The 44779-nt window shown below is 60.9% G+C and carries 38 protein-coding genes, 2 tRNA genes and 1 riboswitch; of the genes, 37 read left to right on the top strand and 3 right to left on the bottom strand.

Annotated elements, in window-relative coordinates; translation table 11 throughout:
• Window positions 1–268 precede the first annotated feature (268 nt).
• Entirely contained in the window at window positions 269–3418 is a 3150-nt protein-coding gene (locus tag PMX70_RS07925) for a CAP domain-containing protein (RefSeq protein ID WP_271743289.1), read from the top strand.
• Between the two features lie 200 nt (window positions 3419–3618).
• Here PMX70_RS07925 and PMX70_RS07920 read toward each other — a convergent pair whose 3' ends face one another.
• Window positions 3619–5322: an OPT/YSL family transporter gene (locus PMX70_RS07920; protein WP_271743287.1), complete on the bottom strand. Its 1704-nt coding sequence runs from the start codon at window positions 5320–5322 to the stop codon at window positions 3619–3621.
• A 192-nt stretch (window positions 5323–5514) separates the two neighbouring features.
• On the opposite strand from PMX70_RS07920, the gene PMX70_RS07915 reads away from it, so the two are divergent.
• The 11 genes from PMX70_RS07915 (at window position 5515) to PMX70_RS07865 (ending at window position 16052) form a co-directional block, all read left to right on the top strand.
• Entirely contained in the window at window positions 5515–6366 is an 852-nt protein-coding gene (locus PMX70_RS07915) for a type III pantothenate kinase (protein ID WP_271743286.1), read from the top strand.
• Between the two features lie 189 nt (window positions 6367–6555).
• Window positions 6556–7080, top strand: a complete 525-nt coding sequence (locus PMX70_RS07910; RefSeq protein WP_138339561.1) for a deoxycytidylate deaminase — start codon at window positions 6556–6558, stop codon at window positions 7078–7080.
• A gap of 171 nt (window positions 7081–7251) precedes the next feature.
• Complete coding sequence (locus PMX70_RS07905) at window positions 7252–7530, top strand: NifU family protein (RefSeq protein WP_138339562.1); 279 nt, start codon at window positions 7252–7254, stop codon at window positions 7528–7530.
• A 109-nt stretch (window positions 7531–7639) separates the two neighbouring features.
• The gene (gene lgt, locus PMX70_RS07900; RefSeq protein ID WP_271743285.1) at window positions 7640–8461 is read left to right on the top strand and encodes a prolipoprotein diacylglyceryl transferase; all 822 of its coding nucleotides are present in this window, start codon (window positions 7640–7642) and stop codon (window positions 8459–8461) included.
• A 135-nt stretch (window positions 8462–8596) separates the two neighbouring features.
• The gene (locus tag PMX70_RS07895) at window positions 8597–10780 is read left to right on the top strand and encodes a DUF6020 family protein (protein WP_271743284.1); all 2184 of its coding nucleotides are present in this window, start codon (window positions 8597–8599) and stop codon (window positions 10778–10780) included.
• 164 nt (window positions 10781–10944) lie between these two features.
• Window positions 10945–11751 (top strand): YebC/PmpR family DNA-binding transcriptional regulator, encoded by an 807-nt coding sequence (locus tag PMX70_RS07890; RefSeq protein ID WP_006234926.1) that lies wholly within the window; start codon window positions 10945–10947, stop codon window positions 11749–11751.
• A 166-nt stretch (window positions 11752–11917) separates the two neighbouring features.
• On the top strand, window positions 11918–12463 hold the full coding sequence (locus PMX70_RS07885) for an Asp23/Gls24 family envelope stress response protein (protein WP_271743283.1): 546 nt from the start codon (window positions 11918–11920) through the stop codon (window positions 12461–12463).
• Complete coding sequence (locus PMX70_RS07880; protein WP_040358983.1) at window positions 12456–12833, top strand: DUF2273 domain-containing protein; 378 nt, start codon at window positions 12456–12458, stop codon at window positions 12831–12833. The genes PMX70_RS07885 and PMX70_RS07880 overlap by 8 nt, the downstream gene beginning before the upstream one ends.
• 44 nt (window positions 12834–12877) lie before the next feature.
• Window positions 12878–13393, top strand: coding sequence for an Asp23/Gls24 family envelope stress response protein (locus PMX70_RS07875; RefSeq protein WP_055251999.1), 516 nt, complete (start codon window positions 12878–12880; stop codon window positions 13391–13393).
• 206 nt (window positions 13394–13599) lie between these two features.
• Window positions 13600–14622 carry a YitT family protein gene (locus PMX70_RS07870; protein ID WP_117584120.1) on the top strand — a complete coding sequence of 341 codons (1023 nt, stop codon included), beginning with the start codon at window positions 13600–13602 and terminating at the stop codon, window positions 14620–14622.
• 149 nt (window positions 14623–14771) lie between these two features.
• The gene (locus tag PMX70_RS07865; protein WP_271743282.1) at window positions 14772–16052 is read left to right on the top strand and encodes a DUF4013 domain-containing protein; all 1281 of its coding nucleotides are present in this window, start codon (window positions 14772–14774) and stop codon (window positions 16050–16052) included.
• A 140-nt stretch (window positions 16053–16192) separates the two neighbouring features.
• Here PMX70_RS07865 and PMX70_RS07860 read toward each other — a convergent pair whose 3' ends face one another.
• Window positions 16193–17656, bottom strand: a complete 1464-nt coding sequence (locus tag PMX70_RS07860; protein ID WP_271743281.1) for a M20 family metallopeptidase — start codon at window positions 17654–17656, stop codon at window positions 16193–16195.
• Window positions 17657–17818: 162 nt separating this feature from the next.
• Here PMX70_RS07860 and PMX70_RS07855 point away from each other — a divergent pair, with 162 nt between their 5' ends.
• The 12 genes from PMX70_RS07855 (at window position 17819) to PMX70_RS07800 (ending at window position 31803) form a co-directional block, all read left to right on the top strand.
• Entirely contained in the window at window positions 17819–19462 is a 1644-nt protein-coding gene (locus PMX70_RS07855) for an amidohydrolase (protein WP_271743280.1), read from the top strand.
• A 435-nt stretch (window positions 19463–19897) separates the two neighbouring features.
• Window positions 19898–20191: a co-chaperone GroES gene (gene groES, locus PMX70_RS07850; protein ID WP_022094351.1), complete on the top strand. Its 294-nt coding sequence runs from the start codon at window positions 19898–19900 to the stop codon at window positions 20189–20191.
• A 96-nt stretch (window positions 20192–20287) separates the two neighbouring features.
• The gene (gene groL, locus PMX70_RS07845; protein WP_006234938.1) at window positions 20288–21925 is read left to right on the top strand and encodes a chaperonin GroEL; all 1638 of its coding nucleotides are present in this window, start codon (window positions 20288–20290) and stop codon (window positions 21923–21925) included.
• Between the two features lie 303 nt (window positions 21926–22228).
• Window positions 22229–22421: riboswitch (FMN riboswitch) on the top strand.
• Between the two features lie 5 nt (window positions 22422–22426).
• Window positions 22427–23017 carry an ECF transporter S component gene (locus PMX70_RS07840; RefSeq protein ID WP_117563816.1) on the top strand — a complete coding sequence of 197 codons (591 nt, stop codon included), beginning with the start codon at window positions 22427–22429 and terminating at the stop codon, window positions 23015–23017.
• Entirely contained in the window at window positions 23014–24918 is a 1905-nt protein-coding gene (locus PMX70_RS07835; protein WP_271743279.1) for an energy-coupling factor transporter ATPase, read from the top strand. Before PMX70_RS07840 ends, PMX70_RS07835 begins: the two co-directional genes overlap by 4 nt.
• On the top strand, window positions 24918–25718 hold the full coding sequence (locus tag PMX70_RS07830) for an energy-coupling factor transporter transmembrane component T family protein (RefSeq protein ID WP_271743278.1): 801 nt from the start codon (window positions 24918–24920) through the stop codon (window positions 25716–25718). The genes PMX70_RS07835 and PMX70_RS07830 overlap by 1 nt, the downstream gene beginning before the upstream one ends.
• A 30-nt stretch (window positions 25719–25748) precedes the next feature.
• A complete protein-coding gene (locus PMX70_RS07825) occupies window positions 25749–26195 on the top strand; it encodes a pyridoxamine 5'-phosphate oxidase family protein (RefSeq protein WP_271743276.1) in 447 nt (148 codons plus the stop codon).
• Between the two features lie 51 nt (window positions 26196–26246).
• The gene (locus tag PMX70_RS07820) at window positions 26247–26657 is read left to right on the top strand and encodes a pyridoxamine 5'-phosphate oxidase family protein (RefSeq protein WP_271743275.1); all 411 of its coding nucleotides are present in this window, start codon (window positions 26247–26249) and stop codon (window positions 26655–26657) included.
• Window positions 26658–26914: 257 nt separating this feature from the next.
• Complete coding sequence (gene argC / locus PMX70_RS07815; protein WP_271743274.1) at window positions 26915–27985, top strand: N-acetyl-gamma-glutamyl-phosphate reductase; 1071 nt, start codon at window positions 26915–26917, stop codon at window positions 27983–27985.
• Between the two features lie 134 nt (window positions 27986–28119).
• Window positions 28120–29388 carry a bifunctional glutamate N-acetyltransferase/amino-acid acetyltransferase ArgJ gene (gene argJ, locus PMX70_RS07810; protein ID WP_271743273.1) on the top strand — a complete coding sequence of 423 codons (1269 nt, stop codon included), beginning with the start codon at window positions 28120–28122 and terminating at the stop codon, window positions 29386–29388.
• 81 nt (window positions 29389–29469) lie between these two features.
• A complete protein-coding gene (gene argB / locus PMX70_RS07805; protein ID WP_117806086.1) occupies window positions 29470–30450 on the top strand; it encodes an acetylglutamate kinase in 981 nt (326 codons plus the stop codon).
• A 69-nt stretch (window positions 30451–30519) separates the two neighbouring features.
• Complete coding sequence (locus tag PMX70_RS07800; protein ID WP_271743272.1) at window positions 30520–31803, top strand: aspartate aminotransferase family protein; 1284 nt, start codon at window positions 30520–30522, stop codon at window positions 31801–31803.
• Between the two features lie 614 nt (window positions 31804–32417).
• Here the strand turns inward: PMX70_RS07800 and PMX70_RS07795 are convergent.
• A tRNA-Val gene (locus PMX70_RS07795) sits at window positions 32418–32490 on the bottom strand.
• A gap of 187 nt (window positions 32491–32677) precedes the next feature.
• On the opposite strand from PMX70_RS07795, the gene asnB reads away from it, so the two are divergent.
• The 13 genes from asnB to lysS all read left to right on the top strand — a co-directional run bounded on the left by asnB (window position 32678) and on the right by lysS (window position 44646).
• The gene (gene asnB / locus PMX70_RS07790; RefSeq protein ID WP_099432112.1) at window positions 32678–34558 is read left to right on the top strand and encodes an asparagine synthase (glutamine-hydrolyzing); all 1881 of its coding nucleotides are present in this window, start codon (window positions 32678–32680) and stop codon (window positions 34556–34558) included.
• Between the two features lie 112 nt (window positions 34559–34670).
• Entirely contained in the window at window positions 34671–36233 is a 1563-nt protein-coding gene (locus PMX70_RS07785; RefSeq protein ID WP_271743270.1) for a Mur ligase family protein, read from the top strand.
• A gap of 107 nt (window positions 36234–36340) precedes the next feature.
• The gene (locus PMX70_RS07780; RefSeq protein ID WP_099432110.1) at window positions 36341–37252 is read left to right on the top strand and encodes an HAD family hydrolase; all 912 of its coding nucleotides are present in this window, start codon (window positions 36341–36343) and stop codon (window positions 37250–37252) included.
• Window positions 37253–37303: 51 nt separating this feature from the next.
• Window positions 37304–38188 (top strand): glutamate racemase, encoded by an 885-nt coding sequence (gene murI, locus PMX70_RS07775; protein ID WP_117641054.1) that lies wholly within the window; start codon window positions 37304–37306, stop codon window positions 38186–38188.
• Between the two features lie 55 nt (window positions 38189–38243).
• Window positions 38244–38969 carry a ribonuclease PH gene (gene rph / locus PMX70_RS07770; RefSeq protein ID WP_271743269.1) on the top strand — a complete coding sequence of 242 codons (726 nt, stop codon included), beginning with the start codon at window positions 38244–38246 and terminating at the stop codon, window positions 38967–38969.
• A gap of 140 nt (window positions 38970–39109) precedes the next feature.
• On the top strand, window positions 39110–39751 hold the full coding sequence (gene rdgB, locus PMX70_RS07765) for an RdgB/HAM1 family non-canonical purine NTP pyrophosphatase (RefSeq protein ID WP_271743268.1): 642 nt from the start codon (window positions 39110–39112) through the stop codon (window positions 39749–39751).
• Between the two features lie 3 nt (window positions 39752–39754).
• Entirely contained in the window at window positions 39755–40201 is a 447-nt protein-coding gene (gene dtd / locus PMX70_RS07760; RefSeq protein ID WP_138339581.1) for a D-aminoacyl-tRNA deacylase, read from the top strand.
• A 114-nt stretch (window positions 40202–40315) separates the two neighbouring features.
• The gene (locus PMX70_RS07755; protein WP_006234957.1) at window positions 40316–40612 is read left to right on the top strand and encodes a Veg family protein; all 297 of its coding nucleotides are present in this window, start codon (window positions 40316–40318) and stop codon (window positions 40610–40612) included.
• A gap of 2 nt (window positions 40613–40614) precedes the next feature.
• Window positions 40615–41511 (top strand): 4-(cytidine 5'-diphospho)-2-C-methyl-D-erythritol kinase, encoded by an 897-nt coding sequence (gene ispE / locus PMX70_RS07750; protein ID WP_271743267.1) that lies wholly within the window; start codon window positions 40615–40617, stop codon window positions 41509–41511.
• A 49-nt stretch (window positions 41512–41560) separates the two neighbouring features.
• Window positions 41561–41637 (top strand) — tRNA-Pro (locus tag PMX70_RS07745).
• A gap of 112 nt (window positions 41638–41749) precedes the next feature.
• Window positions 41750–42025 carry a twin-arginine translocase TatA/TatE family subunit gene (gene tatA / locus PMX70_RS07740; protein WP_022094895.1) on the top strand — a complete coding sequence of 92 codons (276 nt, stop codon included), beginning with the start codon at window positions 41750–41752 and terminating at the stop codon, window positions 42023–42025.
• 106 nt (window positions 42026–42131) lie between these two features.
• A complete protein-coding gene (gene greA / locus PMX70_RS07735) occupies window positions 42132–42602 on the top strand; it encodes a transcription elongation factor GreA (protein WP_006234960.1) in 471 nt (156 codons plus the stop codon).
• 79 nt (window positions 42603–42681) lie between these two features.
• A complete protein-coding gene (gene lysS / locus PMX70_RS07730; protein ID WP_271743266.1) occupies window positions 42682–44646 on the top strand; it encodes a lysine--tRNA ligase in 1965 nt (654 codons plus the stop codon).
• Window positions 44647–44779 lie beyond the last annotated feature (133 nt).

Here is a 44779-nt window from a genome sequence, read left to right as displayed (position 1 = left end):
GGCTTGCTTGAATCGTATCCGACACCGGGGAAATACATCAACGGGGTATCGAATAGCTCATTTCTGACTGTAATGGGGTAGTTCTGTAGAGAACACCGTTGCCGCCGGTAACCAAGCGGTCGTAAAGACGGCTGCCCAGCTGGCCGAGGAGTCGGCAAAGCAGCTCAAGGACGCTCAGGCCGCCTACGATGCCGCCCAGAAGAAGGCCGACGCGGCGGGCCAGTCTCAAAAGCAGGCACAGCAGCAAAAGAATCAGGCCTCGCAGGCCGTGACCGATAACGCCGCCGAGCAGAACGAGGCCGAGGTAGCCGCGCTTCAGGAGAAGATCGACGAGCTTAAGGCAGCCGTCGAAAAGACCGAGCAGCAGCAGAAGAAGCTGGGCGACCTGAACGATCAGCTCGAACAGGCCAACAAGAGTGTCGAGGATAAGACCCAGGCGCTCAAGGACGCCAAGGCAAAGCAGGATGAGGCCAAGAAGGCCCTCGATGATGCCCAGGCCAAGCTCGAGGCCATGGGTATGGACGAGTACGAGGCCGCCAAGAAGGCCGTCGAGGACGCGCGGGCAAAGCTCGATGACGCCAATAAGGCCGTTACTACTGCACAGGACAATCTGGACCAGGCCAAGGCTGTCGAGGCCAGCGCCCAGCAGGAAAAGCAGAATACCGAGGCAGCTTTGACGACTGCCCAGGCCAAGAAGCAGGAGACTGCCGCTGCTCTCGCAGCCGCAACCACCGCGCGCGATAACGCCCAGCAGAAGTTCAACCAGGCGCAGGCCGCGCTCGATGCTGCCGTCTCGGGTACGGGTGTTGACCTGAGTGCGCTTGAGGCCGCCAAGAAAGCTGCTGCTGGTGAGCTCAAGACCGCGCAGGCGGAGCTCAATGCCGCGACGGATGCCGACGCCACCGCACAGACAAATCTGCAGGCCGCCCAGGCTGCCGTCGCTGCCGCGCAGGAGAAGGCCAACGCCGCCAACGCTGCTGTAGCATCTGCCCAGTCTGCATACGATGCGGCAAACAAGGAGTACAAGGACGCGGCCAGTAAGCGTGACGCCGCGAAGACGGCATACGAGCAGGCCCAGCAGACCGAGGCCGACAAGAAGACCGCGTGCGATAAGCTTGTCGAAGTTCGCAAGCAGAAGCGCAGTGAGTGGGAGGCAGCCTGCGCTGCTTCGAACGCCGCGGAAAAGGCTTATGACGCTGCTAATGTCCAGGTTGAGGCTCTTGAGCAGCAGATTGCTGACCTCAAGTCCAACATGACCGTTGACCAGGAAGTCATCAATAAGGGCATGCTCGGCTTTATGGCCTACATCAGCAACAGCAGCGATTTCACGGCTATGCAGAAATCGAACGCCAAGGACGCAATGGCTACACTCACCGGCGCTGACGACAAAGCCGAGTGGTATGACGATTACGTCGATCAGGACATGTCTCACGACACCAATCCGCTTTCCTTGGAACAGCTGCGCAACGCCCTGACATATCTCGACACCCAGAACAACCTCCGCAAGGCGAACGGTCAGTCGGCGCTCAGCGTCAGCCTCCGCATGACCGCAGCAGCTGCACTCAACGCCTCATATTCATCGAATATTTGGGATCACTCGAACTGTTACTTCGATAATGCTGAGAATCTCGCAGGTGGTGGCGGTGCATATACCGGTGGTGAGACCGAGGATACCTTGGGCTGGCCCTACACCGGTCTCTACACTCAGGAGAAGGTTAATTACGAGAATTGGATTAAAAAGTACGGTGTGGATAGCGAGGCCGGCAAAGATCTCATTGCTCATCGCTATGATTCGTACTATATCTACCAAAACTATTACGATGTGTACCACGGTACAAAAGATAAGAATGGCAATCAAAGAGGAGACGCCTGCGGGCACTATCTCAACATTATCGATTCCGCTACGGTGGCTATCGGCATCGCGACCGGTAGCGGTAAGAACACCGATTCCGAGGTAACCATATTCGATTACAGCGCTGATGACACTCAGGCTGATTTCACTGTTTCCGAGTTCAAGAAGCTCGTCAACGACTACATCGATTCTGCCTATAACGCTGGCGGCACGCAGGCGCAGAAGGCGCAACTCAAGGAGCTCCAGAGCAAGCTCGCCGAGGCGCAGAAGACGCTGGGCACGGCCGATACGGCATATCTCGCTGCTCTCAATAATCAGAAAGACGCACAAGACGCCTATACCGCGGCCGACACGAACGTGAACACCGCCAAGGGTGAGTACGAGAAGGCTAAGTCCGGCACCGCCGCCGCGAAGACGGCATACGACGCCGCGAAGGACGCACTCGGCGGAATTGACATCGAGTCCCTCAAACAGAACCTCGATGCCGCCAAGGGCGAGGCCGCTACTGCCCAGGCAGCTCTCGATAAGGCAAACGCCACGCTTGCTGACAGCAAGACGAAGGCAGTCGAGGCCGCTGCTCACAAGGCGAAGGCTCGCAGCGCCCGCGACGCCGCCAAGATAAAGTCCGATCAGGCCAACGAGGCGTATTACAACGCTACTGCTTCGGTCAAGGACCTTGCCGCCAAGTGCGATGCCGCCAAGACGGATCTTGCGAACAAGCAGGGCACGCTTAACGATGCCAAGAAGGCCGACGACACTGCCCAGGCTGGCGTTGACAAGGCTCAGGCCGCAGACGTGCACGCCGCGACCGCTCTTTCGGGCGCCAAGCAGGCAGTTGCCGCCAAGACGCAGACCCTGTCCGACGCACAGGCGAAGGCCAAGGCCGCCGAGGACGAGCTTGCCACCGCAAACAAGGCCTTCGAGCGCTTCGCCGGTGCCCAGAAGGCGGTCGACGACGCCAAGGCCGCCTATGACGCTGCCGTCGCCGGTGTCGCCGATGCCCAGAAGCAGCTCGAGGCCGCCAACGAAGCCGTCGTCGATGCGAACCTCGATATCGTCAAGGCCAAGGCCGAGCTTGCCAACGATGAGGCACTCAAGGCCGATCTTGAGGCTGTCGACCACAAGGCATCCCTTGCCGCGGGCACGACGGGCAACGAGAAGCTGGTCAAGCTGAACGCTGCCTACGCTCGCTACAAGGCTGCCGTCGATGCTGCCGCTGGTCTCAAGGCTGCTCTGAGCGATGCCGATGCCAAGCTGTCCGATGCCAACGACGCCTATGCCGCCGCGCTTGCCGAGCTTGGCGATGCCAAGGATGCCCTGGCTGCCGCTCAGGCCGAGTACGACAAGTATCATCCCAAGGCCGAGCCGCAGAGCAAGCCTCAGGCCAAGCCCCAGGTTGCGCAGGCTGCTGCAAAGGTCCCCGTTGCCAAGAAACAGGCCGCGCCTGCCGCGCTCGCCCAGACCGGTGATGACTCCGCTCTTGCGGGCGAGGTGTTCGTCATCGGCGGCATTACGCTCGTTGCCGCGGGCGTGACGCTGGGTGATCGTCGTCGCAAGCACATGTAGTGATTCGGACGTCGGCTCTGCAGCGAATTCCAATTCATAGCGGGACCGTCTCGATAGCCAAACGATAAGGCCGGCGCACTGTCATATGCAGCGCGCCGGCCTTTCTTTGTTTCGATATCAAAAAGCCCGGTCGGCAGCCGCAAAAGCTACCGACCGGGCAAGCCGTAGGCAATATGGCTGTGAGCGAACAGCCGCTCGACTTAGCCCAGTAGGCTCAAGCCAACAGAGACAAACGCCAGGATAACGCCGACGATGGACTCGCCGCCGAGCAGGCCGCTGGCAACGACCAAGCCCTGTTCCTGGAAGGCGGCGTCCTTGGCAGCCCTCTCCTCGTCAGAAAGACCAGCGGTGGCGTCGCGGTGGGCGGACCACTTGTCGTAGCCGAGCTTGACGCAGGAGCCCAGGAATGCCGTGAGTGACATGTAGAACGGCAGGTACACGCCCAGGCCGATCATCATGGCCGGAATGCCGAGCCAGTACATGACGATGCCGGCGATAAAGCCGCCTGCAAACCACGGCACGCTCGGGATGCCCGAGACCATGGTAGCGACGACGCTTGCCTGCGCGGCAACAAAGCTCTTGTCGGGGCCAAAGGCGTCCGGGCCATAGGCGGTGACGAGCGCGACCATGACGGCGGCGGCGACCAGGGCGCCCACGATGCCGCCGATGGCTTGGCCGATCCACTGCGCACGCGGGTTGGTGCCCAGCACGGCGCCGGCCTTAAAGTCGTTCATGACGTCGCCCGCAAGGCCGCACGCCACGGCAACGATGCCGGCGATAAAGAACAGCTTGACCTGAGCGATCTGAGCGCAAGCCGCCACGATGAGCATGACGATGAGGCCAAAGATCTCCATGGGGTCGATGCCCGTCTGGCCGCAGCTCTGTGCGCTCATGATGGTGGTGACAAAGGTGAATAGTGTGACGATGACAGCCGGAACGGGGCCAAGGTCGAGCGCGATGGCGACGACGACGGCGATGGCGGCGGCGCCCAGGCCGATGATGCCGGCGTCGAGCTTAAGGGAGCCCGAGATGAGTGACTGCTCGTCGGTGTCGGTGGAGCTGTCGGCGGCAAGACCGCGGACGATGCCGGCGACCTGCGGCAGGATGTCCTTGAGGACGACGGCGACGCCAAAGCCCATCATGAGGCCCATGCCCAGGGACTTGACGATGCCCTGCGCAGTTATAACGTCGAACAGACCGGCAGCGGTGCCGCCCACGATGATGCCAAAGTTGCCCAGCAGGGCGCCGGCAAACCAGAAGGCGACCGGGGCGAAGCCCACGAGGAAGCCGACGGAGAGCAGCATGGGCGAGTTGTAGATGCCAAAGGTCACGCCGGGGATGTTGAGCGTGCACAGCATGCTGGGCACCACGCCCAGGGCGTCGCGCAGCACGCTATAGATGCCGGCGATGGCCATGGAACCAAAGAGCTGCTTGCCGGTTTTGCCGCCAGCCTCGGTCGCGCGCAAGGTCTGAGCTGCGGCGTTGCCGGTGGGGAACTCAAGCGCGGCGTCTACGATAAAGTGACGGTGGATGAGCGCCGTGGCCAGCAGGCCCAGGATGGTGCCGGCGAGCGCCACGATAAACATGTCGAGCCAGCTGATCTGGTCGGCATAGCCCAGCATCCAGGCGCCCGGGATGGTAAACGCCAAGCCGCCGGCGACCATGGCGCCCGCGGACATGATGGTGTGGGTGACGTTTGCCTCGTTGAGACTGGCGTTGCCCATGAGTTTAAGGAAGAACAGCGAGATGACGGCAGCGAAGACGATCGGCCAGGGGAGTGCGCCCATCTTGAGGGCGGTGTAGGCCGAGCTTGCCGTGATGATCACGCAGCCAAGGACGCCGATGACGACGCCGCGCAGCGTGAGTTGCCCGCGCATCGAGGCGCGGTTCGAGGGATTGCTCATATAGAACTCCTTTGCGTATATCCGCTTCCCCCGGGAGCGCCGCTACGGATACGGCGCGGGAAGTCGGGTTACCAAGGGCCGCCGCGTGAGCTCGCGCGCGACCGCGCACCAGTATAGCCGCAAGCTAGTCATTTTGGGATGACTGGTTTAGGTAGGCGATATACTGCTGGGCAGACGAAAGGAGCGCCGACGATGCTTAATAGGTGCGCATATATATTGACGGCCGACGTGGGCAATACGTTCATTCGCTTTGGCCTGTTTGCCGAGGATTCGGCCGCGGCGCAGGAATGCCCGCTTGCGACGTGCGAGATCACCACGCCGTCGAGCATTACGGCCGACGAGGCACGCATGCGACTCGCGCAGGTCATGGGCGCGCTGGCGGCCGATGCGGGTATGCCGGGCGCGCTTGTGCCCGCGGCGGCCGTGCTGAGCTGTGTGGTGCCGGCGCTCGAACGTCCGTGGAAGGCGGCACTTTCCCGTACCTGTACGGGGCGCGTGCTCACCGTGGGACCGGGACTTAAGACCGGCATGCCCGTGCACTACGACGATCCGGCCGAGATCGGCCCCGACCGCATCGCCGATGCCGTGGCGGCCCGCGCCGTCTACGGCTCGCCGTGCATCGTGATCGATCTGGGCACCACGACCAATATCGAGGTTATCGACGCGCACGGTACCTTTGTCGGTGGCGTCATCGCGCCGGGTCTGGCGCTTGGTGCCCGCTCGCTCTCGGCCGCCGCGGCGCGCCTGCCGCAGGTCGAGCCCTCGGCACCCACGCATGTTATCGGTCGCAATACGCGCGAGGCCATGCGCTCGGGCGTGGTTTTGGGCGAGGTGGCACGCATCGACGGCATGCTCGACATGGTGCTTGCCGAGATGCGCGCGACCAAGGCAGCGGGGGAGGGCGATGTGCCCATCGTCATTGCCGGTGACGATGCCGAGGCGCTCGCGGCGTTGGTCGGCCACAGCCTGACGGTCGACGACGCGCTCACGCTGCGAGGTCTGGCCGAGCTCTACCGCATCAACCAAAAGCCCCGCCGCGCATAAAGCAAGGATGCCGGTGGGACAAAATTATCAGTAGTCCTTGTCCCAGGTTCGATAGTCGTATCGAGCTAGTTGCCGCAAGCAGCCCTGGGACAAAGACTACTGATAATTTTGTCCCACCTGGGGAAGAAACGGTCCCACCACCTACCTGCTACAATGGGTCAAACTATTGCGATTACGGAGGTGTCTGCCATGTCGGACGATCTTCATCAAACTGCGTCGGGCAAGCGCCGCGATGTCATTAGCTGGGACGAGTTCTTTATGAGCGTGGCCATTGCCGCGCAGCGCCGCAGCAAGGACCCCAACACGCAGGTGGGCGCGTGCATCGCCAACACCAACCACCGCATCCTTTCGGTGGGCTACAACGGTACGCCCTCGGCGCTCAACGACGACTTTTTCCCGTGGGGCACGAGCGACGACCCGTTGCAGGACAAGCACAACTACGTGGTGCATGCCGAGGCCAACGCCGTGCTCAACTACCGCGGCTCGCTCAAAGACCTTGAGGGTTCCACGGTCTACGTCACGCTGTTCCCGTGCCACGACTGCGCCAAGATCCTGGCGCAGGTGGGTGTGGGCGAGGTCGTCTACCTGGACAATAAGTATGCCGACACCGATGACGGCCGTATCAGCCGCCGCATTCTCGACTCCTGCGGCATCAGCTACCGCCAGGTCATCGTCGATGTCCAGATTGGTACCGGGGGACAGGCTCGACAGTAATATGCGTTGTCGCTATCTGACGACGAATGCAGTTCAAAGAGCCCCGTCCCAAATTGACTACTCGTGAAAGTCGCGTCTGCGCGCATGGACGGCTCGTGAGCGGGTACATGGCTGTAGTAACATAGCTTCTGTCCGCGGGCGTGCCCGCGTTATTGTGAGAAAGGAGCCCCTGTGGCTGTTAACGAAGAGCTGCTTAAGAAGGTTCTTGAAGAGATCCGCCCCAACCTGCAGGCCGATGGCGGCGATATGGAGTATGTGGGCGTCGACGACGAGGGTGTTGTCAAGCTTGAGCTTCAGGGCGCCTGCGCCGGCTGCCCTATGAGCGCACTGACCCTGTCCATGGGTATCGAGCGTATCCTCAAGGAGCATGTGCCCGGCGTTACCCGTGTTGAGCAGATCAATGCCTCCGGCGAGACCGACGACCTGTACGACGAGTACGCGCCGTTCTAAGATCCGAAAGCTGCGGACGGCATACTCCGCATAGACGTTACGCCCAAATATGCGGCTGCGAGCGCAAGGCCCGCGGCCGCATTTGTATGTAGGGAGCAGGGGGACCGATATGCTCAACGACCTCTACCATATGCTTGATCCCGTCGCCATTTCGGCGGGGCCCATCACCATCTACTGGTACGGCTTGGCCTATGTGGTCGGAGCTTTGCTCACGGCGGTCGTCATGTATCGCACGCAGCGCCGTTGGGGTTTTGACATCACGATTGATGACCTGACGAGTGTCGTGGTCGGCGTGGTCTTTGGCCTCATTATCGGTGCGCGCCTGTTCTACGTCGTCTTTTACGGTGATGGCTACTACTGGGCGCACCCTCTCGAGATCTTTGCCACCAACGAGGGCGGCATGAGCTTCCACGGCGGTTTGGTGGGCGGCATTATCGGCGGCATCATCGTATGCCGCATGTATAAGCTCGACGCATGGACTTTGGCAGACCTTGCCGTCATCGGCGCGCCGCTGGCCTTGTGCCTGGGCCGTTGTGCCAACTTTGTCAACGGAGAGCTGTGGGGCAAGCCGACCGATCTGCCATGGGGCGTGGTCTTTGGCGGGACTGCGGGCGATATGCCGCGTCACCCCTCCCAGCTCTACGAGGCATTTCTTGAGGGCATCGTGCTCTTTTGCATTCTGCAGGTGCTCAGCCGCAAAAAGCCGCTATTGCCCCAAGGCACGTTTATGGGCGTGTTTGTGATGGGTTACGGCATCGTCCGCTTCCTCATTGAGTTTGTGCGCGTGCCCGATGCCCAGCTGGGCTATCTGCTTGGCGGCGTCATCACCATGGGCCAGCTGCTGAGCCTGCCGCTCGTAATCGCGGGCCTGGTGCTCATCATCTTTGCTCGTCGCCGCAACCAGCCCCAGCGCATCTACCTCGACGCTTAACCACCACAAAGGGGACAGGGCACCTTTGTGGCGGTTTGCTGGGCAACGATGACAGAACCGTAACGTTTCCCCAGATAAAACCTGCCAAAATAAACCTGTCCCTTTTTGGCAGGTTTCTAGAAAGGCTTTCGGACTGTGAAGGATTCCGACCTCTCCACAACGGCTGCGCGCGACGCTGCCCGCATCGTCTGGTTTAAGCGCTACCCCGCCAAGCAGACGCTCATCGCATTTTTGCTCGCGCTGTTGGCGACCACGGCGTTTTCCATCGATCCCTCCCCGGTGTCGAGCAACGCAGTCTTGGCGATTGACCCCAAAGCCTCGGGCATGCTGTACGTGTGCTACGAGGTGCTCCTCTCGTTTGCCGGCCATACCGACGCGGTCATGCTGCTTGCACTTGCTTGCCTGCTCACCTTGCCGTTTCGCTACGTGTTCTTTGGCCGTGGCGACACCTGGCGTCCATCGATCGTTCTGCCGTCGCTGTTCTTCGCCATCTGCATGGTGTTCGGCCGCAGCTACGATCTCACCGACTCGGCCGAGATTGTCCTTGGCGACAAAGCCCGCATCATCTGCGCCTGGATTGGCGGCGCGGGCTGGATGCTCTTGGCGGTCGTTGCCTTCTACCTTGCCTTTGAGTGTCTAGATTGGCTGAGCTCTCGGCGCATTCCGTTTTCCGAGGCGCACTTTGGCCGCGTATGGCGTGTGACTCACGCCGTGCTCTCGGTCCATCCCTTTGCCGGGCCCTTCCTGGTACTTATGATCGCCTGGGCGCCCACGCTCATCGCTTCGCTGCCTGGCCTTTTTATGGGAGATACGGGCGCGCAGATTCGCCAGTGGTTCAACTATCCCAACGGCACGAGCGACTACCTGCGCCTACTCAACCCCAACGTGCTGCTCAACGGGCATCATCCCGTAGTGCACACGGCCATTATCGGCTCGTGCGTTCAGCTGGGGCTTTCGCTGTTCAACAGCGCTAACGCGGGTCTTGCCATCTACACCTGTGCTCAGTTCGTCATCACGGCCGCCTGCATGGCCTATTCCATTTCGTCGCTGCGCAAACTGGGCGTGAGCCTGCCGGTTCGCGGTGCGATCCTGCTGTTCTTTGCGTTTATGCCGATGTTCTCTAACTACGCGGCGTTGCTCACCAAAGACGTGCTCTTTGCCGACGCGTTTTTGGTGCTGCTGGTACAGACCGTCAAGCTCGTGGCATGTGGCTTGCCCCGTCGTGATGCCAATGTCGAGCGAGCGGGCGAGAAAGCCCCCATGCTCTTTGCGCGCCACGACTGGCTGCTGCTCGCTCTGGGCGCCATGGGTTCCACGTTTCTGCGCAACGGCGGCCTGGTGTTTCCCCTGGCGGCATGCGTAATCGCGGCGGCGTTTTGCGTATGGGACGTGCATGTGGCTCGTCGTGCAGCCAAGCAGACTGGTGCTGCGCCTTCGGGCGCCATCCCGCGTTTCCGTTGGGTTGGCGTTCTCGCGGTGCTCGCGCTCTGCCTTGCCTCTAATATGTACTTCACCAAGGTCTTTATGCCGGCGCACGACATCACGCCTGGTTCCAAGCGCGAAATCCTCTCGATTCCGTTCCAGCAGACGGCTCGTTTCGTCCAAAAGCACGACGGCCTCAACTCGGGCGTCAACCCCACGGTTAAGGAGGACGGCACCATCGTGGAGGCTCCTTGCGACGGTTCGGTGACCGACGAAGAGCGTGCCGTGATCGACCGCGTACTCAAGTACGAGAACCTGGGCCGCCGCTACAACCCCGACAAGTCCGATGCCGTCAAGAACTGCTTTAACGAGTACGCCTCGCAGGAGGACATCGATGCCTATTTTGAGGTATGGGCTCAGATGTTTAAGAAGGATCCCGAGTGCTATATTTCGGCGCTTATCAATAACTACTATGGTTATTTTTATCCGAGCACGCGCGATGCATGGGTCTACAGTACGGCGCGCAGTGCCGAGATTATGGCACGCCCCGATAATCTCAAGTACTTCGACTTCCATCCGGTCGATAGCAAGGTCGTGCGCTGGTGCGACCACCTGATCAACCTGTACCGTGTGGCGGTGCAGCGCATCCCGTTTATCTCGCTCACCATGAGCTCGGCCACCTATGTGTGGATCATGATCGTCGTGGTGGTCTACCTGTTGCGCCGTCATTCATGGCGTGCGCTGGCGATCTGGGTGCCGCTGTTGGGCGTGCTCGCCGTGTGCCTGATTGGCCCGTGCAACGGCTCGACTTACATGCGCTACCTGTATCCGGTCATCGCCTGCATGCCCTTCGCCATCGGCGCCACCGTCACCCGCAGCGACTTCCTCTGGTCCTAACTTGGTGCATTGGGGTCAGGTTTCTTTGCACCAAAGGGGCCATCATCACGACGCCTTCATTTTGGGGTTTATCTCGCAGGCCAGTAGGTATATCATAACGACGTTTGTTTATATTGCCCGAGCATCTGCGCTGGGCTTTAGGTCGAAACCGATAGGAGACACGTATGTCCGGACACTCTAAGTGGGCCACAACCAAGCATCGTAAGGGCGCGCAGGACGCCAAGCGTTCCGCCCTCTTCTCCAAGCTCAGCCGCAACATCACCGTTGCTGCCCGTCTCGGCGGTGACCCGCTGCCCGAGAACAACGCCAGCCTCGCCGCTGCCGTTGCCAAGGCCAAGGCTCAGTCCATGCCTAAGGACAAGATCAAGTCCGCTATCGACAAGGCTTTTGGTTCGGGTGCCGACGCTGCCGTCTACGAGAACATCGTGTACGAGGGCTACGGTCCCGCCGGTGTCGCCGTCTACGTCGACTGCCTGACCGACAACCGCAACCGTACCGCCGCTGATGTCCGTTCCGCCTTCTCCCACGCTGGTGGCAACCTGGGCACCTCCGGCTCCGTCGCCTTCCAGTTTGAGCGCAAGGGCCAGATCGTCGTCGCCAAGGAGATCCTGGACGAGAACGCCAAGAAGGAGACCATGATCGCCAACGGTGCTGCCGGTGACGAGGATGAGTTCATGATGGCCATCGCCGAGGCCGGTGGCGAGGACTACGAGGACGCCGGCGAGGAGTGGATCGTCTGGACTACTGCCAACGAGGTTATGGCTGTCTCCAAGGCGCTCGAGGAGCAGGGCGTCCAGGTCAAGGGTTCCGAGACCACCATGGTCCCGACCACCCCGACCGAGGTCTCCGGCGCCGACGCCAAGAAGGTTCAGCGCCTCATCGACCGTCTTGAGGAGCTCGACGACGTCCAGGATGTTTACAGCACCATGGACATGACCGACGAGGTCATCGCTGCCCTCGAGGAGGAGTAGCGCCCGCACGGGTTAAGCCGTGTATATCTGGGCATAATGAAGCGAGCATGCAAGCCTCGTGGAATAGATGAGCCGGATCCGCGTGCGTAGAGCACCGGACCCGGCTCTTTTATAATGATGCGAACCGTTTTGCATTTCGAGAGCCGAGATTTGAAGGGAGCGCCACGTGCGCGTACTCAAACGAGCCCTAGCGATTGTGTATCTTGCCGCCGCCATCGTGGCGCTGGGTACGCTTGTCTGCCAGTTTTGGGGGGCGTATACGTATCGCTTTATGCTGCTGATGCGCGACCCCATGCCGCGCATTGTCGTGACGGCATGCGGTGGAGTTGTGGCGATTGGCGTGCTGGTAAGCTTCTTCCGCCTGATGTTTGCTCGTCGCGAGCCGTCCTGCGTGCATCCGGCGGGGGAGCGCAATATCGAGGTTACCCTTGCGGCGCTTTCTTCGTGCGCCAGGGCCGCTGCCGAGCGCGACGACCGCGTGATGGTCGAGCATGTCGAGGCCCGCGTCCAAGGTTCCGACGATTCGCACGTCCGATTTAAGGTCGAGGCTATCGCGCTTGACGATAAGGACGTGGCATCTCTGGCTACCGCGATGCAACAGCGCATCGAGGAAGCTTGCGACACCATGCTCGGCACGCCGGGTACGACCACGCGCGTTCGTTTTTTGCCGTCCAAGACTACCGTCCAGACCGTGGAGGTTTCCGGTGAGTGATACCAATCAAGATAAGACCGCTCGTACGCCGCGCCTGACGATTGACCAGAGCGCCACGCCGGCGAGCGAACCTGTTGATTCCAAAGCAGAGGCAACCGAGTTACAAGACGCGGCAGCCGCGGATTTTGACGAGGCTATGGGTCTCATCAAGGGTACGGGCGCTGCCATCTGGAGCTATGCTGTGCGTCATCCCAACACCACGCTCGGCGCCGTCGCTGGCTTTATCCTCGCTGTGTTGGTACTCACGTTGGGCCTGTGGGACACGCTCGTCATTGCATTCTTCGTGCTGATCGGCGCTGTGATCGGCCAAATTCGCGACGGCGAGAACGGGATCGTCAACTTCTTCGGCCGTCTGTTTAGCGGTCGCTAATATGTATTCGACTGTCGCATCCGCGGCAGGCATAAGGAGGAACCATGGCTTTTAATACGAAGGTCGATGTAGCCGATACCGAGCTCGAGGAGAACGAGGCGGTCGTCGCCGAAGCTGAGGATGTGACGCTCGAGGATGAGGCTCTCGTCGAGGCCGAGTCCGATACGGATGAGGACGACGAGGAAGCGGATGAGTCCGAGGACTCGCTGACCTATTCCAACGGCGTGATCGAGAAGATCGTTGCCATGGCCACCCGCGAGGTTCCGCACGTTCTGGGCATGAAGGGTAACCTCATGCACTTTGTGCAGGAGCAGTTTGGTGCCGAGAATCTGACCAAGGGCGTGACGGTCGAGGTCACCGACGATAATCGCGTGGTCGTCAACATCTCCGTCATCATCGAGTACGGCGCCTATGCGCCCGCGATCTTTGACGATGTTAAGGCACGTGTCACCGAGCGCCTTGCCGCGATGACTGGCCTTGAGGTGGCGGGCGTCAACCTGCGCATCGAGGATGTCATCACCCCCGAGGAGTACGAGCACCGCACCAGCCAGCACGAATAACCTTCCAAAAAGGGACAGGTTTGTTTTGGCAGGTTTTATCTGCGAAAACATTAAACGGCCGACCGCGCAAGCAAAAGCGTGGCCGGCCGTTTTTGTACGCTCCCGATATAGTCATACCGCTCGTCTAACTAAGGGTTGCAATCCCCACGTTCCGCGTTACTCTAATGGGCGCATTGTTTCCAAATTGTTAACGAGGGGTTGCCGTAATGGCCGACGAGCACGAAACAGAAAGCAAGGCATGGGCAATTGAGGCCGCTGCGGCAGAGGCGGCGTCGCGTGCTGCCGAGGAGGTGCATCGTCCTCCCGTAGTGCCGATGGAACGCGTGGTCGATCGCGATGTTATCGAGCGGGGCGAGCGCGCTGGTCGCAAGCGCAGCCAGGAGCCGGGCTTTCCGCGCTTTTTTGCCGAGCTCAATTTGGGCCTGATCCTCACGGCCTTTGCCATCGTCGCGTTTAAAACCCCTAATCACTTTGCTTTTGGCGGCACCTCGGGCGTGTCGGTCATTCTGTCCACGCTGTTCCCGACCCTGCCCGTCGGCGTCTTTATGTGGATTATCAATGCGGTCCTGGTCGTTCTGGGCTTTATCTTTTTGGAGCGCAAGGCAATCCTGTGGAGTGTCTTTGCCTCGTTTGCGCTGTCCGCCTATGTTTCGCTGTTTGAGCTCTTTATTCCGACCGATGTCTCGATGACGGGCGATATGTGGCTCGACCTGTGCTTTGCCGTGATTCTGCCGGCGCTCGGCAGCGCCATCGTCTTTGATATTGGTGCCTCGACGGGCGGCACGGACATCCTCGCCATGATTCTCAAACGCCGCACGACGCTTGAGATCGGCCGTGCGCTGCTGCTGGTCGATATCGGCATCGTGACCATCGCGGCCTTCTTGTACGGCCCGCGCGTCGGTCTGTATTGCGTGCTCGGCCTGTTTGCCAAGACGCTTGTGGTCGACAAAGCCATCGAGAGCATCCACCTGCGTAAAGTCTGCACGGTCATTTGCTCCGAGCCCCTTAAGGTCGAGGAGTTTATCGTCAAGCATCTCAACCGTACGGCGACTATCAGCCGCGGCTACGGTGCTTTCTCGGGCAAGTGCGTGACGGTGATCATGAGCGTGCTAAGCCGTCGCGAGGCCGTGCAACTGCGCCGCTATGCGCGCGAAGTCGATCCGGGTGCCTTTATCACGATTGTCGACAGCTCCGAGATCGTCGGCAAGGGTTTCCGCGGAACGAACTAACGCGGTCGAGCTCATCAAACAATCGAATAGCGCCCTGCGCATTGCAAATGCGTCATGTTGGAGTATTTGTCCCCACATTGGGTGATAATGATGCCAAAGACATCGTTTGCGATCCAGATGATTCGTTCAAGATACGAAGGGATGATTCTATGTTCTGCTCGCAGTGTGGCGCCCCCATGGGCGATAACGACAAGTTCTGCGGCACGTGTGGTGCCCCCAATGCCGGTGCCGCAGCCTCTGCCCCTCAGGGTCAGCCCCAGCAGTTTGTTCCGCAACCGCCCGTGGCGAATGCGTCCAAGGGCTGTGTGGCTCAGGCGTTTGAGGATATGACCAAGACTCCGGGCGTGCTGCAGCGCGTGTGCCAGATTGCCTTTTTACCGGCGCTGATTTGTGTTGTGTCGGTACTCGTGCTGTTTATTCCCGTTATTGGCGGCATTGCGGCTGCCATCGGCTTTTTGGCAGCTTGCATTGCGAGCGTGTGTGGTTCCGGCTTTGGTATTGAGTGGGGTCGCGATCTGTCGCTCAAGGTTGATGGCGGTATGGATCGTCCACTCATGCGTTCCACGTCGTTTGGCCTCGGAGTCTTTTCGAGCGTTATCTCGGTCGTGCTCGAGGTTATCGCTGCCATTCCCGTTATCGGTGTAGTGCTTTCGCTGGTGGAGAGCGTGGTAATTGGCGCCGCGGGCTCGTATTCGTATTACGGCTCCTATGCACTCGAGGCAGCGCTGTTTGGCTCGCTTGGCCTGCTTGTCCTGGCTATGATTGCCACGGCGGTCTTGGGGGTCTTCTTTAAGATGTTCGCCGACATTGCCGTGATGCACTTTGCGGTGACCGGTCGTGTCGAGAGCGCGTTTTCGCTCGACAAGGTCTGGGCGGCGTTTAAGCACAACAAGACCAAGCTGTTCTGCGCTTCGTTCCTTCCCGAGTTTTTGACGGGTCTGGTCGCCAACGTTGTCACATGGATCCTGACGCTCGTCTTCGGCGCCATTGCCTCTGTCGGTATGTATAACTACTACTACCGTCCTTCGGCTATTGAGGCGCTTGTTACCGGCGGTGGCATCACGCTCGTATTGTTCTTGGTGCTGACGGCGTTTGTCACGGTATTCCTTACGGTCTTTGGCAAGATGCTCAAGCATCGTGCCGTTGGCTATTGGGTTGCGCGCTACGCAAGCGAGTGGGCCGACGAGGACAAGGACGACGTCCTGACTTTTGTGCTGCCGTTTGAGAAGAAGTCTGCTCCGGCTGGTTTTAGCGCCGACGCAGCGCCCGTATCCGATTCCGCTGCGGCGCCGGCGCCTGCGCCCGAGCCCGAGCCCGAGCCCGAGCCTGAGTCTGAGCCTGAGCCTGAGCCTGAGCCTGAGCCCGCGCCCGTGCCCGTGCCTGAGCCCGAGCCTGCGCCAAGCTCCGACGAGGACCCGCAGGACGAGTAACCCTGCCACCTGCCATTTGGGGACGGGGTAGAAACGGTAGAAATAGCGCTTGACAAATAAGCGGGGGCGGACGTGCCGAAGCGTCCGCCCCCGCTTTGATATCGCGATGCGGCTATGACTGCGAGATGGTCGTGGATCGACTACTCGTCGTGCTTCTCCTCGCGGCGAGCGGCGGCACGTGCATCGTGGATGCCCTTGATTGCGGCGTGTCGGGCGGTGCGGGCATCGTGCATGGCGTCGCGGGCCTCGGCGGCCGTGGCCTTGGCAGAGCGCAGTTTGGCTGCCAGGTCGGGGTTGGTCTCGGCGACCGCGGCAATCGTGGGGCCGTCGAGCTCCTCTTGCGTGGGCTCGGCCAAAAAGTCGATGGCATATTGGGCGGCCACCATGGAGCCCTTTGCCAGCACAGTCTCGTCGATCTTGTAGAAGCAGGAATGTTGGGCGTACGTGGCGCCAATCTTGGGGTTGCGCGTACCTACAAAGGCGAGCACGCCCGGTACGCGGCGCAGGTACTCCGAAAAATCCTCGCCCGAGAGCGTGCCGCGGTAATGACCTTGACCGGTGGGGCCCAGGCATTTGATTACTGCCTGGCGGCAGCGCTCGCTCGAGGCGGCATCGTTTTCGACCTTGTAATTGGCGATGGTGTAGTCGGTGAGCTCTGCCTCGGCGCCCAAGGCGGCCGCGGTATGCTCCACGATGCGGCGCATGAGCTCCGGCATTTCCTCGTGGGTCGAATCGCCGTAGGTGCGCACCGTGCCGGCGAGGTAGGCCGTGCCGGCGATAACGTTGCGCGCGGTGCCGCCGTGCAGCTCGCCGACGGTAATGACGGCCGGCTCGTAGGGACTGATCTCGCGCGAAACGATGGTCTGCAGAGCGTTGACGATCTCGGCGGCAACCATAACGGCGTCGTGACCGCGCTGGGGCATGGCGCCGTGGCACGAGGTGCCGCGGACGTCGATGCGGAACCAGTCGGTATTGGCCATGCGCGGTCCGGGCTCGCAGCTCACGGTGCCGGCGTCGACCTCACTCCAGATGTGCGCGGCGTAGGCGCCATCGACGCCGTCGAGCACGCCCGTGCCGATCATGAGCTTGGCGCCCTGGCCGTTTTCCTCGCTGGGCTGGAACACGATGCGGACTTCGCCGTGGATGTCGTCGGTCATATGGCGCAGGATCTGCAGCGTGCCGAGCATCATGGCGATGTGGCAGTCGTGGCCGCAGGCGTGCATGCAGCCCTCGTTGACGCTGGCAAACTCCTCGCCGGTCTGCTCGGTGACGGGCAGGGCGTCGATGTCGGCGCGCAGCAGGATGCGGCGGCGTGGCGTGCCGTCCTCGTGGTAGGCATCCGGCGCGGTGCCGCGAAGGGTCGCCACCAGGCCCGTCTTGAGGGGACGCTCGTAGGGGATATTCATGGCGTCGAGCTGGTTGGCGATGTCGGAGGTCGTGCGCTCCTCGGCAAGGCTCAGCTCCGGGTGCTTATGGAAGTGCCGGCGCTGCTTGATGATATAGGGTTCAAACTCGGTAGCGATATCTTGGATGGCTGCGGTGACGTCGTCAGCCGCTCGCACCTCGGTCGCCGCCATAATCTGCTGTGCCTTGGTCTTCGTCATGGTCGATTTGCTCCTTGCTGGGTTGATCGCAAAATCGTACAGGCTCTCTCCAGTATGCCACCTGCCGCTAGGGCTGGTAAAGTTGCCGTTTGCCGCTTGGGGTTTTGTTACAAGGGCGGGGGAGTACACTCGGGGGTGTTGAATTTCCTGCCAGAGATGGGGATGCCCATGCAACATATCGATCGGATTATCCGCTCCAAGAACGTCTTTACCGCGCAAGACGGCATCGATACCGCCCGCGAGCTGGCGATTGCCATCGCAGGCGACCGTATCGTCGCAGTCGGTGCGCCCGATGACGTGATTGCCGCCGCGCCTGCCGCCACGCCGGTTATCGACTACGGCGAGCAGTTTGTCTGCCCCGGTTTCCACGATGCGCACCTGCATTTCTTCCATACTTCGGTTGGCTCCTCGCCGTACATGCTCATGGATATGGGCACGTCCGAGGCGGCGCTGGTGCAACACGCGCTCGAGTTTTCCCAGGACCTGCCCGACGACGCTTGGGTTGTGACTCAGGGCTGGCGCGACTACCGTTGGGACCCGCCCGAGCATCCTACCAAGGCGTCGCTCGATGCGGCATTCCCCGATCGCCCCTGCGTTATGTATTCGGGTGACGGGCACACGCTTTGGCTCAACAGCCGCGCACTCGAGGCGCTCGGCGTCACGCGCGACAGCGAGCCGCCAGCGGGCGGCAGCTACGACAAGGACGCAAACGGCGAGCTCACGGGCATTGCTCACGAGGCGGCTGCCATGCAGCTGCTACCGCGCTGCCTTGAGTGGCTGGGCGAGGATCGCATCGCAAGCGCTTACGCCGATCAAATGAGGCGTATGGCCGAGCAGGGCATCACCTCGATATGCGATATGTCGCTCATGCCCATGCCGGGCTGCGATTTTATCCGCGACGACGTCTACGACAAACTGCAGGCAGCCGGCAAGTTGGGCATCCGAGCCCATCTGTTCCCCACGCTGCTGGATGACCAGTCGCACTTGGAAGAGCTGCAGGCACGTTACGCGAACAATGTGCTGCTCTCGGCACCGGGCTTTAAGCAGTTCTTCGACGGCGTGTCGAGCGAACACACGGCGTATCTCACCGAGCCCTATACCAATCCGCGCTTCCCGGGCGACCAGGGCCGTCTGACGGTTCCCGCCGAGCGCATGCGCAAGCTAGTTCTGGCGGCCGCGGAGCGCGGCCACACCGTGCGCATCCACGTCATCGGCGACGGTGCCATCCATGCCGCGCTCGATATCTTTGAGGAGGCGGCAGAGCTGTACGGCCTGCCCCAGCACGGTCATAACACGCTCGAGCATCTGGAGAACCTCTTGCCCGAGGACATCGATCGTCTACGCAAGCTTAACGTCGTTGCCTCGAGCCAGCCCTGCCATATCACGCTCGACCCAGGTGGTCCGGAGCGCGACCTGGGCTTGGAGCGCAGCCGCATCATGTGGCCGTTTGCAACCTATAAGCAGCGCGGCATCCGCCAAGCCTTCGGTACTGACAGCCCTATCACGCCCGTTACCAGCATGAACGTGCTCTACACGGCTATCACGCGCCAGGACCCCAAAAGTCACTGGCCCGAGGGCGGCTGGCTGCCGAGCGAGCGCATCGATGCAGCAACAGCCCTGCGCAACTACACCCTGGGCAGCGCCTATGCAGCGGGCGACGAGCAAAACCTCGGCAGCCTAGAACCCGGCAAATACGCCGACCTGGTAGTCCTGGACCAAAACCCACTCACCATCGACCCCCAAGAACTCCAAGCCACCAAGGTTCAGGCCACCTACCTGGCAGGTAACTTAATCTACGAGCGCTAACCTCATACCCCACTCATAAGGGGCACGTTTCAGCAACGTGTCCCTTTCTTATTCGCACCATCCGCATCGCCATTTTGCTGCACTGACTTTTCTGAATGCCGGGTCCGAATTAGTTAACCTGGCTCCCGTGTGGCTCCGGAGGGGCGGGGCATAAGGTTTATCGCGAGTTCCGCACGAGCCGAAGGCCACTTAATGTGGCCTTCGTGCGAGCAGGACTGCCCGAGCAGGAAACCTTATGCCCCGCCCCTCCGGAGCCACACGGGAGCCACTGCTAAGTTATCCCCCGGCATTCAGAAAATCTAAGTGCCAAAAAATAAGATTTTTTGACTCCGTGTTGTATAACCCGCCATTCGTGGGTACCATTCAACGCGTACGCAAACAAAAAGGGTTAATTCGCGTGGTATAACCGCGCGGCCCAAAAAGGAGGAGACAAGCATGTCGTCTTTGAAGCCGCTTGCAGATCGTGTTCTGGTCAAGCCCGACGAGGCCGAGCAGAAGACCGCTTCTGGTCTGTATATCGCCAGCAACGCTCAGGAGAAGCCGCAGCGCGGCACCATCGTTGCCGTTGGCGCCGGCAAGGTCAACGACAAGGGTGAGCGCATCCCCATGGACGTCAAGGTCGGTGACGTTGTCATCTACGGTAAGTTCGGTGGCAACGAGGTCAAGGTCGACGGTGAGAAGTATCTGCTGATGCGCGCCGACGACATCTATGCCGTCGTCGAGGCCTAGTCTCGTCAGAATCTCTGATTCGTCTTTGAACGCGCCCGCCGCATAGGACTCGGAAGCGGCGACGCGAGTCACATTTCTTTTGGAGGATTACCTACCATGGCAAAGAACATTACGTTCAACACCGATGCCCGCGCTAAGCTCGCCAAGGGCGTCAACACTCTGGCCGACGCCGTTACCGTCACCATGGGCCCCAAGGGCCGTTACGTTGCGCTGCAGCGCACGTTCGGCGCCCCGACCATCACCAACGACGGCGTTTCCGTCGCTAAGGAGATCGAGCTCGAGGACAACATCGAGAACATGGGCGCTCAGCTGGTGAAGGAGGTCGCCACCAAGACCAACGACACCGTGGGCGACGGCACCACCACCGCAACCCTGCTCGCTCAGGCCATCGTCAACGACGGTCTGCGCAACGTCGCCGCTGGCGCCAACCCGCTGGCCATCCGTCGCGGCATCGACAAGGCTGTAAACGCCGCCGTCGCCGAGATGAAGAAGCAGGCCAAGCCGGTCGAGACCAAGGAGCAGATCGCTTCCGTCGGTACCATCTCTGCCGGTGACCCCGAGGTCGGCGAGAAGATCGCCGAGGCCATGGAGGTCGTGGGCAAGGACGGCGTCATCACCGTCGAGGATTCCCAGACGTTCGACATCACCATCGACACCGTCGAGGGCATGCAGTTCGACAAGGGCTATGTCTCCGCTTACTTCGTCACGGACAACGACCGCATGGAGGCCGTGATGAAGGATCCGTACATCCTCATCACCGACCAGAAGATCTCCAGCGTTCAGGACATCATGCCCGTTCTCGAGGCTGTCCAGCGCGCTGGCCGCGGCCTGCTCATCATCGCTGAGGACATCGACGGCGAAGCTCTGCCGACCCTGGTCCTCAACAAGATCCGTGGCGCCCTCAACGTCTGCGCCGTCAAGGCTCCGGGCTACGGCGATCGCCGCAAGCGCATCCTCGAGGACATCGCCGTCCTCACCGGTGGCCAGGCTGCCCTGGACGAGCTGGGCGTGAAGGTTGCTGACATCACTGCCGATATGCTCGGTACCGCTAAGTCCGTCACCATCTCCAAGGACAACACCGTCGTCGTCGGTGGCGCTGGCTCCAAGGAGGCCATCGACGCTCGTATCGCTCAGATCAAGGGTGAGATGGAGAACACCACCTCTGACTTCGACCGTGAGAAGCTCCAGGAGCGCCTGGCCAAGCTCTCCGGTGGCGTTGCCGTCATCAAGGTCGGCGCTGCTACCGAGTCCGAGCTCAAGGAGATCAAGCACCGCGTCGAGGACGCCCTGCAGGCAACTCGCGCTGCTGTCGAGGAGGGCATTGTCGCCGGCGGTGGCGTCGCCTTCATGGACGCTGCTCCTGCGCTCGATGCTGTCGAGATCGACGACCCCGAGGAGAAGATTGGCGTCGATATCGTCAAGAAGGCTCTGACCGCTCCGGTCGCCACCATCGCCAAGAACGCTGGCTTTGAGGGCGCTGTCGTGGTCGACAAGGTTGCCGAGCTGCCCGCCGGCCAGGGTCTCAACTCTGCCAACGGCGAGTGGGGCGACATGATCGAGATGGGCGTCCTCGACCCCGTCAAGGTCAGCCGCGTCACCCTGCAGAACGCTGCTTCTGTCGCCAGCCTGATTCTCATCACCGAGGCTACCGTCTCCGATGTGCCCAAGAACACTCAGCTTGAGGACGCTATCGCTGCTGCTACCGCTGGTCAGCAGGGCGGCGGTATGTACTAAGGCCGACAAGGTCTAGAACTCCCACCGGGAATCCGGGGGCGTGACGGGGTCTTCTCTCCGGAACGTCCTCGGATTCCCTGCGTTTACGGCCTTGAGGTCGGCGGGCGGAGGAGGACGTGGTTGTGGGGGATGCGTGTCCCGGTCGCTGTTTCGCGGCTCTGCCGCGAAAGGCGCGCTACTTTGGGGCGGATGGAGGACGTGGTTGTTGCGCCAACTTGTCCCTACCGCATTTCTGGAGCGTTTTCCCATCATAAATTACCCTCGGCATACTTGCGCGAACACCTGCTCGTGCTACACTTGCAATTGCTGTTTCAGGGCGGGGTGGAATTCCCCACTGGCGGTAAATCGGGCGGTGTCAAAGGGGCGCCGTGGCGCAGGCGAGATGCCTGCGGCCGAGCCGATGAGTCCGCGACCCGTGTGTGCGTTGGTTCGCATGCCGGCTGAACTGGTGAGATTCCAGTACCAACGGTTAGAGTCCGGATGAAAGAGGCAGGTGATCTTATGTCTGAACAGTCGCAGCATATCCATTTTGAGAACACGAATAGGTGGAGCACCAAACAGCTCGTTACCATGGCGCTGATGTGTGCCTTGGGCGCGTTGTTTATGTATGTGCAGCTACCCATCCTTCCTTCGGCGCCGTTTTTGACGTATGACCCGTCGCTGGTGCCGGCGATGGTGTGCGGTTTTGCGTATGGTCCTGGCGCCGGTACTGCTGTTGCCGCCATGGCGATTGTTATCCATGCGCTTACCACGGGCGATTGGGTCGGCGCACTTATGAACCTGGTGGCTACGCTGGGCTACATTCTGCCCGCGGCTATCGTCTACCAGAAGATGCATACCTATAAGGGTGCCGTGATTGGCCTAGTGTTCGGTGTCATTGCCGCTACGGCGCTGTCTATGGTCGCTAACCTTACCATTGGCGTATGGTTCTGGTATGGCTCGGTCGATGTGATCGCCCCGCTCATGATTCCTGCCGTGCTGCCGTTCAACCTCATCAAGACCGTGCTCAACTCGGTGTTGACGCTGGCGGTGTACAAGGCGGTCTCTAATCTCATTACGCCCAAGAAGGACCAGGTCAAAGGCCGCGCATGATTGAGTGTCGGGGCGTTTCCTTTAGCTATGACGGTGCCACACCGGCACTCGACGGCATCGATCTGAACATCGAGGATGGCGAGTTTTTCTGCATCCTCGGCGGAAACGGGTCGGGCAAGTCGACGTTCGCCAAGCATTTGAACGCGCTGCTGCAGCCCGATACGGGAACGGTGCGCGTCAACGGCATGGACGCGTCCGATCCCGAGCTGGTCTACGACATCCGCTCGACTGCGGGCATGGTGTTCCAGAACCCGGATGATCAGCTGGTGGCGACGCTTGTCGAGGACGATGTTGCCTTTGGTCCCGAAAACTTGGGCGTGCCATCGGCCCAGATCGCGCAGCGTGTGCGAGATGTGCTGAAGGCCGTGGGCCTGGTGGGCTTTGAGCGCCACGAGACCCACGCGCTCTCGGGTGGCCAAAAGCAGCGCGTGGCGCTCGCCGGCGTACTTGCCATGGAGCCGCGCGTGCTTATCTTGGACGAGGCCTCCTCGATGCTCGATCCGCGTGGACGCAAGGGCCTCATGAAGGCTTGCCGCGCGTTGCACGCTCGCGGCATGACCATCGTGATGATTACGCACTTTATGGAAGAGGCCGCCGAGGCCGATCGAGTCGCGGTGTTTCAGGCGGGGCGCGTTGCCATGCTCGGTACGCCCGAGGAGATTCTGACGCGGGCGGATGAGCTCGCGGAGCTCAACCTGGATATGCCGGCGTCGTGTCGCCTGGGCAGGGCGCTTCGTGCGAAGGGCGTGCCCGTTTGCGCACGGGTACGCGAGGCGGATATGGTCGCCGAGATCGCGCAGGCTTATGTTGAGCGAAATGTGGCGGGCGCCACGGGGCAGCCTTCCGTGCCCGATGCTCGTATCCTCGATAACGCCTCCTCCGCGACCGACGAGACAAACGTTTCGGAGCCCGTTATCGAGATTTCCCACCTTTCGTATAGTTACTCGCTGAGCGTCCGCGAGCGTCGTCGCTGGCATAAGCGCTCGGCCGTTGCGGGCAAATCGAGCAAACAGGCTCTCTGGGGAAACGACCCCAGCAGCCCGTGGGCGCTGCGCGATGTATCGCTGACGGTGCGTCGCGGCGAGTTCCTGGGCTTAGCAGGTCATACCGGTTCGGGTAAGTCGACGCTGGTCCAGCATCTCAACGGGCTGATTCGTCCGCAGGAGGGAAGCGTTTGCGCGCTGGGGCTCGACTTATCAAGCAAGAAAGATGCCGCCGCGGTTAAGGCCAAGGTCGGCGTGGTGTTTCAATATCCCGAGCGTCAGCTGTTTGCCGAAACCGTGACGCAGGACGTGGCGTTTGGCCCGCACAACCTTGGCTTGTCGCAGGCCGAGGTTGTCCGCCGCGTTGAGTCATCGCTCGCGCGCGTGGGCCTCGACTTGGCCACGGTGGGCGACAAGAGTCCCTTTGAGCTTTCGGGTGGCCAACAGCGGCGCGTGGCGTTTGCCGGCGTGCTTGCCATGGAGCCCGAGGTCCTGGTACTCGATGAGCCCATGGCGGGGCTCGATCCGGCGGCGCGCAGTGATTTCCTGGGGCTCATCGATCGACTTCACCATGGGGGCCTGACCGTCGTCATGGTCTCACACAGTATGGATGACCTTGCCAATTGCTGCGATCGTATTGTCGTGATGAACGAGGGCACGGTGTTTGCTGAGGGCACGCCCGCTCAGGTTTTTGCGCATGCGGATGAGCTTAAATCAATCGGCTTGGGTGTTCCCGCTGCCCAGCGCATGGCGTTGGCGCTCGCGGAAGCGGGCGTGCCGCTGCATCGCGGCGGGCTCTATACGGTTGAGTCGTTGGCCGACGAGTTGGCAGATTTGCCGATCGGTCGCTCAGGCGGTTCTTCTAACGTCTCGGACAAGGCCAAATCCGAAACGGTCGCGCGAGAGGAGGGTTGCTGATGGAGGCGTTTTCGTTTGGCAGCTACTATCCGAGCGATAGCGCGATCCATCACCTGGATCCGCGCACCAAGCTGCTCCTGGGCTTTGTGTTTTTGATCACGACGCTGACCGTCGGCGGCTTCCGCGGATTGGCCCCGGTCGCAATTTTCGTCGTGCTGATCTATGCCGTGTCCCGGGTGCCGTTGCGCCGGGTCCTATCATCGATGGCACCGCTGCTGGCAATCGTCGTCGTGGTCGCGGTGCTCAACTTGTTTACCGATCAGAGTGGGCGCATCCTGTGGCAGCTCGGCTTTCTGCAGATAAGCGAGGGCTCACTGCGTTCTGCCGCCTTTATGGCGTGCCGCCTGACGTTGATGATGTCCGGCATGAGCGCCATTACGCTCACCACGCCCACGCTCGACCTCACCGCGGGCTTTGAGCGCCTGCTCGCGCCGTTTGCGCGTGTGGGACTTCCTGCGCACGAGCTCGGCATGATCATGGGTATCGCGCTACGCTTTATGCCGCAGTTTGCCACCGAGATGAAGCAGACGGCCGATGCGCAGGCAAGCCGCGGTGCACGCGTGACGGGAGGTCCGCTCGGCGGCGTGCGTATGCTCGGCAGTGTGGCGATTCCACTGTTCACGGGCGTGTTCCGTCATGCCGAGACGTTGTCTGCCGCCATGGATGCACGCTGCTATCACGGCGAGCAGGGCCGCACGCGTCTGCATGCACTTGCATTTCGCCGCGGGGATGCGCTGGCTGCGGTTGTGACGATGCTGCTGTTTGCGTGTGTCATCGTCGTCAACCTTCAACTTGTTTAGGCGCGATTCGAGCGCAAGAAAGGGGTCCCTATGACCGACAACGACCGCACGGCTCAGCTTGAGCGCGCCTGTTCGTATCTCAGGCGCATTCCGGCGTGGTATCTTGCCACGACCGATGTGACCGACGGGCATCAGCCTCGCGTGAGGCCGTTTTCGTTTGCCATGGTCGATGACGGTAAGCTGTGGTTTTGCACGTCGCGCGACAAGGATGTGTGGGCGGAGCTGAGTGCGAATCTCAAGTTTGAGCTCTCGGGCTGGAAGCCGGGGGAATGTTGGGTCGTGTTGACCGGCGAGGCCGCACTTGAGGACGACGCGGTTGCGAGCGACAAGGTGCGTCAAGCGGGTTTTAAGCACATGGTGGGCATTGGCGAGGAACACGAGAGTGCCAGCGACGGCCGCCTTGCTTTCTTTTCGGTCCGCAACATTGCCGCGCGCTTCTGTGATATCGACGGCAGCGAGGAGCGCCTGGAGCTCTAGCGCGTCTCAAATTAACTACCCGTTCCGAATTAGCTAGCGCCAGGAGGACACATGGACGGATTGAATACGGTGTTGGAGTATCTGACGTCGGTGCCGGCATGGTATTTGGCGACGAGCGTTGACGGACAGCCTCATGTGCGTCCGTTTTCGTTTGCGCAGATCCAGGATGGCAAGCTGTGGTTTGTAACAGCGCGCACCAAAGATGTGTGGCAAGAGCTGCTGCAAAACCAGCGCTTTGAGGCCACGAGTTGGTGGCCGGGCCATGACTGGCTCATCTTGCGCGGGCGTGCCGGCTTGGATGACCGGGCTTTAGGCGAAATGCGCGAAGCCGGGTGGAAGCATCTAGAGCACCTGGGCGAGCACTATGAGGGGCCTAACGACCCCACGCTCGTCTTCTTTAGCGTCGAGGATCCCGAGGCTTTTATCTGCAATCACGACGAATGGGTGCCGGTCGAGCTCTAGCCAGCTGGCTCATCCTAACAACTTGGTTTTCGCATGGGCGGGCCCCGTATTGCCCGGCGCCGTTAGGAGCGCCGGTCAATACGGGGCCCGCTCCATTTGTCAATTCCTTCAAGCGAATGTGTCGGGAATGTTTCAATGCATGAATATGCAAGCCATTTACGTATTCATGCATCTTTTGGTGCTAAAGTTTCAACCCACTTCATAACGACTGCTGCGAAATGCGCATCGGTGCATAAATCGCAGACAAGGAGTCTGATATGTCTTTGAAGGTTGGAATCGTCGGCGCGGCTGGATATGCCGGAGCCGAGCTCATTCGCCTCGTCCTCGGTCATCCCGAGTTTGAACTTGCTGCCATTACGTCCAACGCCGATGCCGGCCAGCCGTTGTCTGCGGTGTACCCGAGCTTCACCGGCGTAAGCGATCTTGTCTTTACGACGCATGATGCCCCTGAGCTCAAGAACTGCGACGCGGTCTTTTTGGCCGTGCCGCACACGGCTGCCATGGCACAGGTGCCCGCGCTGCTTGCATCGGGCGTCTCCTGCTTTGATCTTTCGGCCGACTACCGTCTGAACGACGCGTCCGTTTTTGAGGCTTGGTATGCCGCCGAGCATACGAGCCCCGAGCTGCTCAAGACCCGTGCCTTCGGTCTGCCCGAGCTGTTCTGCCAGGACTTGGAGACCGCCGCATCCGACCATGCCGACGGCAAACCCGTGCTGGTCGCCTGCGCCGGTTGCTATCCCACCGCAACGAGCCTTGCCGCCGCGCCCGCCGTGCGCGCGGGCTGGGTGGCCGAGAACGGCTCCGTGATTGTCGATGCCATCAGCGGTGTGACGGGTGCCGGCAAGTCCTGCAACGCTCGTACGCATTTTTGCAGCGCCGACGAGAATTTGGAAGCATACGGCGTGGGCAAGCATCGCCACACGCCCGAGATTGAGCAAATCCTTGGCCTGACCGATCGCGTCGTCTTTACCCCGCACCTGGCACCGCTCAAGCGCGGTCTGCTCTCCACGGTGACGCTGCCGCTCGCGCCGCAGGCTCTCGACACGCTGGCTCTTGAGGATGTCGTCGACCATTACAAGCAGTTCTACGCCGGTCGCACTTTTGTGCGCGTGCTCGATGCCGGCCAGCAGCCCAAGACGGCTTCGGTCGTCGGCACCAACGCTGCCCAGATTGGCCTCGCGCTCAACAAGCGCGCGGGCGTGCTGGTGGCGACGGGCGCCATCGACAATCTGTGCAAGGGCGCTGCGGGCCAAGCGGTCCAGTGCGCCAATATCGTCTTTGGCTTTGACGAGCGACGAGGCTTGCCCACAGTGGCGTGCCCGGTGTAGCACATTCGATTGTTAACGATTTGGTAGTCGGGCATCGAGTGGGGCGCCACTCTTAAGCTGGTCTCATGATCACGACTGGCATGGCGCACCAACCGATGTCCGTTTTTTGTTTGACATAAGGAGTCATAAAGACGATGAATACCGAGCTGTTTGATATCAAGATTCGCGCCGTCGAGGGTGGCGTTACGGCTGCGGCTGGTTTTAAAGCCGCAGGCATCCGCGCTGGGTTCCGCAAGAACCCCGAGCGTCTGGATTACGCGCTCGTCGTGCCCGATAAACCCTGTCCCGGTGCCGGCGTGTTTACCACCAATCGCTTTTGCGCGGCGCCCGTACAGGTGAGCCGTGCCAACCTGGGCGGTGACGACAAGGGCTACGGTATCATCGCCGGTGTTTCGGTCAACTCTGGCAATGCCAACGCCGCCACGGGTGAGACCGGCCTTGCCTGCGCGCGCGAGACGTGCAGTATCGCCTCGCAGGTCATCGGCTGCGAACCCCAGCAGATCCTAGTCGCCTCCACGGGCGTGATTGGCCAGATTCTGCCGATCGACACGTTTGAGACCGCTATTCCTGCTGCCTACGAGGCGCTCTCCGCCCACGGTGGCGCCGATGCCGCTCGCGCCATCATGACGACCGACACGCACTCCAAGGAGTACGCCGTATCCTACGTCAGTGAGGCTGCGGGTCATGCGGGCAATGTCTATACGGTAGGCGGAATGTGCAAGGGCTCGGGCATGATCATGCCCAACATGGCCACCATGATCGCAGTTATCACCACCGATGCCCCCGTCGAGCCTGCGGCACTTCATGCCCTGCTGCTCTCGACCGTCAAGCAGACCTTTAACAAGGTAACGGTCGATTCCGACACCTCGACCAACGACACCTGCATCATGCTTGCCTCCGGCGCCGCTGCCGCAGATGCCGAGCCTATCGTCGAGGGCTCCGATGCCTTTGACGAGTTGGCATTTGCCGTGCACGAGGTGTGCGAGAGCCTGGCGCGCAATATCGCCGCCGATGGTGAGGGCGCATCCAAGCTTGTTACAGTCAACGTTACCGGCGCCGCCAACGACGAGGAGGCCGATATCGCCGCCCGTGCCGTTGCCAACTCGCCGCTCGTTAAGACCTGCATCGCCGGCCACGACTGCAACTGGGGCCGCGTCGCTATGGCGCTTGGCAAGTGCGGCGTGAAGTTTAATCAGGAAGACGTTTCCATCGACATGATGGGCATGCCTGTCTGTCGCGACGGTCTGACTGTTCCCTTTGACGAGGACGAGGCTCTGCGACGTTTTGAGGCGCCCGAGATTGTGATCTCGGCAGACCTGGGCGCGGGCGACGCGGCGACCACCGTGTGGACTTGCGACCTCACGCACGAGTACATCTCCATTAACGGCGACTACCGTTCCTAGATTCCAGGCACGCTGCGCATCTTGCCGCGATTGCGGACAGCGGAGCACGGCGCGATAACGATACGAAAGACGAGGCAGATTATGAAATTCGCACGCGATTGTCGTTCGAGCGAATCCAACGAAGCAACCGCGCAGCTGCTGTTCGAAGCGCTGCCGTGGATTAAGAACCTGACCGGCAAGACGGTTGTTATCAAATATGGCGGAGCCGCCATGGTTGATGAGCAGCTGCGCCGCGACGTGATGAGCGACATCGTCCTGCTTAAGATCATCGGCATGCGCCCCGTCATCGTGCATGGCGGCGGCAAGGCTATCAACGAGGCGCTGAGCCATTACGATATTCCCGTCGAGTTTAAGAACGGCCAGCGCGTGACCACGCCGGCGACCATGGATATCGTGCGCGAGGTGCTGGGCGGTAAGGTCAACCAGGAGCTGGTCGCGGCGCTCAACCATCACGGCAACCTGGCCGTGGGCGTTTCGGGCAGCGATGCCGGTACGCTCATCGCCGAGCCGCTCGACCCCGAACTCGGCCGCGTAGGCAAGGTCACGCACGTCAACACCGACTATATCGAGCGCCTGCTCGATAGCGAGTACATCCCCGTCATCGCTACCGTCGCGGCGGGGGAGGACGGCGGTTTCTTCAACATCAACGCCGATACCGCCGCCGGTGCCGTTGCGGCGGCGCTGCATGCGCACAAGGCGATCTTTTTGACCGACGTCGACGGCCTGTACAAGGACTTTAGCGATAAAGACTCACTCATCTCCAACCTAACACTCGACGAGGTTAACGAAATGCTCTACGGCGGCGAGGTCGATAAGGGCATGATTCCCAAGCTGCGCGCGGCCGTCGATGCGCTTGCCGGCGGCGTATTTCGCGCTCACATCATCAACGGCACCACGCCGCATTCGCTGCTGCTGGAGCTGCTGACCGATGCCGGCGTCGGCACCGTGATCCATTCCACCGAGACGGCTTACGAGTTCGATACGCATCCGCATCCGCTTTCGACGTTTGCTGCGCGTCTGACCGAGAACCTCGACGAGGTCGAGAAGCTTCAGACGGTCTAGCTGACTCGCAGCCGCCCCATTCCTGCACCCATAGGCCTGCGCCGTCTGGCGCCCAACGAAAGGCATCCCATGTCACTTGCAGCTCAGCAATCGCTTGAATCCCATTACGTTATGCATACCTTTGGCCGCTCTCCGGTCGAGTTTGTCGAGGGTCACGGCATGAAGCTCACCGGCGACGATGGCCGTGAGTACCTCGACTTTCTTGCCGGCATCGGCGTGTGCAGCCTAGGTCATGGCAACCTGGCTGTGCTCTCGGCACTTGAGGCACAGACCAAAAAGCTCATGCATGTCTCCAATTACTTCTACATTGAGCAGCGCGGACAGGTCGCGGCGCTGCTGTCCAAGCTTGCTAACGACGACGCAGATGGTGCGCGCGTGCTTGCCGATGCCATTGCCGCCGGCGATGAGACCACGGCAGCTGCTCTTGGTGCCCCGGCTGCGGACGAGCAGGTGTGGGAGACCTTCTTTGCCAACTCCGGCGCCGAGGCCAACGAGGGCTCGATGAAGCTCGCGCGCCTGTACGCCAAGCGTGCCGGTAACGGCGGCAACACCATCGTGTGCATGCGCGGCGGCTTCCACGGCCGTACGCTCGAGACCATTGCCGCCACCATGCAGGATTGGCTGCAGGATAGTTTCCGCCCACTGCCGGGTGGCTTTGTGGCCTGCACGCCCAACGATATCGATGAACTGCGTGCGATCTTTAAGCAGCTGGGGAGCGAAATTTGCGCCGTGATGCTCGAGCCGATCCAGGGCGAGAGCGGTGTGCACCCCATGACCGAGGAGTTTATGGCGGCAGCGCGAGACCTGGCACACGAAGTGGGCGCCGTGCTTATCGCCGACGAGGTCCAGTGCGGCATCTTCCGCTCCGGCAAGCCGTTTGCATTCCAAACCTATGGCGTGGAGCCCGACATCATGAGCCTTGCCAAGGGGATTGCCGATGGCGTGCCCATGGGTGCCGTCATGGCAAAGAAGGAGATTGCCGACGTGTTTAAGCCGGGCGACCACGGCTCGACCTTTGGCGGCAGCTGCCTGGCCATTGCGGCGTGCGCCGCGACGCTCTCCGCGCTCGTGCGCGGCGATTATGCCGACCATGCTGCCAAGGTGGGTGCCTATATGGAGGCAAAGCTCGCCAAGCTGCCGCACGTGACCGAGGTGCGTGGCCGCGGCTTGATGCTCGGCTGTGATTTGGATGATGCCGCGGGCGACGCGCATGATGTTGTTGCCCGCGCGCTGACCGCCGGTGCCGTGACCAACGCTACAGGTGCGCATACGCTGCGTTTCCTGCCGCCACTTGTCTGCGAAGAAGCCGACGTGGACAGCCTGATCAAGACCCTGTCGGACGTTTTGGCCTAACACAGCGAAATAACTTAACTTTGACCGGGTTCCGGACTGCGGACGTGCCCTATGTGGCATGATTCAGCGGTCTGGAGCCCGTTTTGCCTTAGTTTTGCTAAGGCGGGGAGACCTGCTGGTCAAAAAACATCAAATATGAGTACTGTTATCGATTTGGTAGCAGCAATTTTGGACTAATAAGGCCAGATAGCTAGTCGAAATGGCGATGAATGTACGATTTTGATCCAATTGTTAGTCCTTATAATGGACATATGTTGCGTAACTTAAGCAAATACTATCTTTTGATATGTTGTAAGCAAGGTAGCAGTACTCATTTTTGCCATTTTCTGGCCACGGCCTTTGTGACAGTCGTGCTGGCGGGTTCGAATCCCATGCGCTGGGCCTGAAAAAGGAAAGGCCCCCATAGCTGGGAGCCTATCAAATCAGTGGTGGCGATGAGGGATGTCCGCGTGCGGCTGGCGCCGCCCGCGCCCCGCTTCGTCGCTCCGCTCCTCGCGTGCTGCGCTGGAAAACGCTTCGCGTTTCCTCAGCTCCGCACCCTTGCGGGTTCGAATCCCATGCGCTGGGCCCAAAAAAGAAAGGCCTCCATCGCTGGAGGCCTAACAATTCAGCGGTGGGCGATGAGGGATTCGAACCCCCAGCCTTGTGCGTGTAAAGCACCTGCGCTAACCGTTGCGCCAATCGCCCGTGCGGAGAGAGTATAGCAAAACAATCGCCTCATTCATCTCATATCCATTAAAGGTAACCGTCGCGTGTCACAGCGGAGCTGATTCAGTTGAGATTGCCTGAACATTCCGCCCCTCTTTACGCCCTCGGGTATACTCAAAAGCTACTGATTCGATTTGATGCCCAGCAACAGCAGAGGGGATAGTATATGTGCGGTTTTGTCGGTTTTGTCGGTGGGACGGATAACCAATCCGAGGTGCTCACCAAGATGATGGACCGCATCGTCCATCGTGGTCCCGACATGGGCGGCCAGTTTATCGACGGCCGCGTTGCCCTCGGCTTCCGCCGCTTGTCGATCCTCGACCTGACCGAGGCCGGCGCTCAGCCCATGGCCAATGAGGACGGTAGCGTCGTCATTGTCTTCAACGGCGAGATCTACAACTTCCAAGAACTCCGTTCCGAGCTCGAGGCCAAGGGCTACCAGTTCCACTGCGGCGCCGACACCGAGAGTCTCCTGCACGGCTATGAGGAGTGGGGCGAGGCAGTACTCGATCGCTTGCGCGGTATGTACGCCTTCGTCATCTGGGACAAGAAGAAGAACAAGCTTTTTGGCGCCCGCGATATCTTTGGCATCAAGCCGCTCTACTACTATCCCATGGCCGATGCGGGCGACGGCGCTCCGGGCGTGCTCTTTGGTTCCGAGATCAAGAGCTTCCTGGACTACCCGCACTTCCACAAGGCGGTCAACAAAAAGGCCCTGCGTCCGTACATGACGCTGCAGTATTCGGCGACTGAGGAGACCTTCTTCGAGGGTGTCTACAAGCTGCCGCCGGCGCACTACTTTACCGTCGATATTCCGACCGGCAAGATGAACATCGAGCGCTACTGGGATTGCGATTACTCTGCCGTCGAGAAGCCGTTCGAGGAGTACGTCGACGAGCTGGACGAGGTCGTGCACGAGAGCGTCGAGGCCCATCGCATCGCCGACGTCAAGGTCGCGTCGTTCCTCTCCGGCGGCGTCGACTCCAGCTACATCGCCGCTTGCCTCATGCCCGACAAGACCTTCTCGGTGGGCTTCGATTACAAGAATTTCAACGAGACTAACTACGCCAAGGAGCTTTCCGATAAGCTCGGCGTCGAAAACGTTCGCAAGATGATTACCGCCGACGAGTTCTTCGGTGCGCTCGAGGACATCCAGTATCACATGGACGAGCCGCAGTCCAACCTGTCTTCCGTGCCGCTGTGGTTCTTGGCCGAGATGGCCCGCAAGGACGTCACCGTCGTGCTTTCGGGCGAAGGCGCCGACGAGCTCTTTGGCGGCTACGCCTACTACGAGGACACGGTCCCAGTCCGCAAGTACAAAAAGATGGTGCCGCTGCCCATCCGTCGCGCGCTCGGTAACCTGGCGTTGCATATGCCGTACTTCAAGGGACATAACTTCCTGGTCAAGGGTGCCGAGATCCCCGAGAAGTCGTTCCTGGGACAGGCTCTGGTATGGCCGGAGCGCGAGGTCGACGGCGTGCTCAAGCCCGAGTACAACACCGGCGATGGCGCCTTCGAGCTTGCCGCTCCCATCTATGCGCGCGTGAAGGGTCAGCCCGAGCTGGTCAAGAAGCAGTACCTGGACATGAACATGTGGCTCCCGGGCGACATTCTGCTCAAGGCCGACAAGATGTGCATGGCGCACTCGCTGGAGCTGCGCGTGCCCTTCCTGGACCGCAAAGTCATGGAGTTCGCCGAGCACATTCCCGACCGCTACCGCATCAACGAGAACGGCAACAAACAAGTACTCCGCCACGCTGCCAACAAGTCGCTGCCCGATGAGTGGGCCACCCGTCCCAAGGTGGGCTTCCCGGTGCCCATTGTCTACTGGCTGCGCGAGCAAAAGTGGTACGACTATGTCAAGGAGTACTTCACCGCGCCGTGGGCAAGCGAGTTCTTCGATACCGACGAGCTCATGCACCTGCTCGATCTGCACTTTGCGGGCAAGGGCGATTTCCAGCGCAAGATCTATACGCCGCTCGTGTTCCTAGTGTGGTACAAGCGCTTCTTTATCGACGAGGACCAGCCCGCTGTTCAGGCTGCCTAGCCTCGGCTTACGAACGCCTGCGCGTAACGGCTCCTCCGGGAGCCGTTTTTGCGTGGGTGCGTTTCAGTTACTATAAAAACCGTCCCTGCCAAATGGCTGAGAAAGGTGAAAGATGCACCATTCGGATTCCGCGACCGTGACCACGGTCGATACGCTTGCCAAGCTTCTCGATGTGTGCGGCGAACTGCGTGCTTCGGAGCAGGTTGACGAGCGTGCCGTGACCGGCTGCTCGTTTGATTCGCGCGCGGTTTCGGCAGGTGACGTGTTCTTTTGCAAGGGCGCTGCCTTTAAGCCCGCGTTTTTGAGCATGGCGCTCGATGCGGGCGCCGTCGCATTTGTGTGCGAAGAGTCGCTGGTCGAGTCTCTGGAACCGCTGGCGCAGGAGAGCGGTGCTGCGATGCTGGTTGTTGATAGCGTTCGCACGGCCATGGCCCTGTTGCCGCCGGAGGTCTACGACCGTCCCGACCACGACGTCAAGATCGTGGGCATCACCGGTACCAAGGGAAAGACCACGGCCGCTTTTATGCTCCAGTCGATTATCAAAGCGGCGGGCGAGTCCTGCGGCATGATCGGCTCGGTGAGTACCGACGATGGCATCGAGTGCTACGAGAGCACCAATACTACGCCCGAGGCCCCCGAGGTCTGGCGCCATATCGCCAACTGCCGTGAGTCCGGTCGCCAGTCCATGGTCATGGAGGTCTCGAGCCAGGCGCTCAAGTACCAACGCGTCGAGAATCTGCCGTTTGACGTGGCGTGCTTCCTCAACATCGGGCGTGACCACATCTCGCCGATCGAACACCCCACGTTTGAGGATTATTTTGAGAGCAAACTCAGGATCTTTGACCAGGCAAAGACCGCCGTGGTGAATCTGGGCACCGAAGAGGTTGACCGTGTGCTGGAGGCAGCGTCGACCGCCGAGCGCTTGGTGACCGTTGGCGTCGAGCATCCCGAGGCAAGCCTGTGGGCAAGCGATGTCCGCGTGGTCGGCTTTAACATCGAGTTTAACCTGCATGGCCTGTGTGCCGACGAGTCCGAGGCGGGGGAGAAGGTCCTGCTGGGCATCGCGGGCGACTTTAACGTGGAAAACGCGCTGGTCGCTATCGCCGCTGCGCACGAGATCGGCATCGGTATCGAGGCTATCAAGAAGGGCCTCTCCAAACTGCGTGTGCCGGGACGTATGGAGGTCGTGGAGTCGAAGGACGGCCGCGTGATCTGCGTCGTTGACTACGCTCACAACCAGCTTTCGTTCCGGTCGCTTTTCTCGTCGGTCAAGCGCGCGTTTCCCACTAGTCCAGTCGTTGCAGTGTTTGGCGCTGCCGGCGGCAAGGCGCAGGAGCGCCGCGAGCAGCTTCCGCGCGAGGCCGCACCATATTCCGACCTGATGATCTTTACCAACGAGGACCCGGCTCACGAGGATCCCATGAAGGTCTGTCGCGAGCTTGCCAAACATGTTCCCGACGATACGCCGAACAAGATCATCCTCGATCGCGAGGCTGCCGTGCATGCGGCGTTCAAGGCGGCGCGCGAGGAGTACGTCAACCCCGATGCTCCCACCATTGTCTTGCTGCTGGCAAAGGGTGACGAGGAGCTCATGCACGTGGGCGACGAGTTCGTGCCCATCGAGAGCGACCTTTCGCTGGCCAATCGCCTGATCGATGTTACCCAGTTTGACTAATGAACCATGATGGCGAAGGCGCCCTGAGTGCGCTGTCGCCATAAACGTGTTCCCTCAATCAAAACATGCCGTCCAAGCCCAAACCCTTCTACGTAAACGGAGTAACCATGTCCCACAACACCCTGCCGACCGTCGCCGAGCTTTCGGGCGAGATGCGCGAGCGCTTGGCCAAGGTTAAGTACGTCTTTACCGACCTGGATGCTACGATGCTCGCACCCGGCTCGTGCGTGCTGCGCGACAACGACGGCAACCCCTCGACCAAGCTCGTCGAGGCTGTCGTGGCACTTGCCCGCGCCGGCATCCAAGTGGTTCCCACCTCGGGCCGCAACCGCACCATGATCCACGAGGATGCACGCGTGCTCGGCCTCAACTCCTACATTGGTGAGATGGGTGGCCTGGTCATGTACGATCTCAAGGCCAACGATTGGGAGTATCTGACCGGCGATATGCCCTACGACCCATCTTGCGGTCTCACGCCGCACCAGGTGATCGAGCAGACCGGCGTGTGCGAGAAGATCCTCGCCCGCTGGCCGCACAAGATCGAGTATCACAACGACATGTCGACCGGCTACAAGTACCGCGAGGTTACCGTCGGCATGCGCGGCGACATCCCCGATGACGAGGCGCAGGCCATCCTCGACGAGGCCGGCTGCGGCCTGGTGTGGGCCTGTAACGGTCACCTGACGCATCTGTCCAAGCCGACGACGCTCGAGCTCGATCGCGTCGAGGACGGTCGCGCGTTCAACATCAATCCCGCCGGCCTCAACAAGGGCGTCGCCATTGCGCGCTTCTGCGAGCACCTGGGGATCGAGCGCGAGGAGACGCTCGCGCTTGGCGACTCCGAGTCCGACTTCTATATGGCCGATCACGTGGGCACGTTCTGCCTGGTCGAGAATGGCCTGACGAGCGCCGGCGCGCCCGAGTTCCTGGCTGCTTGCGAGAACGCTTTCGTTACGCGCGGCAAAATTGTCGACGGTTGGGCGGCGACGGCAGAGCTGCTGGTCGCGGCGCGTTCGTAGTGCGGCGTCGCCGCACTTGCACATGTCTTTTCGAGAGAGACTGGTGAGGTAATGTCCGATATCGAGAATCCGACAGGCGACACGCGCCCGATTGGCGTGTTCGATTCTGGTTTGGGCGGTCTGACGGTTGCGCGCGCCATCGCGACGGTGCTGCCGCACGAGTCCGTCTACTACTTCGGCGACACCAAACGCTGCCCCTACGGCACGCGCACCGAGGATGAGGTGCGCTCGTTTGCGTTGCAGGCGGGCCGTTGGCTGTCGAAGCACGACGTCAAGATTATGGTCATCGCCTGCAACACGGCGACAGCTGCGGCCTTGCGTCTGGCCCAGCAGGTGCTCGACGTTCCCGTGATCGGCGTGATCGCGCCGGGTGCCCGTGCGGCAATCAACAGCACCCGTTCGCGTCGCGTGGGCGTGCTCGCCACCAACCTCACCATTCGCTCGGGCGCCTACACGCGCGCCATTCAGGATCTAGATGCCGGCGTCGATGTATACGGCTGTCCTGCCTCGAGCTTTGTCGAGGTTGTCGAACATGAGCTCGCCTCGGGTGCACATCTGCAGGAACAGTGGCTCGAGAACGAGGACATCTTCGATACGCCTGCCGTGCGTGCGCTGGTGGGTGCCACGGTTGAGCCGCTGCGCGACCACGGTATCGATACCGTGGTGCTCGGCTGTACGCATTTTCCGCTGTTGGTGGGGCCTATCCGCCATGCGCTGGGGCCTGGGGTGCGCGTCGTGAGTTCCGCCGAGGAGACCACGCGCGAACTGACCGATATCCTCACGCGCCGCGAGCAGCTGGCGGGCGACGCCGCCGAGCCGCAGCATCGTTTTGCCACGACGGCCGATAACATTGCCGAGTTTGCGGTGGCGGGTAGCTTTATCTTTGGCCAGCCGCTCAAGAGCATCGAACATATTGATATCGACGAACTGAAATAGATGTAGGGTTACCGTCCAAAGACTTGCCCTCTTCTTCTGCCGAAAGGATATTTCTATGGAGTACATGCAGGTCAACCGCGCCAACGGCCGTGCCGCCAATGAACTGCGCCCCGTCAAGCTCACCCGTGGTGTTATGAAACATGCCCACGGCTCGTGCCTGGCTGAGTTCGGCGACACGCGCGTGCTGTGTGCCGCCACAATTGAGGAGGGCGTGCCGGGCTGGCGCGAGGGCGCCAAGGCCGGTTGGGTAACCGCAGAGTATGCCATGCTGCCGGCATCGACCGGTAAGCGTTGCAAGCGCGAGTATACCAAGCGTAAGGGCCGCTCCATGGAGATCGAACGTCTCATCGGCCGCAGCCTGCGTACCGTCGTCAACATGAAGGCGCTCGGCGAGTACACCGTCACCGTCGACTGCGATGTGATCCAGGCGGATGGCGGCACGCGTACGGCGAGCATTACCGGTGCCTGGGTGGCGCTGCATGATGCTCTTGCTATGTGGGTCGAGGCCGGCAAGATCGAGCGCATTCCGCTCACGGGTCAGGTTGCCGCCATCTCTATGGGCGTTGTCGACGGCAACACCATGCTCGACCTCGATTATTCCGAGGACAGCCACGCCGAGGTCGACATGAATCTCGTCGCTACCGACACCGGCGAGATGATTGAGCTCCAAGGCACCGGCGAGCAGGCGCCCTTCGACCGCAAGCGTCTCAACGTCCTGCTCGACCTGGGCGACAAGGGCATCGCCGAGCTCATCGAGCTTCAGCGCCAAGCCCTCGCCTAACCTGCCAAAAAGGGATGTTAATTTTGGTAGGTTTTATCTGGGAAAACGTCGAAGTATAAGGTTTCTGTCGCCAGGGAGGAGAGAGGGCTCGAGGCCAGTTTCCCTTGGGCGGCATTGCTATAGAGACAAGGAGGCCAGTCATGGCACTAGAGAAGATCGATATCGACACCCTCGACCCGGCGGCGACCATCGTCGTGGCAACGGGCAATGCCCATAAGCTCACCGAGATCGAGGCCATTTTGGGCAAGGTCATGCCCGAGGTTCGCTTTGTGGCGTTGGGCCAGCTGGGTGATTTTGAGGACCCCGAGGAAAACGGCACGACGTTTTTGGAGAACGCCATCATCAAGGCGCAGGCCGCGGTAGAGGAGACGGGGCTTATGGCCATCGCCGACGATTCGGGCCTGGTCGTTGATGCCCTGGACGGTGAGCCGGGCGTGTACAGCGCACGCTATGCGGGCGTGCACGGCGACGATGCCGCCAACAACGCCAAGCTCCTCGTGAATCTGGAGGGCGTGGCCGACGAGGACCGCACCGCGCGTTTTATGAGCGTCGTCGCGCTTATCGACACGGACGGCCTGGTCACTTATGGCGAGGGCGCCTGTGAGGGCGTCATTGCGCACGAGGGCCGCGGCGATTACGGCTTTGGCTATGATCCGCTGTTCCTGCCGGTCGACACGCCGGGCAAGACTATGGCCGAGCTTACGACGGACGAGAAGAACGCCATCAGCCATCGATTCCATGCGCTCGAGCATCTGTCCGCCAAACTGACGGGCGAGGAGTAAGCCGTGCGTGCGGTGGTGCAGCGCGTACTCAACGCCGGCGTGACAGTCGACGGCGAGTGCGTGGGCAAAATTGGGCGCGGCTATCTGGTGCTGCTGGGCGTGGGCCATGGCGACACGCGCGCCGAGGCCGATAAGCTGTGGGGCAAGCTCCGGGGCTTGCGCATTAACGAGGACGAGAACGGCAAGACCAACCTGGCACTTGCCGATGTCGACGGCGAGGTTCTCGTGGTGTCGCAGTTCACGCTGTTCGCCGATTGCCGTCACGGCCGCCGCCCATCGTTTACGGATGCCGGCGCCCCCGATGTCGCCAACGAGCTCTACGAGTACTTCCTGACGCTTGTGCGCGAGGACGTCGAGCACGTAGCGCATGGCATCTTCGGCGCCGATATGAAGGTCGACCTCGTCAACGACGGTCCATTCACCATCGTCCTCGATACCGACAATCTGTAAGTAGCCAAATTAGCTACTTGCGCGTGGTCGCAGCAGAGTGCTATAGTATTAGAGTTTTGTCTATCTTAGGGGTATTATCCCCTTTTTGAATTGCACCTTCTGGAGGCCCTGTTCATGGAAGAGATGGAAGTCAATCACGTCGACGACATCCACGAGAAGCTGACCGATATGGTGGGCGATCGCGTCAAGGTTAAGGCCAACATGGGTCGCACCCGCGTCGTCGAGCGCATGGGCACCATCAAGAGCGTCCACCCCGCCGTCTTTATCGTCGAGGTTGACGAGCGCCGCGGCCGCAAGTCGCGTCAATCCTACCAGTATATCGACGTCCTTACCGGCCAGGTCGAGCTGTTCGACCCCGAGAGCGGTGAGCACATCTTTACTCCGCTCGGCAACCAGCTCGAGGAGCACTAACGGTGACCGATCGGTCCCTCACCCTTACCGCGCCGGCAAAGATTAACCTCTACCTGGGGGTTCATACCGAGCGCGACGCCCGCGGCTACCATAAGGTTGATTCCCTGATGGCAGCCGTCGGTCTTTCCGATACCGTGACGGTCACGCCGGCGCAGACGCTGACCGTCCAGACGGTTCCGGCATCAGATTTTCCCATGCAAAAGAATACGGCGTATCGGGCTGCGGTTGCTATGGCCGAGCATTATGGTCGCGAAGCCAATGTCTGCATCACGATCGAGAAGCGCATCCCGTTGTGTGCCGGCCTGGGCGGTCCTTCGACGGATGCCGCGGCGGTCATTGTCGCCTTGGCGGAGAGTTGGGGTATCGACCGTGCCGATCCCGCGCTGGATGACATCGCGCGCGGCATTGGCGCCGACGTGCCGTTCTTTTTGCATGCCAGCCCTGCATTTTACGTGGGTGGGGGAGACGTGCTGACAACCGAGTACCCCGCACTACCCGCGACACCCGTCGTGCTGGTCAAGCCGCGCGAGGCAAGCGTTTCAACAATTGAAGCCTATCGACGTTTTGACGAGACCCCAGCGCCTGCGGACAAGCCCGGGGCGATCGCAGCTGCCCTTCGTTCGGGAGACGCAGAGGCGGCCTACGCGCTCGTCCACAACAACCTGGGTGTTATTTCCGCTCAGATGGAGCCGCGGATTCAAACGGTGCTCGACTGGCTTCGTTCACAGGACGGTACCATTGCCACAAACGTGTGCGGTTCGGGTGCCTGCTCGTTTGCTCTTTGTGATACCGCCGCCACGGCAGCCAATCTTGCGGCAGCCGCTCAGCAAAACGGCTGGTGGGCTTATGCAACGGAGCTCGTTTCCGACACGGTTCGCATCGAAGCGCCAAAGAAATAAAAATTTCTCTAGCACGCGGCGAAAATCTTTGTTACTATAGTCGAGCTAACGGGTTGTGGCTCAGTTTGGTAGAGCACTGCGTTCGGGACGCAGGGGTCGCTGGTTCAAATCCAGTCAACCCGACCAGAGCATGAGGAGGGACCGCTTCTTGCGGTCCCTTTTTTTAGCTATTGTTGTGATACCGCGATACCCGCGGTATACTCATTCGAGCTTGTCTCGCTGTATTGTGGAGGTCTACATGTTTGGACTGAGGGCTCCTGAGCTCATCATTATTCTCGTCGTTGTCCTGATTATCTTCGGGCCCAAGAACCTGCCGAAGCTCGGCAAGTCCCTCGGCTCTACCGTCAAGAATATCCGCGAGGGTATGGAGGGCGACGATAAGGCCGAGACCAAGCAGGCCGAGGAGGTCGTGGTCGAGCAGTCCGAGGAGGACAAGGAGATCGCTGAGCTCGAGGCCAAGCTCGCTGCTGCCAAGAAGAAGCAGGCAGAGGACAGCGACGCGGACGCAGAGTAGTCCCATCCCTTTGGGGTGAGCACCTGACCGGCTTGCCCGCAGGCTAGCCGGTCTTTTTCGTTTTGTTGACAGTTGATTGTTTGATCAGAGTTGGGGAGATATCCGTATGGACGCAAGCCAGATCGTACTGACCGCTGAGGGCCGCCAGAAGCTCGTCGAGGAGCTCGCTTGGCGTGAGGGCGATTACGCCAAGGAGATCGTCGAGGACATCAAGGAAGCCCGCGCGTTCGGCGACCTTTCGGAGAACTCCGAGTACGACGCCGCTAAGGACAAGCAGGCCCAGAACGCCGCTCGTATTGCCGAGATCCAGGCCATCCTCGCCAACGCTCAGGTTGCTGCCACCACGGGCGATCTGACCGTCTCCATCGGTTCCACCGTTTCTCTGATTGATCCCAACGGTGAGGTCATGGAAGTCACGCTTGTCGGTACCACCGAGACCAACTCGCTCGAGCACAAGATTTCCAACGAGTCTCCGGTCGGCCACGCCATCATCGGTCACGGCGAGGGCGACTCCGTCGAGGTCGTTACGCCTTCCGGCAAGACTCGCGTCTACACCATCGCCAAGATTGCACGCTAGACCACGGTCCCGCGTAAAGGTATGTTTTCGCTCCCTGGGACCGAATCCTGGGGAGCGTTTTAGTTTGAGGAGCTAACTTATGGCAGAGAACCAGAACGCCGCAGATCAGGCATCGACGCTCAACGACGAGCGCGCCACCCGCCTGGCCAAGCGCGCCGCCCTGTTCGAGGCGGGCCAGAACCCCTATCCCGAGCACTCTGAGCTTGAGGACTACGTTGCCGATATCGAGGCTAAGTATGCCGAGCTTGCCGATGGCGAGGACACCGAGGACGTCGTGAAGATCGCTGGCCGTGTGGTCGCCAAGCGCGGTCAGGGCAAGATCCTGTTCATCGTCGTACGCGATGCGACTGCCGAGATTCAGCTGTTCTGCCGCATCAACGACATGGACGAGGCTGCCTGGAATACGCTCAAGTCCCTCGACCTGGGCGACATCCTGGGCGTGACCGGCGTGGTTGTGCGCACCCAGCGCGGTCAGCTTTCCGTTGCCCCTAAGAGCGCGACCCTGCTTGCCAAGGCCGTTCGTCCGCTGCCCGAGAAGTTCCACGGTCTTTCCGACAAGGAGACCCGCTATCGCCAGCGCTATGTCGACCTGATCGCCAACGACGACGTTCGCGAGACCTTCCGTAAGCGTTCGCAGATTCTCTCCACCTTCCGTCGCTTTATGGAGTCCGACGGCTACATGGAGGTCGAGACCCCCATCCTGCAGACCATCCAGGGCGGCGCTACTGCCAAGCCGTTCATCACGCACTTCAACGCGCTCGATCAGGAGTGCTACCTGCGCATTGCTACCGAGTTGCACCTCAAGCGCTGCATCGTCGGCGGTTTTGAGCGCGTGTTCGAGATCGGCCGCATCTTCCGTAACGAGGGCATGGACCTTACCCACAACCCCGAGTTCACCACGATGGAGGCCTACCGTGCCTTCTCCGACCTCGAGGGCATGAAGGCGCTCGCCCAGGGCGTCATTAAGGCGGCTAACAAGGCCATCGGCAACCCTGAGGTCATCGAGTACCAGGGCCAGACCATCGACCTTTCTGGTGAGTGGGCCAGCCGTCCCATGACCGACATCGTCTCCGACGTGCTCGGCAAGCAGGTCACCATCGACACGCCGGTCGAGGAGCTTGCTGCCGCCGCACGCGAGAAGGGCCTGGAGATTAAGCCCGAGTGGACCGCCGGCAAGATTATCGCCGAGATCTACGATGAGCTGGGCGAGGACACCATCGTCAACCCCACGTTCGTGTGCGATTACCCCATCGAGGTCAGCCCGCTTGCCAAGCGCTTTGAGGACGACCCGCGCCTGACGCACCGCTTTGAGCTGGTTATTGCCGGTCACGAGTACGCCAATGCATTCTCTGAGCTCAACGACCCGGTCGACCAGGCCGAGCGTTTTGCCGCCCAGATGGCCGAGAAGGCTGGCGGCGACGACGAGGCCATGGAGTACGACGAGGATTACGTGCGCGCCCTCGAGTACGGTATGCCTCCCGCGGGCGGCATCGGCATCGGTATCGACCGCGTGGTCATGCTGCTCACCAACCAGGCTTCCATCCGCGACGTGTTGCTGTTCCCGCACATGAAGCCCGAGAAGGGTTTCCAGTCCGGTGCCGCTGCCGCCAAGGCTGCCGAGGCCGGCAACGCCGCGAGCCCCTTCGTCAAGCCGCTCAAGCCCACGGTTGATTATTCCAAGATTGCCGTCGAGCCGCTGTTTGAGGAGTTCGTCGACTTTGATACCTTCTCCAAGAGCGATTTCCGCGCTGTGAAGGTCAAGGCATGCGAGGCCGTCAAGAAGTCCAAGAAGCTGCTGAACTTTACGCTCGACGACGGCACTGGCACCGACCGCACCATCCTCTCCGGCATTCACGGTTATTATGAGCCCGAGGACCTGGTCGGCAAGACTCTGCTCGCCATCACCAACCTGCCTCCGCGCAAGATGATGGGCATTCCCAGCTGCGGCATGCTCATCAGCGCTATCCACGAGGAGGATGGTGAGGAGCGTCTCAACCTGATCCAGCTCGACGCCTCCATCCCCGCCGGCGCAAAGATGTACTAGGGGGTTACGCGGTTCTACGAACCGCGTAACGGCTCGACGCTGCGCGGGCCGCATTTGGACAATCTGACGTTCAACTTCAAGGGCGCGACCAGAAGGTCAGCGCCCTTTCGTTTCACGTCACCTTGTTTCAAAT

This window comes from Collinsella aerofaciens, assembly GCF_028206795.1.
Taxonomy (GTDB): domain Bacteria; phylum Actinomycetota; class Coriobacteriia; order Coriobacteriales; family Coriobacteriaceae; genus Collinsella; species Collinsella aerofaciens_AX.
This window is presented reverse-complemented; position numbering and strand designations above follow the sequence as displayed.

Excerpts from the sequence above, each read along its gene's own strand:
- PMX70_RS07910 (WP_138339561.1), top strand. The coding sequence starts at position 6,556 with ATGTCGGACGATCTTCATCAAACTGCGTCGGGCAAGCGCCGCGATGTC.
- PMX70_RS07825 (WP_271743276.1), top strand. The coding sequence starts at position 25,749 with ATGACCGACAACGACCGCACGGCTCAGCTTGAGCGCGCCTGTTCGTAT.
- greA (WP_006234960.1), top strand. The coding sequence starts at position 42,132 with ATGGACGCAAGCCAGATCGTACTGACCGCTGAGGGCCGCCAGAAGCTC.
- PMX70_RS07835 (WP_271743279.1), top strand. The coding sequence starts at position 23,014 with ATGATTGAGTGTCGGGGCGTTTCCTTTAGCTATGACGGTGCCACACCG.
- PMX70_RS07875 (WP_055251999.1), top strand. The coding sequence starts at position 12,878 with ATGGCTTTTAATACGAAGGTCGATGTAGCCGATACCGAGCTCGAGGAG.
- groES (WP_022094351.1), top strand. The coding sequence starts at position 19,898 with ATGTCGTCTTTGAAGCCGCTTGCAGATCGTGTTCTGGTCAAGCCCGAC.
- PMX70_RS07920 (WP_271743287.1), bottom strand. The coding sequence starts at position 5,322 with ATGAGCAATCCCTCGAACCGCGCCTCGATGCGCGGGCAACTCACGCTG.
- argJ (WP_271743273.1), top strand. The coding sequence starts at position 28,120 with ATGAATACCGAGCTGTTTGATATCAAGATTCGCGCCGTCGAGGGTGGC.
- PMX70_RS07915 (WP_271743286.1), top strand. The coding sequence starts at position 5,515 with ATGCTTAATAGGTGCGCATATATATTGACGGCCGACGTGGGCAATACG.
- PMX70_RS07870 (WP_117584120.1), top strand. The coding sequence starts at position 13,600 with ATGGCCGACGAGCACGAAACAGAAAGCAAGGCATGGGCAATTGAGGCC.
- argC (WP_271743274.1), top strand. The coding sequence starts at position 26,915 with ATGTCTTTGAAGGTTGGAATCGTCGGCGCGGCTGGATATGCCGGAGCC.
- lysS (WP_271743266.1), top strand. The coding sequence starts at position 42,682 with ATGGCAGAGAACCAGAACGCCGCAGATCAGGCATCGACGCTCAACGAC.
- PMX70_RS07855 (WP_271743280.1), top strand. The coding sequence starts at position 17,819 with ATGCCCATGCAACATATCGATCGGATTATCCGCTCCAAGAACGTCTTT.
- PMX70_RS07860 (WP_271743281.1), bottom strand. The coding sequence starts at position 17,656 with ATGACGAAGACCAAGGCACAGCAGATTATGGCGGCGACCGAGGTGCGA.
- PMX70_RS07785 (WP_271743270.1), top strand. The coding sequence starts at position 34,671 with ATGCACCATTCGGATTCCGCGACCGTGACCACGGTCGATACGCTTGCC.
- PMX70_RS07840 (WP_117563816.1), top strand. The coding sequence starts at position 22,427 with ATGTCTGAACAGTCGCAGCATATCCATTTTGAGAACACGAATAGGTGG.
- tatA (WP_022094895.1), top strand. The coding sequence starts at position 41,750 with ATGTTTGGACTGAGGGCTCCTGAGCTCATCATTATTCTCGTCGTTGTC.
- rdgB (WP_271743268.1), top strand. The coding sequence starts at position 39,110 with ATGGCACTAGAGAAGATCGATATCGACACCCTCGACCCGGCGGCGACC.
- PMX70_RS07755 (WP_006234957.1), top strand. The coding sequence starts at position 40,316 with ATGGAAGAGATGGAAGTCAATCACGTCGACGACATCCACGAGAAGCTG.
- PMX70_RS07820 (WP_271743275.1), top strand. The coding sequence starts at position 26,247 with ATGGACGGATTGAATACGGTGTTGGAGTATCTGACGTCGGTGCCGGCA.
- PMX70_RS07890 (WP_006234926.1), top strand. The coding sequence starts at position 10,945 with ATGTCCGGACACTCTAAGTGGGCCACAACCAAGCATCGTAAGGGCGCG.
- groL (WP_006234938.1), top strand. The coding sequence starts at position 20,288 with ATGGCAAAGAACATTACGTTCAACACCGATGCCCGCGCTAAGCTCGCC.
- PMX70_RS07780 (WP_099432110.1), top strand. The coding sequence starts at position 36,341 with ATGTCCCACAACACCCTGCCGACCGTCGCCGAGCTTTCGGGCGAGATG.
- rph (WP_271743269.1), top strand. The coding sequence starts at position 38,244 with ATGGAGTACATGCAGGTCAACCGCGCCAACGGCCGTGCCGCCAATGAA.
- argB (WP_117806086.1), top strand. The coding sequence starts at position 29,470 with ATGAAATTCGCACGCGATTGTCGTTCGAGCGAATCCAACGAAGCAACC.
- PMX70_RS07800 (WP_271743272.1), top strand. The coding sequence starts at position 30,520 with ATGTCACTTGCAGCTCAGCAATCGCTTGAATCCCATTACGTTATGCAT.
- murI (WP_117641054.1), top strand. The coding sequence starts at position 37,304 with ATGTCCGATATCGAGAATCCGACAGGCGACACGCGCCCGATTGGCGTG.
- lgt (WP_271743285.1), top strand. The coding sequence starts at position 7,640 with ATGCTCAACGACCTCTACCATATGCTTGATCCCGTCGCCATTTCGGCG.
- PMX70_RS07865 (WP_271743282.1), top strand. The coding sequence starts at position 14,772 with ATGTTCTGCTCGCAGTGTGGCGCCCCCATGGGCGATAACGACAAGTTC.
- PMX70_RS07830 (WP_271743278.1), top strand. The coding sequence starts at position 24,918 with ATGGAGGCGTTTTCGTTTGGCAGCTACTATCCGAGCGATAGCGCGATC.
- asnB (WP_099432112.1), top strand. The coding sequence starts at position 32,678 with ATGTGCGGTTTTGTCGGTTTTGTCGGTGGGACGGATAACCAATCCGAG.